This is a genomic window from Aureimonas flava, from assembly GCF_003583935.1.
GTDB classification, from domain to species: Bacteria; Pseudomonadota; Alphaproteobacteria; order Rhizobiales; family Rhizobiaceae; genus Aureimonas; species Aureimonas flava.
The window spans coordinates 1-53,988 of record NZ_QYRN01000006.1 but is presented as its reverse complement, the minus strand read 5'-3'; the positions used below and the strand labels follow the sequence as shown (position 1 = coordinate 53,988).

Here is a 53,988-nt window from a genome sequence, read left to right as displayed (position 1 = left end):
TCATGGGCCTGACGCTCGGCGACGCCTTCAACCCGAAGGCGGTGAAGCCGATGTGCGGCTGCACCGAGTTCGGCCACGGCGACGTCCGCCGCCTGATCCGCGCCAAGGCGCTCAAGAGCATCCCGGCGGTGATGCAGGAGCTGGAGTGGAAGACCTCCTGCGGCTGCGCCAAGTGCCGCCCGGCCCTGAACTACTATCTCCTCGCCGACTGGCCGGGCGAGTACCAGGACGACAAGCAGAGCCGCTTCATCAACGAGCGCGTCCACGCCAACATCCAGAAGGACGGCACCTATTCGGTGGTGCCCCGCATGTGGGGCGGCATGACCTCGTCGGCCGAGCTGCGCGCCATCGCCGACGTGGTGGACAAGTTCCAGATCCCCGCCGTGAAGTGCACCGGCGGCCAGCGCATCGACATGCTCGGCGTGCGCAAGGAGGACCTGCCGGCCGTGTGGGCCGACCTCAACGCCGCCGGCATGGTCTCGGGCGCGGCCTATGCCAAGGGCCTGCGCACGGTGAAGACGTGCGTCGGCACCGACTGGTGCCGCTTCGGGACGCAGGACTCCACCGGCCTCGGCATCCGCCTGGAGAAGTTCATGTGGGGATCCTGGACCCCGGCCAAGCTCAAGATGGCCGTGTCCGGCTGCCCGCGAAACTGCGCCGAGGCGACCTGCAAGGACATCGGCGTGATCTGCGTCGATTCGGGCTACGACATCCATTTCGCGGGCGCCGCCGGTCTCGACATCCACGGCACGCAGGTGCTCTGCCACGTCGACACCGAGGACGAGGCGGTGGTGACGATCGCCGCCCTGACCCAGCTCTACCGCGAGCAGGGTCATTATCTGGAGCGCATCTACAAGTGGCTGAAACGCGTCGGCATGGATTCGATCCGGGCCGCCGTCGTGGAGGATCCCGAGAAGCGCCAAGCCTATTTCGAGCGTTTCGTCTTCTCGCAGCGCTTCTCGCAGGTCGACCCATGGGCCGAGCGCGCCTCGCGGGGCGTCGCAGCCCACGAGTTCAAGCCGCTGGCCGATCTCTCCCGCTTCCGCGAGGCCGCAGAATGAGCACCGGACCCGAATGGGCGGCGATCGGCCGCCTGGCCGACATCCCCCGCCGCGGCGCGCGCTGCGTCGTCTCCCCGCTCGGGCGCATCGCCGTGTTCCGCACGATGGACGACAGGGTCTTCGCCACCGAGGACCGCTGCCCGCATCGGGGCGGCCCGCTCAGCCAGGGCATCGTCCATGGCGGCTCGGTCACCTGCCCGCTCCACAACCAGGTGATCGCGCTGGACACCGGCCTCGTCCAGGGGCCGGACGAGGGCCGGGTGCGGACCTTCCCCGTGCGTGTGGGCGCCGACGGATCGCTGGAGCTTCTGGTGGGGCGCGAGGCCTTCGCCGAGGCGGCGGAATAGGAGAACGGAATGCTGTCGAAGAAGGACGTCACCGAGCTCGTCTACGAGCGCAAGCGCCAGGCCGGCCTGTCCTGGGCCTCGATCGCCGACGGCATCGGCATGAGCGAGGTCTTCGTGACCTCGGCCTGCCTCGGCATGAACGCCCTGCCGCGCGACAAGGCCGACCTCCTGGCGACCCAGCTCGGCCTGCCGCAGGAGGCGGGCGTGGTGCTGGCCGAGTATCCGACCAAGACCTGGAACCGCGACGTGCCGACCGATCCCTGCGTCTACCGCTTCCACGAGATCGTCGGCGTCTACGGCGACACGCTCAAGGAGCTGATCCAGGAGAAGTGCGGCAACGGGATCATGAGCGCGATCGACTTCGACATGCGGGTCGAGCGGGTGGCGAGCCCCAAGGGCGACCGGATCGAGGTGAGCATGAGCGGCAAGTACCTCGCCTACAACGCGTGGTGAGATGGACACGCTGGCCGAGGCGGGCGCGACCCGCACCACCTGCCCCTATTGCGGCGTCGGCTGCGGCGTCCTCGCCACCGCGCGCGGCGACGGGACGGTGCGGATCGAGGGAGACCCGGAGCATCCCGCCAATCTCGGGCGCCTGTGCTCCAAGGGATCGGCGCTCGCAGAGACGCTGATCCCCGACCGCCGCCTTCTCCATCCCGAGATCGGCGGCCGGCGCGCCACCTGGGACGCGGCGCTCGACCACGTCGCCGCGCGGCTCGCCGAGACCGTCGCCGCGCACGGCCCGGACTCGGTGGCGCTGTACGCCTCCGGCCAGTTCCTGACCGAGGACTACTACCTCGCCAACAAGCTGGTGAAGGGCTTCCTCGGCACGGCCAACATCGACACCAACTCGCGCCTGTGCATGGCCTCGACCGTGGCGGGCCACAAGCGCGGCCTCGGCTCGGACACGGTGCCCGGAACCTACGAGGACCTGGAGGAGGCCGACCTCCTGGTGCTGGTCGGCTCCAACCTCGCCTGGTGTCATCCGGTGCTGTTCCAGCGCGTCCAGGCGGCGCGCGCCCGGCGGCCCGCCATGCGCCTCGTGGTGATCGACCCGCGCGAAACGGCGAGCGCGCGCGAGGCGGACCTGCACCTGCCGATCCGCGCCGACGCGGACACCGCGCTGTTCCTCGGCGCCCTGGCCGCGATGGAGGCGGCGGGGACCATCGACCGCGCCTATGCCGAGGCGCACACGCAGGGGCTGGACGAGGCACTCCTGGCCGCCCGCCCCTTCGCCGACATCGAGCGGCTCCGCCACGCCACCGGGCTCGAGCGCGAACCGCTCGCCCGCTTCCTCGACCTCTACGCCCGCACCGGCAAGACCGTCACCGTGTTCAGCCAGGGCGTGAACCAGTCGGCGGCGGGCACCGACAAGGTGTCGGCCATCCTGAACTGCCACCTCGCCTCGGGTCGCATCGGGCGCCCCGGTGCCGGCCCGTTCTCCGTCACCGGCCAGCCCAACGCCATGGGCGGGCGCGAGGTCGGCGGGCTCGCCAACCAGCTCGCCGCCCACATGGAGATCGGCGACCCGGCCCACCGGGACCTCGTGCGCCGCTTCTGGCGGGCGCCCGCCCTCGCGCAGCGCCCCGGCCTCAAGGCGGTGGACCTGTTCCGGGCCGTCGCCGACGGGCGAGTGCGCGCGATCTGGATCATGGGCACCAACCCGGTGGATTCGCTGCCCGAGGCGGACGCGGCGGCCGAGGCGCTGCGCCGCTGCCCCTTCGTGGTCGTGTCCGACATCGTGCGCGACACCGACACGATGCCCTTCGCCCATGTCGCGCTGCCCGCCGCCGCCTGGGGCGAGAAGGACGGCACGGTGACGAATTCCGAGCGCCGGATCTCGCGCCAGCGTGCCTTCCTGCCCTTGCCCGGCGAGGCGCGGCCGGATTGGTGGCAGCTCCGGGAGGTCGCCCGGCGGATGGGCTTCGCGGAGGCTTTCGACCATCCCGACGCCGCCGCGATCTTCCGCGAGCACGCCGCCCTGTCGGCCTTCGAGAACGACGGGACGCGCGACTTCGACATCGGGGCGCTCGCCACCCTCGACGACGCGGGATATGCGGCGCTCGCGCCGACGCGCTGGCCGGCGCCCGCCGGCGGCGCGCCGACCACGCGCTTCTTCGCGGACGGCCGCTTCTACACCCCGGACGGTCGCGCGCGGCTGCACGCCGTGCGTGCCGCCGCCGCGCCCGCCCTCACGCCCGAGCGGCCCTTCGTGCTCAACACCGGCCGCATCCGCGACCAATGGCACACGATGACGCGCACCGGCCGCTCGGCGCGCCTCTCGGCCCATCTCGCCGAGCCCTTCTGCGAGATCCACCCGATCGACGCGGCACGCCTGGGGATCGCCGACGCCGACCTCGTGGAACTGTCCACCGACCATGGCGGGGCCGTCCTGCGCGCGCTGGTGACGGAGCGCGTGCGCGAAGGCACGCTGTTCGCGCCGATGCACTGGACCGGCCAGTTCTCGGGCGCGGCGCGCATCAACGCTCTGGTTCCGGCCCACACGGACCCGATCTCCGGCCAGCCCGCCTCGAAAGCCGCGCCGGCGTCGCTGCGGCGGGTGCAGGCCGCGTGGTACGGCTTCGCCGTGTCGCGCGCCGAGCCGGAAGGCCGCGGCTGCCTGTACTGGGCGAAGGTCCGCGCTCCGGGGGGCTGGCGGCTGGAGCTGGCCGGAACCGAAGCCCCGCCCGAGCCGCACGCCCTGCTCGGGCTCGACCCGGCAGCCGACGTCCTGGACTACACCGACCGTGGCGGCCAGCGGCGGCTCGCCGCCTTCGACGGGAGGGGGGCGCTCGTCGGCGCGCTCTGGCTCGCGCCCGAGCCCGTCGCCGTGTCGCGCGCCTTCGCGGTCTCGCTCCTCGACGGCCCGCGCTTCGAGCCGGACGCGCGCACGCGCGTCCTCGCCGGGCGGCCCGGCGCCGACCGGCCCGACCCCGGCGCGCTGGTCTGCTCTTGTTTCGGCGTCGGCGCGAACGACATCAGGCGGGCTGCCGCGGGCGGCTGCGCCAGCGTCGCCGCCGTCGGCCAAAGCTTGCGGGCCGGCACGAATTGTGGCTCCTGCAGGTCCGAGATCCAGGGATTGATCGATGCGGAACGACGTGTCCTCCAGCATAGGTGACGCCGACCCGGGCAGCCCGCGCCCGCAGCGCATGGGCGAGCTCGCGACGCTGCCCGTGTTCTTCGACCTGAAGAACCGGCGCGCCGCCATGGCCGGCGGCTCGGACGGCGCGGCCTGGAAGGCCGAGCTCCTGGCTGCCTCCGGCGCCCTGGTGGACCTCTACTGCCCGGCCGGCGAGATCGGCGAGGAGATGCGCACCGTTCTCGCCCTTCCCTTCGCGGACGGCGCGATCCGGCATCACGACCGCCCCTGGGGAACGGACGTGTTCGCCGGCGCCGCGCTCGCCGTGGCGGACTGCGAATCGGACGCCGAGGCCCAGGCCTTCTTCTGCGCGGCGCGCGCGGCCGGCGTGCCGGTCAACGTCATCGACAAGCCCGCCTTCTGCCAGTTCCGCTTCGGCACCATCGTCAACCGCTCGCCCGTGGTGGTCGGAATTTCCACCGACGGCGCGGCGCCCATCCTCGGACAGGCGATCCGCCGGCGCATCGAGACGCTGCTGCCCGCGACGCTCGCCGGCTGGGCCCGCATGGCCGCGCGCGTTCGCGGCGAGGTCATGGCCCGGCTCGGCCCCGGCTCCGCCCGGCGCGCCTTCTGGGAGCGATTCTCGGACGACGCCTTCACCCGGCGCGCCCCGGACGACGCGGCGGAGCTGGAGGCGCGCGCCTTCGTGCGCGACCTCGCCGGCCGCCCGCAGGCCGGTGGCCGGGTGACGCTGGTGGGCGCGGGACCGGGCGACGCCGAGCTCCTGACGCTGAAGGCCGTGCGCGCGCTCCAGGCCGCCGACGTCATCCTCTTCGACGACCTCGTGTCGGACGACATCCTCGAACTCGCCCGCCGCGAGGCCAAGCGCATGCTGGTCGGCAAGCGGGGCGGGCGCGAGAGCTGCCGCCAGGAGGACATCAACCGGATGATGACGCAGTTCGCGACGGCCGGAAAGCACGTGGTGCGGCTGAAGTCGGGCGACGTTTCGGTGTTCGGGCGCTCGGGCGAGGAGATCGCCGAGCTGCGCGCGGCCGGCATCCCCGTCGCCATCGTACCGGGCATCACGGCGGCCTCCGCCATGGCCGGCGCCTTCGGCGTGTCGCTGACGCATCGCGACCGCGCCCAGCAGGTTCGCTTCGTCACCGCCCATTCGCAGCGGGGGGACCTGCCCGACGAGATGGACTGGCGCGCCCTTGCCGACGACAACGCCACCACGATCTTCTACATGGGCGGGCGCATGGCGCCGCGCATCGCCGCACAGCTCGTCGCCCACGGCCTGCCGGCCGAGACGCCGGTGGCGGTGGCCGCCGCGCTGTCGCGGCCCGACGAGATCCGCGCCCTCGGCACGCTGGCCCGGCTCGGCGAGATCGTCGCGCGCGTCGGCATCGACCGGCCGATCCTGATCGGCGTCGGGCGCGTGTTCGCCGATGCCGAGCCGGCCGCCCTCCTCGGCTACGAGCCCGAACGCCTCGATCCCTCTCGCCAAACCTCGCGCCTTCAGGCAAAGGCCGTCTGACCACATCCGGGGAGGACGGGACATGGGCGAGCAGGTGACGCTGGCGGGACTGGCCAACGCGCTTCTGAGCGAGGCCGGCGACGGCCGGCGGATCGTGGCGATCGCGGGCGCGCCGGGTTCGGGCAAGTCCACCACGGCCGAGCAGCTCAAGGAGCGGCTCAACGCGCGCCGGCCGGGCGTGGCGGACGTGTTTCCGATGGACGGCTTCCACTACGACGACATGGTGCTCAACGCGCGCGGCCATCGCCCGCGCAAGGGCGCGCCGCACACGTTCGACCTCGACGGTTACCGCGCCACGCTGGAGCGCCTGCGCGCCGACGACGGCCGCGAGGTGGCCGTGCCGGTGTTCGACCGCTCCATCGAGATCGCGCGCGCCGGCGGGCGCATCGTGGAGCCGGCGACGCGCATCGTCCTGACCGAGGGCAACTACCTGCTGCTGGACGAGCCGGGCTGGCGCGACCTCGCCCCGCTCTTCGACCTCACGGTAATGGTGGAGGCGAGCGAGGAGGTGCTGATCGGCCGGCTCACCGAACGCTGGACGGGCTTCCAGCTCGATCCCGAGACCATGCTGCGCCAGATGGAGGGCAACGACCTGCCCAACATGCGCCTCGTCCTGGCGAAGAGCCGCCCGGCCGACCTCGTGCTGCGCTCGGACGCCGGCTGACGCCGGGCCCCGACCCTCAGGCGCCCGCCAGCCACACCCCGACCGCGATCCACAGCGGCAGCGTGACGATCGAGGCGAAGGTGGTGGCGACCAGCGCGCCGCCCGATTCCGCCGTGCCCTCGCGGTAGATCGCCGACAGGATCGTGCCGACGAAGCCCGCCGGGATCGCCATGGCGACCACGATGCGCGCCTCGACGCCCGGCGGCAGGGCGAGCAGCAGGCAGAGCGCGAGCGCCAGCGCCGGCCGCAGGATGTTGGACAGAAACACCGCCAGAAGGCTGGCGCGCGTGAGCCGCAGACGCTGCGTCGAAAGGATCACGCCCGTCAGGAACAGGCCGGCGCCGCCCGTCGCCTGGGCCAGCGGCTTGAGCACGGCGAGCCCGATCTCGGGAAACGGCAGGCCGGCGAAGGCGATCAGGAAGCCGAGCGTGGGCAGGATCGTCATCGGCTTCACCAGGGCGGCGCCGAAGGCGCGCGCCGGATGGCCGCCGCCCTGCATCTCCAACCGCATGAAGCAGTAGAGCGTGACGGTGAGCGTGCCGACGAGATTGGCCACCGCGAGCGTCACCTCCGACCCTGGCCCCTCGAGCGACTGGAACAGGCCGAGGCCGATGCCGCCCAGATTGGGCATGCCGACGGTCTGCACGTAGAGGGCCGTCGTGACCGCCGGCAGGCGCCAGCGCCGCGCGAAGGCGAGGGTGAGCCCGAGCAGCACCAGAAAGGTCACCGCATAGGCGGTGGTGGGCCGCAGCTCGGCGACCAGCAGCGCGCGCGGCGCGGTGACGATGGCCAGGAACAGGGCGATGGGCAAGGCGAACTGGGCGACGAAGGCGCCCAGCATGCCGGTGGCGCCAGCATCCACCCAGCCTCGGCGGCCGGCCGCGAATCCCAGGCCGATCACGAAGAACACCGGGGCGAGCGAGAACAGGAGGATGGAGAACATCGGGCCGGGTCGCCAAACGAGGAAAGGGCCGGCGGAGCGACCGCCGACCCTTCTGGCATTGTTCGGTGCGGGAGGCGAGGCGTCCCGCCGCCCGTTCGCCTCAGCGCATCACCGGCATCGAGAACTCGGCGCCCGACTTGATGCCGGACGGCCAGCGGCTGGTCACCGTCTTGGTGCGGGTCCAGAACTTGATCGAGTCCGGCCCGTGCTGGTTGAGGTCGCCGAAGGAGGAGCGCTTCCAGCCGCCGAAGGAGTGGTAGGCGAGCGGCGTCGGAATCGGGACGTTGATGCCGATCATGCCGATCGGCACGCGCGAGGCGAAGTCGCGGGCGGCGTCGCCGTCGCGCGTGTAGATCGCGACGCCGTTGCCGTATTCGTGCTGGGTCGGCAGCGACAGCGCCTCCTCGTAGTCCTTGGCGCGCACCACGGAGAGCACCGGACCGAAGATCTCGGCCTTGTAGATCTCCATGTCGGGGGTGACGTTGTCGAACAGGCAGGAGCCGACGAAGAAACCGTCCTCGTAGCCCTGCATGCGGAAGTCGCGCCCGTCCACCACGAGCTTGGCGCCCTCGCGCACGCCGGTCTCCACCAGGCCGAGGATCTTCTCCTGCGACGCCTTGGTGATCACCGGGCCGTAGTCGGCGCCCGTGTCGGTGTAGGGCCCGATCTTGAGCGCCTCGACCTTGGGGATCAGCTTCTGGACCAGGGCGTCGGCCGTCGCCTCGCCCACCGGCACGGCGACCGAGATCGCCATGCAGCGCTCGCCGGCCGAACCGTAGCCCGCGCCGATCAGCGCGTCCGCCGCCATGTCGAGGTCGGCGTCCGGCATGATGATCATGTGGTTCTTGGCGCCGCCGAACGTGTGGGCGCGCTTGCCGCGCTTGGTCGCCTCCGCATAGACGTGCGCCGCGATCGGCGTGGAGCCGACGAAGGAGATCGCGCCGATCTCGGGATGCTCCAGGACCGCGTCCACCGCGTCCTTGTCGCCGTTGACCACCTGCAGGATGCCCTTGGGCAGCCCCGCCTCCATCATCAGCTCGGCCAGGCGCATCGGTACGGAGGGGTCGCGCTCGGACGGCTTCAGGATGAAGGCGTTGCCGCAGGCCACGGCCGGCGCGAACATCCACATCGGGATCATGGCGGGGAAGTTGAACGGCGTGATGCCCGCGCCGATGCCGACCGGCTGGCGGATCGAGTACATGTCGATGCCGGGGCCCGCCCCTTCCGTGAACTCGCCCTTCATCAGGTGCGGAATGCCGATCACGAACTCGCAGACCTCGAGCCCGCGCACGATGTCGCCCTTGGAGTCCTCCACCGTCTTGCCGTGCTCGGAGGAGAGGAGCTCGGCCAGTTCCTGCATGTGGGCGTTGAGAAGCTCCACGAAGCGGATGAAGACGCGGGCGCGGCGCTGCGGATTGGTGGCGGCCCATTTCGGCTGGGCGGCGCGGGCGGCGTCCACGGCGCGCTGCAGCTCGTCGCGGCCCGCCAGCGCCAGACGCGCCGTGGCCTGCCCGGTCGCCGGGTTGAAGACGTCGGCGAAGCGCCCGCTCGTGCCTGCGACCCGCGCGCCGTCGATGAAGTGACCGATCTCGTTCATGCCGTCTCTCCCTGTGTTTCCGCCGTTGTGGCGCCTCGGCCGGCTTGAACGCAAGAGCCCCGATCGTGCATCCATTGTGCGTGAATCGTAGTCTTGCGGAGCGGTGGGCATGAACTGGGACGATGTGCGGGTGTTCCTGGCCGTGGCGCGGGCGGGGCAGATCCTCGCCGCCTCGCGCCGGCTCGGCGTCAACCACGCGACCGTGGGTCGCCGGCTCGACGCCCTCGAGGCCGCGCTCGGCGCCCGCCTCTTCGAGCGCCGACCGGGCGGCTGCGCGCTGACCGGCGAGGGCGAGGCCTTCCTCCCCGCGGCTGAGCGCATGGAGACCGAAGCCCAGAGCGCCCGCGCCCTCGTCGGGGGAACCGACCTCGCTCTGTCGGGCACGGTGCGGATCGGCGCGCCGGACGGGTTCGGCACCGCCTTCCTGGCGCCGCGCCTCAAGGGCCTGATGGAGCGCCATCCCGCGCTGGTGCTGCAGCTCGTGCCGGTCCCGCGCGCCTTCTCGCTGTCGCGGCGCGAGGCCGACATCGCGATCACCGTGGAGCGGCCCGACCAGGGTCGGCTCGTCGCCCGGCGTCTCGTGTCCTACAGCCTGCGCGCCTACGCCGCGACCGCCTATCTCGACCGGGCCGGCCGTCCGCGCGGCGTCGAGGACCTCGCCGCCCATGCGCTGATCGGCTACGTGGACGACCTCCTCTACAGCCCCTCCCTGCAATATGCCGCCGAGTTCGCCCCCGGCTGGCAGAGTCGCCTGGAAATCTCCTCCGCGCTCGGCCAGACGGAGGCGGTGGCGGCGGGCCTCGGCATCGGCATCCTGCACGCCTTCGCCGCCGCCGGCCGCACGGACCTCGAACGGGTCCTGCCGGACCGGGAGATCCGCCGCGAATACTGGCTGGTCTATCACGAGAGCGCCCGCGGCCTAGCGCGCGTCCAGGCCGTGGCGCGCTTCATAGCCGAACTGGTGGAAGCGGAACGCGACCGGTTCGGCTGACCGGGGCGCGAAACGGCCCCCGATTTTTGCAGTGCAATATGATCGGACCCGTCCGCTGGCGGACGATCGGCACACGCCGCGCGTCAGCGTCGATCCGCACCTCACGCTTCGTTAAAAGCCGTTCATAACGATTTACCGCCCCGATTTGCGGCCAATTCGACGGATCGCAACGCGCTGAGCGGGTAAAGGAAATCTCGCCGAGGCGAGGTTACGCCCCGCGAAAATGCGCCGGTGCGGCGGGCCCCTTCTGTGCAAGTGCGAAACAAATCGTTGCCCGGATGCATCAACTCCTCTATAGGATCCTTACCGTTCTTTAAAGAACTCGACGGGATTGCCATGGCAAAGATCACCAGTTTGGCGGCCGGCACCAAAAGCAACGTCGCCTCCCGACCCGCCGAGGTCGACCTCTCCCGCCCGGTCGGCGGCTCGCTGAAGCGGGCGGTCGACGTCACGCTGACGCTCGGCGCGCTGCTCGTGCTCAGCCCGCTGATGCTGCTCATCATCGCGGCCATGAAGATCAGCGACCCGGGTCCGGTCTTCTTCGGCCACAAGCGCGTCGGCTTCGATGGGCGCCACTTCCGCTGCTACAAGTTCCGCTCCATGGCGACGAACTCGGCCGAACTGCTCCAGCGCCTGCTGCAGAGCGACCCGGCCGCCAGCGCCGAGTGGGAAGCGACGCAGAAGCTGCGCAACGACCCGCGCGTGACCCGCCTCGGCCGCTTCCTGCGCGAGACCAGCCTCGACGAGCTGCCGCAGCTCTTCAACGTCCTTCGCGGCGAGATGAGCCTCATCGGACCGCGCCCGATCGTGGACGAGGAGGTGCATCGCTACACGCACCGCTTCGAGGCCTACAAGCGCACCCGTCCGGGCGTCACCGGCATGTGGCAGGTCAACGGCCGCTCCAACACGAGCTACGCGTCTCGCGTCAAATTCGACACCTACTACGTCCGCCACTGGTCGCTCTGGCTCGACGTCCAGATCCTGTTCAAGACGATCAAGGTCGTCATGAACCGGGAGGGAAGCTGCTGAGGGCACGCCGCTCCGGTGGACGGTTTGCGGGAGGGTCTTTGGGCCCTCCCTTTTCGTTTGGGGGGCCGCTCCGCGCACGCCCGCGCTTCCGCCGGGCGGCGCTTCGTGCCAGGACAGGCGGATGACCCTCGCCCCTGCCCCCGCTTCCGCCGCGTTGCCCCCGCTCGACCTCGCCGCCCTGGTCGATCCCCTCGCCGATCTGGCGCTCGAGGCCGGTGCCCGCGTGATGGCGCATTACCGGCCGGACGTCGCCGTCTCGCGGAAAGGGGACGGCTCGCCGGTGACGCTGGCGGACTGCGAGGCCGAGGCGGTGATCCTGGCGGGGCTGCGCCGCATCGCGCCCGCGATCCCCGTGGTGGCGGAGGAAGAGGCTGCGGCGGGGCGCGTACCGGCGGCCTGCGCCCGCTTCTTCCTGGTCGATCCGCTGGACGGGACGCGCGAGTTCATCGGCGGCAACGGCGAGTTCACCGTCAACATCGCTCTGGTGGAGGACGGCGTGCCGGTGCTCGGCGTGGTCCTGGCGCCGGCAACCGGGCGGCTGTTCGCGGGAGGACCGTCGGGTGCCTGGCGCCGCGACGCGGACGCGCCGCGCCGGGCGATCGCCGTGCGCCGCGCGCCCCCCGCCCTGACGGTGGTCGGATCGCGCAGCCACGGCTCGCCGGAAACCGAGCGCTTCCTCCGCGAGCTTCCCGTGGGCGGCTTCGCGGCCTGCGGCTCGTCGCTGAAGTTCTGCCTGCTGGCGGCGGGCGAAGCCGACCTCTACCCCCGCTTCGGGCGCACGATGGAATGGGACACGGCGGCCGGAGACGCGGTGCTGCGCGCGGCCGGCGGGCGGGTGACGACCTGCGACGGCCGGCCGCTCCGCTACGGCAAGCGTGCGCGCGACGACGAGGCCGACTTCGCCAATCCGCACTTCCTGGCCTTCGGCGACCCCGACCTCCTGCACCGGGTTCCCATGGACAGGCCGGCGGGCGCTTCGTAATCCCGTGGCGGCCGCCAAGGAGACCGGAACCATGTCCCGCCCCGAACCCGACGCACCCGAGACGCTCCGCCTCCTCGCCTGCGGTCGTGCGAGCGCGCGAGGATCGGCGCTCCTGTCGCGGCTGGTGGCGGCATCCGACGCGGCAGACGGCGCGCGACGCTTCGTGCCGATCGACCTGCGCGGGGGCGAGGACCACCGCGAGATGGTCCGGGCGGCCGCGCGCTGCGACGTCGCCCTAGTCTTCGCGGGCTCCCGAGCGGAGATCGACCGGCCCCTCGTGCAGGACCTGGCCCTGGCCCGCCTGATGGGCCTGCGCCATCTGGTGCTGATGATCGAGGCGGACGCGGCGGGGGAAGCCGGGCACGTCGACGGTCTTGCCGCAGACGTCGCCCGCGCCGTGTCGCCGCTGGACGTCCAGTCTTTCCTCGCGGTTCCGCTACCCGCCGAGCGCGGCGAAGGCGGCGCGAGCGTGCCCGCGCTGCTGCTCGAGCACCTGCGCGGCCTGCCCGCCGCATTCACTCGCGCCACCGACCAGCCCTTCCGCATGACGGTGGATGCGCCGTCGGACGGTCCGCTCCTCCGGGGTACGGTTGTGTCGGGCCTCGTGCGGCCGGGCGACGCCGTGGTGGCGGCCGGCTCGGGGCGCGGCGCGCGGGTCGCCGCGCTTGCGGTCGCAGGGGTCGAGCGCATGGAGGCCGTGGCTGGCGAGACGATCGCGCTGCACCTCGACGGCGATGTCGGCGCGGCCCCCGGCGATATCCTGGCGGCGGCCGGCGACCGCCCGGAAACCTGCGACCAGTTCGCCGCCCGGCTCCTCTGGCTGGACGACGAGCCGTTGCTACCGGGGCGCGCCTACCGCCTGCGGGTCGGCGCGCGGGAGGTCCCGGCCAGCGTCACGCGCATCAAGCACCGCATCGACACTGCCAGCGCCGCGCCGCTCGCGGCCGACACGCTCGGGGCGGGCGACGGCGGCCGAGTCAACCTGTCGCTCGCCGCGCCGGTGGCGTTCGAGCCGTTCGACCGCAACCGCGCGCTCGGCACCTTCGTGCTCTGCGATCCGTCGTCCGGCCGGACGGTGGCGGCGGGGCGGATCGACTTCGCGCTTCGTCGGGCGGCCAACATCCACCGCCAGGCCGTGGACGTGACCAAGGCCGCGCGCGCCGCCGCCAAGGCGCAGCGCCCGGCGCTTCTCTGGTTCACCGGCCTGTCGGGCGCCGGCAAGTCCACGATCGCCAACCTGGTGGAGAAGCGGCTCTTCGCGCTCGGCCACCACACCTATCTCCTGGACGGCGACAACGTCCGCCACGGGCTCAACCGCGACCTCGGCTTCACCGCGCAGGATCGCGTCGAAAACATCCGGCGCGTGGCGGAGACCGCCAAGCTCATGGTGGATGCCGGCCTCATCACGCTCGCCTCGTTCATCTCGCCCTTCCGGGCCGAGCGGCGACTGGCGCGGGACCTTCTGGCGGAGGGAGAGTTCGTCGAGGTGTTCGTGGATGCGCCGCTCGGCATCGCCGAGGCGCGAGACCCGAAGGGACTCTATGCGCAGGCGCGGGCGGGCCGCATCCCGAACTTCACCGGCATCGACAGCCCCTACGAGCCGCCGGAAGCGCCGGAACTGCATCTGGAGACCGACCGCCGGTCCGCCGAGGAGCTTGCCGGCGACGTGGTCGACTATCTCGGCCGAGCGGGGTTTCTCGATCCCTCGGACGCGTGAGACGTCGTCAGAACAGCATCGCGAGGTTGAAGACGACGAGCCAGAGGATGGCCGAGAGCGCCAGCCCCACGGCCAGGCCGCGCGCCGGGCGCAGCACGTCCGGGCACTCCACATAGGCCTTGGCCGCCGCGCGCCGTATCAGAGCGGCGACTTCGAGCGATCCCGTCATCCGAGGACCCTTTCGCTTATGCGTTCCGTACCCCTTCTAGAGCAATTCCAAGCGAAGCGGAATCGCTTCGGCGCAGAACGATGCGCCCTGGGCGGGAGACGGGAGCCGATCCGGCGGACCAAGGGCCCACCGCCGCCACCCTAGCGCCTCCCGCGGGGGCTGTCGCCTGAACTCTTGGTCAGGATCGGTCCCCGCGCGCCTTCGCCCAGAGGTCGGGCCGCCGCCGCGCGGTGAACTGCTCGGCGGCCTCGCGGCGCCAGGCCTCCACAGCCCCGTGGTGGCCCGACAGGAGGACGGGGGGAACCTCCCGCCCTTCCCATACGGCGGGGCGCGTGTAGTGCGGGTGCTCCAGGAGCCCGTTCTCGAAGCTTTCCGCATGCCCGGACCGGGCATTGCCCATCACCCCCGGCAGGAGACGCACGACGGCGTCCAGCAGCACCAACGCCGCCATCTCGCCACCCGACAGGATGTAGTCGCCGATCGAGACCTCCTCGAGGTCCCGCGCCTCGATCACCCGCTCGTCCACCCCCTCGAACCGGCCGCACACGATCAGGACGCCCGGCCCCTCGGCGATCTCGCGCACCCGCCCCTGGTCGAGCGTCCGCCCGCGCGGGCTCATCAGGAGGCGCGGTCGCTCGTCGTCCGGCCGGACCGCGGCGTCGATCGCCCCGGCGAGGACATCGGGCCGCAGCACCATGCCGGGCGAGCCGCCCGCCGGCGTGTCGTCCACGGCGCGATGGCGACCGATCCCGTGGTCGCGGATCTGGCGCGCTTCGAGGCTCCAGTCGCCGCGCTCCAGCGCCCGTCCGGCGAGCGAGGCGCCGAGCGGGCCGGGGAACATCTCGGGGTAGAGCGTTAGGACGCTGGCGCGGAACGGCATCGCGGCGAGCGTCCCGTCAGGCGAAGGGCTCGACCGAGGCGGTCTCGATCAGCTTGAGCTCCAGACCCTTGACCTCGACGGTCTTCAGCGCGTCGCGCCACACGGTCATGTGCGGCGCCCGCCCGTGCGCGTCGAGCGTCTCGCGGCTCTCCCATTCCTCGTAGATGCGGATGAGGCCGGGCTCGCGCAGATCCTCGGCGAACGTGTAGACGATGCAGCCGGTCTCGGCGCTGGTGGCCGTCACGGTGGCGCGCGCCACGTCGCGCACGGCGGCAAGCCCTTCGGGCGTCAGTCTCAAGCTTCCCGCAACGACGATCATCGTCTCGCCCTTCCCGTTCCCGGCCGATCCGCTGCGGATCGCGCCCGGTCTGGCCTATCGCGGGAGCCGCGCCCGCGCAACGGCGCGGGCGGCTTCCCGCCTCGTTGCGCATTGCAGCATGAAACTTGACGCGCGTCGGGCGAACACGTCACAACTTCGGCCTCTGTCGGCCAACGGCTGAAGGATATCAGACATGCTCACCGTCGCATGCCGCCTTTCCCGTCTGTCCGTCCCGCTCCTCGCCGCCATGCTGGCGTCCGCCCCGGCGCCCGCCGAGCCCTACCGCCTGCAGCCCGGCGACACGGTCGACTTCGCGCTCCTCGGCACCGCCCCCCTGTCGCGCCGGATCATGATCGACCAGGACGGCGCGGTCAGCATCCCGCTCGGCGGCTCGTTCCCGGCGGCCGGCCGCACGGTGGACGACCTGCGCGCGGCGGTGATCGAGCGGCTGAAGTCCGTGTCCTTCCCCGCCGGCGTCGACACGCAAGGCGTCACCGTCTGGAGCGTGATCTATCCCGAGGGCGTGTTGGTCGAGATCGCCGAATACCGGCCGGTCTACGTATCGGGCGATGTGCTGACGCCGAGCTCTCAACCGTTCCGCTCGGGCGTCACGGTGGCGCAGGCCGTGGCGGTGGCGGGCGGCGTCAGCGCCTATCGCGGCCGGCAGGACCATTCCATCGACCGGACCGAGCTCGGCGAGGAAGAGACCGCCGCCTACGCCGCCGCCTTCCGGACGGCGCTGCGTGTCGCCCGGATCGAGGCGGAGCTGGCGGGGCGGGGCGAGCCGGACTTTTCCGGCGTGCCGGCGGACGGTCTCGACCCGGCCCTCGCCGACAGGCTACGCGCGCTGGAACTGGAGCAGATGGCGGCGCGCCGCGACGATCTTCGCAAGTCGCGCGAGAACATCCGCGGCAACATCGCCAGTTCCGAGGCGCGCCTCGGATACCTCAGGCGGTCGCAGGCCAATCTCGAGGCCGAGACGCGCAACTACGAGGACGAGGTGAAGCGGGTGGAGGGGCTGCTCCAGAAGGGGCTGACACCCATCGACCGGCTTCGCACCGCCCAGCGCGGGGTGCTCCTCGTCTCGACGCGTTCGCTGGACACGCTCGCGGCGGTCACGCAGGTGGAGCGGGACCTGTCCGACCAGCGGCGCGCGCTGGAGAAGCTGGACGACACCCAGCGGCTGGACAACCTGTCCGCGCTCCAGGCCGCCTCGGCGGAAGCCGCCCGGTCGCGTGCCGAGATCGAAGGGCTTCGAATGAAGGCGCGCGTCGTGTCAGGTCTCGGCGACGCTGCGCAGGACGTCCGCTACTTCGTCACCCGCCGCGACGGAGCCGCTCCGATCCGCCGCGAGGCGGATGCGGGCGACGTCCTTCAGCCGGGGGATCTGGTGGAGGTGGCGCTGGACGCCCCCGCCGCGCAAGCCTTGGCGGCAAAGCCGACGACGGTCGCCGCGGCCCCGCCGGCGATGGCGGCAGCGGCGGAAGCGGAGACGGAGGCCGCGCAGGCGCCCACGCCGCGCCGCCGGTCGGGAATTCCCCTGCCGACGCCGGCCGTGCGCCCCAACTAGCGGCGCCGGACGGGCTCAGCCGAGCAACAACGCCCCGATCGCCGCCCAGATCATCGCGGACAGGCCGAAGCCGACCATGATGCCGCGCGCCGGGTTCATCGCGTCGCTCCGGCGCGACTTGGCGCGCTGGCGACGACGCTTGGAGCTGGCCTGGATCGTGGTGATGGACATGACGGGCTCCCCGATCGGATCTGCCGCGATCATCGGCGGGGCAGGCTAAGGATCTCCGACGGAAATCCGCGCAATTTGAACCAACCGCCCGTTTTGCGCGGGCGGCACGATCGGGCGCCCCCGTTCAACCGCCGACGAGGCGGAACCAAACGCCGATGCGGGCGCGCCCCGCCGGAGACCAGGGCCCGTCCAGGGTCGGGCGGTCCCGCCCGCAGCGAAACAGCGGCGCGCGCCGGTCGGCAAGGGCCGCCGCGCGCTCGGGCGCCGTGGCGGACGGTCCTGCGCCCTCCTCGACCGCGCCGACCACGCAACCCGGCGCGCCGTCCCGCGCCGGTTTCAGGACCACGATCACATCGGCCGGCGCCTCGGCCGCTTCGGGAAACCGGTAGCGCAGCACGGCGGCGATCGGGCGGTCGCCGAGGAGCCGCCAGGCCACCGACTGTCCAAGCCGGGCGCCGTCCGGCGGCGCGGGCAGGAAACCTTCCGGCCGTAGCAGCGCCACCTGGCGCGCCGCCTCGGGGCCCCGCAGGAATACGTCCGCCCCCACGAGGCCGGCGCAGCGCAGGACGTCTCCGCCGTCCGCCGGCGGCTCCATCGGGCGGCACAGGCGCGGCAGGAGCGGCGACACCGCGCCGGTGATCTCGGCCGGCGGGGTCGGCGGGGCGGCCGGGGCCGACAGAACGGCCAGAACCAGAAGCAGCGGGTGCATGCGCGGGTCCTCCAAGGCCTCGGGGCCGGCCGGGGCACGGGCGTTACAGGGTCGCCGTGCCCTCGATCAGGATGGTGACGGCGCCGCCGATCAGGACGCGCCCGTCCCCGGCGGCGCGGACATGCACCCGGCCGAGGCGCCCGATGGCCGTGCCCTGCGCCGCGACATAGGCGGCCGGCAGGCGGCCCTCGCTCTCCATCCAGCGGGCGAGGGCGGCGTTGAGCGAGCCGGTGATCGGGTCTTCCTTGACCCCGTGCCAGATGTTCAGCATCCGCACCTCGCGATCGGCGTCGCCGCCCTCGCGATGCGCGCCGATCAGCCCGATCCGCCGCTCGGCGGGAAAGCTCGCCCCGCGCGGGTCGGCGGCCAGCACGGCCTCGGCGCTGCGCAGCTCGATCGCGTCCCAGGTCGGACCGTTGTCCAGGCGGGCGGCGCGCACGACCTCGGCCGGATCGATCCGCAGGGCGGTGAGCGACTTGGCGAGCCGTTCTGGCTCCATCGGGCCGATGCGGGTCGGCGGCGCCACGAAGGCCGGGAGCGCGCCGCTCCGGTCGATCTCCACGAGGCCGATGGCGCATTCCTGGCGCACCAGCGTCCCGTCGCGCGGCACGCCGCCGGCATGGAGCCAGGCGGCGCAGCTCCCCAGCGTCGGGTGCCCGGCGAAGGGCAGTTCGCCCGTGGTGGTGAAGATGCGCACCCGGTAGTCGGCCGCCGGGTCGGTGGGCGGCAGGAGGAACGTCGTCTCGGCGAGGTTCGTCCAGGTGGCGAACCGCTGCATCGCCTCGGTGTCGAGCCCCTCGCCGTCGAGCACCACGGCGAGGCCATTGCCGCGCGCCGGCACTTCCGAGAACACGTCGCACTGGATGAACCGTCTGCGCATGGTCGCCGCGTCTCCCGCCTGTTCCTCCCGCTTATGCGCCGTCGGCGAAGGGGCGTCCAGCCGCCGGCGCTTGCTCCGCCCCGCCCCATCCGCTACCCGCCGTCCGATGCCGACGTGCGGCAGGGCATCATGGGCGGGGTCGGCATGGCGACGTTTATCGGCTTCCTGGCGATCCTGATGTGGTCGCTCCTGGCGCTCCTGGCGGCGCGCAGCGGCGCGGTTCCCGCCTTCCAGCTCGCCGCCATGACCTTCGCGGTGGGCACCCTGGTCTGCGTGGTGCCGCTGCTTCGCCGGCGCGGGGCCCTTCGCGTCCTGCGCCAGCCGCCACGCGTCTGGCTGGTCGGCGTCGGCGGCCTGTTCGGCTACCACGCGCTCTACTTCGCGGCCGTGCGCGCGGCGCCGGCGGTGGAGGCGAGCCTGATCGCCTATCTCTGGCCGCTGCTGATCGTGGTCGGCTCGGCGCTCGTGCCGGGCGAGCGGCTGCGCTGGTACCACGTGGCGGGCGCGTCGATCGGGCTCGCCGGCACCGCGCTGGTGATCGCCGGGCGCGACGGGGGCCTTTCCTTCTCGCCGGCGCACGCACCCGGCTACGCGCTGGCCGCCTCGGCGGCCGTGTTCTGGGCGGGCTACTCGCTCCTGTCGCGGCGCCTGGCGGCGGTGCCGAGCGAGGTCGTGGGCGGCTTCTGCGCGGCAACGGCCGTGCTGTCCCTGATCTGCCATCTCCTGTTCGAGGAGACGGTCTGGCCGGCGACGGGGGCAGAGTGGGGCGCGGTCGCGCTGCTCGGCCTCCTGCCGGTCGGGGCGGCCTTCTTCTGCTGGGACATCGGCATGAAGCGCGGCGACGTCCAGCTCCTCGGCGCCGCGAGCTACCTGGCGCCGATCCTCTCGACCCTGGCGCTGGTCGCCGCCGGCGAGGCGCCCGTCTCGGCTTCGCTCGCGCTGGCGGCGGTGCTGATCGCCGGCGGCGCCTCGCTCGCGGCGCTTCCCCTGTTCCGCCGGCTGGCCGGGGGAGCCGGACGATCGCGCACGGTACGGTTCTGACCAGGCAACTCCTCCGTCCGATACAGTAATGCAGACGAATATTTAAACTCGGATCCCTAGGTTGTGCCCAGTTTCAACCGGAAGAGGGGATTCGTCGCGCCCATGCGTCTTACGATCTCGCGCAAGCTCGCCGCTCTCATCATGCTCGCTGCCCTGGGCAGCCTGGCCGTCATGGCGGTCCAGCTCATGGAGCTGCGCTCCTCGATCTGGGGCGACCGCGAGCATCTGCTCCAGATGCAGGTGGCGTCGGCGGTCTCCGTGATGAAGCATTTCTCGGACGAGGCGGACGCGGGCCGCATGACGCAGGACCAGGCGCAGACCGCCGCGCGCGAGGCCGTGCGCAACATGCGCTACGGCAACAACGAATACGTCTTCGCCTTCCTGCCCGACGGCACGCGCGTCATCCACGGCGACCATAAGCTGGAAGGCAAGAGCGGCTGGGACGACAAGGACGCCAACGGCCTCTTCCACGTCCGCGAGCTGATCGCGACCGCGGCCAACGGCGGCGGCTTCGTGAGCTACTTCCGCTCGCGCGTCGGCGAGGACGTGGCGCAGCCGAAGCTGTCCTTCTCCACCCGCTTCGCGCCCTGGAACTGGACGGTCGGCACCGGTGTCTACGTCGACGACCTCAACGCGCTATTCCGCTCCTCGGTGTATCGCGCGATCGGAACGAGTGCGGTCATCCTGGCGATCCTGTGCGCGGCCGCGTTCGCCATCGCCCGCTCGATCTCCAAGCCGGTGATCCGCCTGACCGCCGACATGCGCCGTCTGGCCGAGGGCGACAAGACGGTCGAGGTGTCCGGCCTCGGGCGGGGCGACGAGATCGGCGCGATGGCCGAGACGGTGCAGGTGTTCAAGACCGCGGCGGTCGAGAAGGAGCGGCTGGAGGCGGAGGCGGAAGCCTCCCGCCTCGCGCAGGCCACCAGCCGCGAGCGGCAAGCGGCCATCGACAACGCCCGCGCCGAGGATCTGCGCAGCTTCGTCCACCTCGTGGAGACGAGCTTCGAGCGCCTGTCCTCGGGCGATCTGACGGTGCGCATGAACGACGGCGTCGCCACCGAGTTCGAGCCGATCCGCCAGACCTTCAACGCCTCGGTGGAATCGCTCGAGACCGCGATCGGCGCCGTGGTCGGCGCGATCGGCACGATCCGCCTCGGCCTCGGCGAGATCTCCAACGCCTCCAACGACCTCGCCCAGCGCACCGAGCAGCAGGCCGCCAACCTCGAGGAGACCGTGGCCGCGCTGTCGGAGGTGACGCGCGCCGTGAACGGCACGGCCGAGGGCGCCTCGAAGGCGCAGGGATCGGCGGCGGCGACGCAGAAGAACGCCGAGGCGGGCGGCGCGGTGGTCGCGCGGGCCATGGAGGCGATGGCCCAGATCGAGGATTCCTCCGGCAAGATCGGCCGCATCATCGGCGTGATCGACGAGATCGCGTTCCAGACCAATCTCCTTGCGCTGAACGCGGGCGTCGAGGCGGCGCGCGCCGGCGAGGCGGGACGCGGCTTCGCCGTGGTGGCGCAGGAGGTGCGCGGGCTCGCCCAGCGCTCGGCCGAGGCCGCCAAGGAGATCAAGACGCTGATCTCGAAATCCGGCACGCAGGTCGAGGCCGGCGTCGAGCTCGTCACGGCGTCCGGCCGCAGCCTTGACCAGATCGTCGACCAGGTGTCCGAGATGAACCGCATCGTCGCGCAGATCGCCGGCTCGGCCAAGGAACAGGCCACGGCTCTGCGCGAGGTGTCGACGGCGGCCGACCAGATGGACAAGGTCACCCAGCAGAACGCGGCCATGGTGGAACAGACCACCGCCGCCGCGCAGGCGCTGTCGACCGAGACCGACCAGCTCGCCGCGCTCACCCGCCGGTTCCGCGTCCGCGCCGCCGGCCCCGCGGAGCACGCCGCCCCGGCGTCCTCCATCCGGCGCCCGTCGGCCCCGACGCCCGTCCGCCCGGTGCAGCAGATGCGCACCGTCGGGCACGGCGGCGCAGCCGCCCTCGCGGCTCCCGTCGACGACAGCTGGGAGGAGTTCTGACCGTCCCCCCGCCCGCCGCGCCCTATCCGGAGCGCGGCGGGCGGGGACGCGGGCGCCAGTCGGGCGGGGCCATCTCGAAGCTCTCGAAACGGAACCCCGGAGCCACCGTGCAGGTGACCAGCGTCCATTCGCCGAGACTGGTGGCGGTCTGCCACCAGCCGGACGGCACGGTGAACTGCGGCGCCTCGCCCGCCAGCACGTTCGGTCCGAGCCGGTGGGCGGAGGCGTCGTGGCCGTTCGGCGAGACGGTGAGGACGAGGGGCGACCCGGCATGCCAGGCCCAGGTCTCGGCAGCGTCCGTGACGCGGTGCCACTCGGAGGTCTCGCCGAGGTCGAGCAGATAGTAGATCGCGGTGGAACGCGCCCGTCCCGTCTCGTCCACCGCCGTGTCGCGGAAGGTCTCGCGATACCAGCCGCCTTCGGGATGCGGCTCCAGCCGCAGCGCCGCGACGACGTCCCGCGCCCTCAATAGCCGTTCCTCCGCTCGCGAAGCGCCGCGAAGACCGCCACCGGATCCTCGCCCGCCATCCCCAGCGCGCCCTGGAGTTCCGGGTCGTCGGCCCGAAGGAAGGGGTTGGTGCGCTTCTCGCGGCCGAGCGCCACCGGCAGCGTCGCCTCGCCCCGCACCCGCAGCGCCTCCACTTCCTTCACACGCTCCTGCAGCAGGAGATTGCCGGGGTCGACGTCCAGCGCGAAGCGCGCGTTGGTCGCCGTGTATTCGTGGCCGCAAAAGAGCATGGTCTCGTCCGGCAGCACCCGCAGCCGCTTCACGCTTTCCCACATCGTGGCGGCGTCGCCCTCGAACAGGCGCCCGCAGCCGAGCGAAAACAGCGTGTCGGCCGCGAACAGGGCCCCGGCCGCCGGCACGAAGTAGGACACGTGGCCGGCGGTGTGTCCGGGCGTGTCGATGACCTCGATCCGCAGGCTCCCGACCGCGAATCGGTCGCCGCCCCGCACGCCCCGGTCTAGGCCGGGGATGCGGGCGCGCTCGGCCTCCGGTCCGACGACCTGCGCGCCGAAACGCTCCTTGAGCGCCTCGTTGGCCGCCACGTGGTCGCCGTGATGGTGCGTCGTCAGGATATGGGTCAGGCGCCAGCCCTCGCGCTCCAGCGCCGCCAGGATCGGCGCCTCCTCCGGCGCGTCGATCGACAGGGTGCTGCCGGACTGCGGGTCGTGCAGCAGCACGCCGAAATTGTCGCTGCGGCAGGTGAACTGCCGAATCGGATACGGGGACATCGCAAACCTCGCGCCTTCGCCTCGACCGCGCTAGTTAGGGCCGGAACCTCTCGACGGGAGAGCGGATGACCGCCGTGAACGCCGACATCGTCGACCTGCGCGACTTCTACGCCTCGCGGCTCGGGGATGCGTGCGTGCGCTCGCTCGCCATGGCGCTGGGCGCGGTGTGGAAGCCGATCCGCGACGAGCGTCTCGTCGGGCTCGGTTACGTCACGCCCTATCTCGACCGTCTCACGGGCGAATCGGAGCGCACCCTGGCCTTCATGCCGGCGGCGCAGGGGGCGGTGAACTGGCCGCTCGGGCGTCCCTCGCTGGCCGCGCTGGTGCACCCGGCCGAGCTGCCGCTCGGCGACGCCTCCGTGGACCGTATCCTGATGGTGCATGCGCTGGAGTTCGCCGAGGATCCGGCGGAGATGCTGGGCGAGGCCTGGCGGGTGCTCGCCCCCGGCGGGCGGCTGGTCATGGTGCTGCCGAGCCGGCGCGGCGTATGGGCGCGCTTCGAGCACACGCCCTTCGGCTCCGGCCGACCCTGGTCGCGCCCGCAGGCGACGCGCCTCCTGCGGGACACCCAGTTCACGCCGGCCGGCTTTTCCGAAGCCCTGTTCTTCCCGCCTTTCCGCCGCGAGCGACTGCTGAACTTCGCCGGTCCGTGGGACCGCACGGGCCGGCGTTTCTGGCCGATGTTCGCGGGCGCCATCGTGATCGAGGCGGTGAAGCTCGTCTATCGCGGCATCCCCGTCACCAGCCGCGAGCGCAGCCGCATCCGCGCCATGCGCCCCGTTCTCGTGCCCCAGGGCACCCCCTCCCCCGCGCTGCACCTCGAAACGCGCCGGCCCACGCCTTAGATCGGGGTCCCGACACGACAACGCAGGATGGTCCCCATGGAACAGCGCAAGCTCGGCCCCGACCTTTCCGTCTCCGCCCTCGGCCTCGGCTGCATGGGTATGTCCGAATTCTACGGCGAGGGCGACGACGGCGAATCGCTCTCGGTGATCCACCGGGCGCTCGATCTCGGCGTCACCTTCCTCGACACCGCCGACATGTACGGCGTCGGCCGCAACGAGGAACTCGTCGGGCGCGCGCTGCAGGGTCGCCGCGAGCGCGTGGTGCTCGCCACCAAGTTCGGCAACGTCCGCGGGCCGAACGGCGAGCGACTCGGCATCAACGGCCGGCCGGACTACCTGCGCCGGGCCTGCGACGCGAGCCTCCGGCGGCTCGGGACCGACCACATCGACCTCTACTACCAGCACCGGGTCGATCCGGGCGTTCCGATCGAGGACACGGTGGGCGAGATGGGCCGCCTGGTGGAGGAGGGCAAGGTGCGCTTCCTCGGCCTGTCGGAGGCGGGGTCCGACACGATCCGCCGCGCCCACGCCACCCATCCGATCGCCGCGCTCCAGACCGAGTACTCGCTCTGGAGCCGCGATCCGGAAGCGGCGATCCTGCCGCTCCTGCGCGAGCTCGGCATCGGCTTCGTGCCCTATTCGCCGCTCGGGCGAGGGTTCCTGACCGGGCGGTTCCAGAAGCCGGAAGACCTGCCGGACGACGACTTCCGCAAAGGCAGCCCGCGCTTCTCCGGCGAGAACTTCGCAAGGAACCTCAAGCTCGTCGACACGGTACGGGCGATCGCCAAGCGCAAGAACGCGACGCCCTCGCAGCTCGCGCTCGCCTGGGTGCTGGCGCAGGGGCACGACATCGTGCCGATCCCCGGCACCAAGCGCATCCGCTATCTCGAGGAGAACGCGGAGGCCGTCCAGGTCGCGCTGACGCCGGACGACCTCGCCGAGATCGACGAGGCCTTCCCGGCCGGCATCGCGGCGGGCGAGCGCTACGCGGAAGCGGGGATGAAGACGGTCGACCTCTAGCGCGCCGGCGAGCGCGCGGCGATGACGGAACGTGTTCGCACCGTCATGCGGCCCTGCTAGAAGGGCGGGGGACGGCACGGGCGTCAGCTCCCGGCACCGCCCATGTCGTCCCCCGCCCTTCCCGCCCCCTCGGACACGAGCCGAACCGATGCGAACAGCCGTTCTAGCGCCCGCCCTCCTCCTCGTCCTCGCCGGCCCGGCGCTGGCCGAGGATCTGCCCCAGCGAAACCAGATCGAGCTCTTCGGCCAGGCCGAGGGCGCGGGGCTCACCGGAACGGCCCGCAAGACGCGCGCCGTGGACGCGCGCCCGGCGCGCGAGGGCGAGGTGGTCGTCACCGTGATCCCCGGCGAGGGCGTCGAGACCACGTCGAAGCCGGCCGAGCCGGGCGACTGGGTGGTGCGCAACCGCTGCTCCGCCGACAAGGCCGCCAACCCGACGATCCTGGTGAAGGCCGCCCGGTTTCCCGAGCGCTACGGCGCCCCGCAGGGTGAGCCGGACGCGGAGGGCTTCAGGGAGTTCCATCCGAGCGGCCAGGAGATGGGGTTCTTCCTCGTGTCCCCGGAAACCGGCGCCTTCCAGTTCGTCGCGCCCTGGGGCACGCCGATGGTCGCCAAGCCCGGCGACGCCATCGTGCAGATCCCCGGCGATCGCGACGACACCTATCGGATCGCGCGCGCCGAGTTCGACTGCACCTACGAGGTGCTGAAGGCCCCGGCCGCCAAGTGAGGCCGCCGCGTCCCGGCCGCCTCGCCGGGACGCCACCGCCGCTATCGGCGGAGCACGAAGACGCCCTGCGCGCCGAACAGGTTCCAGACCGCCCAAGGCAGGCGCATGCCGACGCGTTGGCCGGCCGAGTTCAGCGCCACGGCGCTCTCCACCTCCGCCCCCAGCTCGCGCGCCAGTTCCACGAAGTCGCGGATGGTGCAGAAGTGGATGTTGGGCGTGTCGTACCACGAGTAGGACAGGCTCCGGGTCACCGGCATCCGCCCCTTGAAGAACAGGGACGAGCGCACCGACCAGTGGCCGAAGTTCGGAAACGAGACCACCGCGCGACGGCCGATGCGCAGGAGCTCGGCCAGCACCAGCTTGGGGTTCTCGGTCGCCTGGATCGTCTGCGACAGGATGGCGTAGTCGAAGGCCCCGTCGGGATAGTGCACCAGATCGCTGTCGGCGTCGCCCTGGATCACCGACAGGCCCCGGCGCACGCATTCGTTGACGCCGGGCTGGCTGAGCTCGATTCCCCTTGCGTCCACGCCGCGCCGCGCCTGGAGGAGCTCCATCAGCGATCCGTCGCCGCAACCCACGTCGAGCACCCGGCTGCCCGGCTCGACCAGTTCGGCGATGGCGCGCAGGTCGACGCGCGCGCCGCCCTCCTCCACCGACACGATCCGCGACGTCGGCACGGGCGCCGTCTCCGCCGCGCTCACAGGAGCCCCCTCGCCTTGGCGGCCGAGGACAGGAAGCCCTGCACCGCGCCGGTGAATTCCGGCTCGTCGAGCAGGAACGCGTCGTGGCCCTTGTCGGTCGCGATCTCCACGAAGGACACGGAGGCGGCGTTGGCGTTGAGCGCATGCACCACGGCCCGGCTCTCCTGCGTCGGGAACAGCCAGTCGGACGAGAAGCTCACGAGGCAGAAGCGCGTGCGCGCGCCCCGGAAGGCGTCGGCGAGGCGCCCGCCGTGCTCGGCGGCGATGTCGAAATAGTCCATGGCCCGCGTCAGGTAGAGATAGGCGTTGGCGTCGAACCGGTCCACGAAGGTCATGCCCTGGTGCCGAAGGTAGCTCTCGATCTGGAAATCCGCCTCGAAGCCGAAGCCGAGCCGGTCGCGATCCTGGAGGTTGCGTCCGAACTTGCGATGCAGGGCCGCCTGCGACAGGTAGGTGACGTGCGCGGCCATGCGCGCCACCGCCAGGCCTTTGTGGGGCCGGGTGCCGTGCTGGAGATAGTGTCCGCCGCGCCAGTCGGGATCGGCCATCACGGCCTGGCGCCCGACCTCGTGGAAGGCGATGTTCTGCGAGGAATGGCGCGCGCCCGTGGCGATCGGCAGCGCCGCGAAGACGCGCTCGGGATACGCCACCGTCCATTGCAGGACCTGCATGCCGCCCATCGAGCCGCCGATCACGGCGAAGAGCTGGTCGATGCCGAGCCGGTCGATCAGCATGGCCTGCGCGCGCACCATGTCGCCGATGGTGAGCACCGGCAGGTCGAGCGCGTAAGGGAGACCCGTGCGCAGGTCGACCGAGGCCGGCCCCGTGGAGCCCATGCACGAGCCGATGACGTTGGACGAGACGACGAAGAACCGGTCGGTGTCCACCGGCTTGCCCGGGCCGATCAGGCTCGACCACCAGCCGGGCTTGCCGGTCACAGGGTTGGGGCTCGCGGCGTACTGGTCGCCCGTCAGGGCGTGGCAGACGTAGATCGCGTTGGATTTGTCGGCGTTCAGCTCGCCATAGGTCTCGTAGGCGATGTGGAAGGGCGAGAGGGTGCGGCCGCCGTCGAGGCGCAGCGGCTCGTCCTCGCCGAAGAAGGCGACCTTGGAGGACGGCTGACGCGCCTCGCGCGCGCTCAACGTTTCCTCGGTGACGGGATCGGCGATGATCGACATGGCTCGTGCTATCGCCCCGCGTGCCGCAGCGCAACGGATTGTTGCGCCCTCCCTCGACAGCCGGCACGCCGGGGAGTATGCGCGGGCGCATGTCTCCCACCGGCCGAGCAGCAGGACCCGCGATGACCAGCCTTCCCGCACGCCCCCAGCCCAAGCCCGGCGTCCTCGACATCGAGGCCTACGTGCCGGGCAAGAGCAAGGCGCCGGCGGGTGTCCGGCTGCACAAGCTGTCCTCCAACGAGACGCCCTTCGGCGCCTCGCCCGAGGTCCAGGCGGCGCTCGCCGACGTCGCGGCCCACCTGGAGCTCTATCCCGACGGCCAGGCCGGCGCCCTCAAGGCGGCGATCGCCGAGGTGCACGATCTGCCCGCCTCGCGCATCCTATGCGGCAACGGCTCCGACGAGCTGCTCGGCCTCCTGGCGCAGGCGTTCCTGTCGCCCGGCGACGAGGCGATCCACACCGAGCACGGCTTCCTCGTCTACGACATCTACATCCGCGCCGCCGGCGCGACGCCCGTGGTCGCGCGCGAGCGGGACGAGCGCGCCGAGGTGGACGCGATCCTCGCCTGCGTGACGCCGCGCACCCGGATCGTCTTCCTGGCCAATCCGAACAACCCCACCGGCACCTACCTGCCGGCCGCCGAGATCGAGCGCCTCCATGCGGCCCTTCCCGCCAACGTCCTCCTGGTGCTGGACGCGGCCTATGCCGAATACGTGCGTCGCGAGGACTACCGCGCCGGCACCGAGATGGTGGCCGCCAACCGCAACGTCGTGATGACGCGGACCTTCTCCAAGATCCACGGCCTCGCCGGCCTGCGCATCGGCTGGATGCTGGCGCCGGAGGAGATCGTGGACGCGCTGGACCGCATCCGGGGCCCGTTCAACCTCAACGCCATGGCCATCGCGGCCGGCGCCGCCGCGATCCGCGACAGCGCGCATGTCGAGAAGAGCGTCGCGCACAACGACGCCTGGCTCGAGCGGCTGACGCGCGAGCTTTCGGCGCTCGGCCTTCGCGTCACGCCCTCGGTCGGCAACTTCGTGCTGGTCCACTTCCCCGACCGGGCCGGACACACGGCGGCGGATGCCGACGCCTTCCTCACGACGCGCGGCTTCATCCTGCGGCGCGTGACCGGCTACGGCTTTCCCAACGCGCTGCGCATGACGGTGGGTTCGGCGGAGGCCAACGAGGGCGTCCTGGCCGTGCTGAAGGATTTCCTCGCGAAATGACGGCACCGCTCTTCGAGAAGGTCGCGCTGATCGGCATCGGCCTGATCGGCTCGTCCATCGCGATCAACATCCGCGACCGGGGCCTCGCGCGCGAGGTGGCCGTGGCCACGCGCCGCGAGGCGACGCTCCGGCGCGCCGAGGAACTGCGGCTCGGCACGAGCTTCCACCTCGACCCGGCCGAGGCCGTTCGCGACGCCGACCTCGTGATCCTGTGCCTGCCGGTCGGATCCTGCGGCGCGGCGGCGGCGGCGATCGCCCCCCACCTGAAGCCCGGCGCCATCGTCTCCGACGTCGGCTCGGTGAAGGGCGCGGTGGTGGACCAGATGCGCCCGCACCTGCCGGCCCACGTCCACTTCGTGCCGGGCCACCCGATCGCCGGCACGGAGCAGTCCGGGCCGGATGCCGGCTTCCTGGAGCTCTTCGAGAACCGTTGGACGATCCTCACCCCGCTGCCCGACACGGACGAGGCGGCGACCGAGCGCCTACGCGCCCTGTGGCTCGCCACCGGCGCGATGGTGGAGGTGATGACGCCCGAGCACCACGACCTCGTGCTCGCCATCGTCAGCCACGTGCCGCACCTCATCGCCTACAACATCGTGGGCACGGCCGCCGATCTGGAGACGGTGACGCAGTCCGAGGTCATCAAGTTCTCGGCCTCGGGCTTTCGCGACTTCACGCGCATCGCCGCCTCCGACCCGACCATGTGGCGCGACATCTTCCTGACCAATCGCGACGCGGTCCTCGAGATGCTGGCCCGCTTCTCGGAGGACCTCGCCTCGCTCCAGCGCGCCATCCGCTGGGGGGACGGCGACGCGCTGTTCGACCTCTTCACCCGCACCCGCGCCATCCGGCGCTCCATCGTGCAGGCGGGGCAGGACACGGAGGAGGCCAATTTCGGCCGCCTCAAGCCGCGACGCGACCCCTGGAACGAGGGCGCGCCCGGCGAATAGGCGTCAGATCCGCGGCAGCCGCCCGAGCGGGATGAAGCCGAGCCGGGCCTCGCCGTCGCGCACCGCGACGTCGAGCACGGTCCGGCCGTTCTCCTGGCGCCCCACGAGGCCGATGCCGCCGGCGATCGTCGAGGCGATGCCGGCGCTGCCGGGGACGAGGGCCGCGACGAGCGCGGCGATCGCCTGCGGGTTCTGGACGCCGAGACGGAAGTCGCCCGAGATCTCTCCCGTTTCCGAAACCCGGAAAGGGCCCGACACGTCGACGCTCGCGCCCGCCGCCGAAGCGAGGCGCAGCGTGCGGATCAGTCCCGCCTCGCCGCGCAGCGCCGGCCCGACCTGCCCACCCGGCACGCCGTCGCGCAGCCAGGCCGCCGCGCCGTCCACCGTGAGGTCTGCCGACAGGTCGAAGGACGGCAGGGTCCCGATGCCCGGCACGGCGGCGATCACGCCCGCGTCCGACAAGGCGAAGTCGAGCCCCGCCCCGTTCTGCCGCGCATGGGTCTCGAGCCGCGTGGAGCGCGCGAGCGGGGCGAGCGCGCCGTCGTCGCCGACGAGCGACAGGACGGGTCCGTCCACCGCGATCGACACGCGCTCCATGCCCTCGCTCCAGAGGCTGGTGGAGGCCTGGGCGAGATCCCAGCCCATCTCCAGCGGCGGCAGGTCCGGCAGGTCGGCGCGCAAGGGGCCGCCGAGTTCGGCGACGATATGGGACGGCTGGTAGAGCTGGGCCGCCGTGCGCAGCGTGCCCGCCGAAAGCCGGATGCCGTTCCCGGGCGCATCGACGCCCACGGTGTCGCAGGACAGGCCGATGCGGAACGGATAGCCGAACACCTCGCGCCCGTCGCAGGCGATGGTGGTGCCTCCGCCCGCCGACGCGTCCAGGAACGATGCGACGCGCCGGTCGAGCTCGCCCGCCAGATAGTACCAGACGCCGGTCAGCGCCGCCGCCAGCACCAGGACCACGATCGCGACGCCCGCGAAGACGCGACCCGCCGCGGAGCGACGGCCCGTTTCCCCTTCCGCCCTTGACCTTGCCATCCGGGCATCCTTTCTGCGCAGCCGAACCGGCGCCTTCATGAAGCGCCGGAGACGGGAATGGCAAGAGTGATGGACGATTTGTGGGTCTTCGCCTACGGCTCGCTGATCTGGCGGCCGGGCTTCGAATACGAGGAGCGCGCCCGCGCCCGCCTCGCCGGCTTCCACCGCTCGCTGTGCATCTACTCCCACGTACATCGGGGCACGCCCGAGAGGCCGGGGCTCGTGTTCGGGCTCGACCGGGGCGGCTCGTGCGTCGGCATGGCGTTCCGCGTGCGCGCCGACCGGGCGGAGGCGACGGTCGCCTACCTGCGGGAGCGCGAGCTGGTGACCAACGTCTACCTGGAGACGAGGCTGCCCGTGCGTCTCCTGGACGGGCGCCCGGTGCGCGCGCTGGCCTACGTGGTGGACCGGGGGCACGCGCAGTATGCGGGGCGGCTGTCGGTGGACATGGCGGCCGCGCTGGTCGCGCGCTCGCACGGGCAGTCGGGTGCCAACCGGGACTACGTGCTGTCGGCCCTGGAGGAAATCCAGCGTCTCGGCCTCAACGACCGCTGGCTGGAGAGCGTGGCGGCGCGGCTCTGAAGCGTCAGAGCCCCTGCGTGCCCTCGGGCGCGCGTTCCTGTTCCACCGGATGCGGGTCGGGATCGGCCAGGAGCCGGGCGACCAGCGGGCTCACGGGCAGGTCGGGCCGCTCGGCATAGGCGGATCTGACGAGATCCAGCGAACGCTCCTCGATCCGGTCGCGCAGGGCGGCGATGAAGGTCTCGCGGTTCAGGCCGGGCGGGATCGGCTCCAGGAACTGCGCGCGGATCGTGCCGGGCTCGCGGCGCACCGCCTGGCGCGGCCAGAACAGACCGGAATTCAGCGCCACCGGCACGGCCGGAATGCCGAGCTCGGCGTACAGGAAGTGGATCCCTGGGCGGTAGTTCGGCGCGGTGCCCGGCGCCGAGCGCGTGCCCTCCGGGTAGATCACGATCTGCCGCCCCTCCGACACCGCCTTGCGCGCGCCGGCCAGGAGCGAGGGCAGCACCGCGGCGCGCCGCGAGCGATCCACCGGGATCATGCCCATGGTGCGCGCGTACCAGCCGAAGACCGGGATGCCCATCAGTTCCTTCTTCAGGATGAAGGCCGGCCGTTCCACCACGAGGAGAAGCGCGATGACGTCCCAGAAGGACTGGTGCTTGGCGGCCACGATGCAGGATCCGGCGGGCATCATCGCCGCGTCCTCGACACGCGAGCCGGTCCCCGCCACCGTGCGCAGCAGCCAGAGGCTGTTGCGCGCCCAGCCCTTGACGATGCGCCAGCGCCGCGCCTCCGGCAGCAGGAAGAACACCGGCAGGTGCACGAGAAGCTGCCCGATCAGGTGGGCGTAGAACAGGATCTGGAACAGGACGGAGCGAAACAGGATCATCGGTCGAGCGGCTCGAACACAAGGCGGCCCTTCGGGCGGGCGCTTCCTCATACGGGCCTGCGCGCGGAAGGGAAAGGCGCAAGCGCGGCGCCGCGCGAGAACGGGCGGCGCGATCGCCCGCCCCGGTGGCGACGCGACGCGCCCGCGCCTATTCCGACCGGCCCGCGACGCGGTGGTGCGCGCCCCCCAGCGCCGCCAGGTCCAGCCCGGTCGAGAGCCGTGCCTTGACCGCCAGGACCTTGGCGTATTCCGTCACCAGGAGGCGCAGGCCGAGCCGCGTCGGCCAGCCGTCGCGCCGCCAGAGCTTCTCGGGCGAGACGGGATAGGGAACGATCGCCGGCGCGTCGGCGACGCCGCCCATCTCCAGGAGCGAGCGGGGGATGTGGTAGTCGCTGGTGACGAGGAGCAGGCGTTCGAACCCGTGTTCCTTGGCCCACTGGGCGGTCGCCTCGGCGTTGCCGATCGTGTCCATCGCCTCGTAGTCGAGGTCGACGCAGCAGTCGATCAGCGCCATCTCCGTGTCCGTCGCGCGCGCGATGGCGGCGGCGCTGGTGCCCCGGTTCACGCCGCTGATGAGGAGCCGCCGGCCCTGGCCCTCGCGCAGGAGCCCGATCGCCTTGCGCAGCCGCTGCTCGCCGCCCGTCAGCACCACGATGCCGTCGGCATGGGCCGTGACGGGCGGGGCGGACAGCGCCGCGACGTCGCTGGCGAAGCGCGCGAAGCCGCCCACCAGATAGGCGCCGCCCGCCAGCACCACGAACAGCGCCAGCCAGGCCGACCGACGCGGCCAGTGCCCGCGCCTCCCCTGCCGCGCCGTCACCGCGCCCTCCCGCCGTCGAGCCGGCCGCTGCAAGTCATTCTCATCCGTCCACCGGCGACAGCATGTCGATCGCGGCCAATTGGCTAGTGACCGTGATGCGAGAGGTCAGCGCGGTCAAGACGCCGATAGAGATCACCAGCGCCGCGGTGCCCGCATAGCCCCACCAGCCGATGGCGAAGGAGCCGAACAGGGCGCTGATCTGGTCGGCCTCCGGCGTCGCCTGGTTGGCGCGCGTCCACTGCCCGACGAGCAGGAACACGAGAAAGGCGCAGGCGCCGCCGGCGAAGGCGCCGATCAGCCCGAGCTTCAGGAAGTGGCGCTGGAACTCGCCCGCGATGAAACCGCTGCGCGCGCCCACGAAATGCAGCACCTCGATGATGTGCCGGTTGCCCGTCATCGCCCCGCGCGTGGCGAACACCACGGTGAGGACGGTGGCGATCATCACCAGCGCCAGGATCGCGATGCCGATCAGCACCGTCGCGTGGGCCATGGAGACGAGCCGCGACACCCAGGCGCGGTGGTCGTCGAGGCTCGCCTGCGGCACGGCGGCGCGCACGGCATCGCGCAGCCGCGCGAAGTCGGGCGGCCGGCCTTCGTCGATTCCGACGATCACGAGGCGCGGCACCGGAAGCTCGTCGAGGTCGAGCCCCTCGCCGAGCCAGGGCTCCAGGAGCCGCCCGGTGGCCGCGTCGTCCAGCGGCACGGCCGAGACCACGCCGGGCACCGCGAGCACGGTGGCGCGGATCGTGTCCAGCGCGGCGGCCATGTCCAGCCCCTCGTCGGGGCGCACCTGCACCGTCACCTCGCGGGCGATCTCGCTCTGCCAGTCGGCCGCCGTGTCGGCCACCAGCGTCACCGCCCCGAGCGTCAGGCTGGCCAGGAAGGTCATGATGGCGATCACGGTGAGCAGCGCGCGCCCCGCCACGTTGCCGGGCGGCACGATCGGGTTCGCCCGCGCCTGCCCGCGCGAGCGCCATCGTGACAGGAGGGCGCGGGGATCAGTCATAGATCTGGAGCCGCCCGTCGGCGAGGATCAGGCGGCGCGCCTCGATCTGGTCCATCAGGCCGAGGTCGTGCGTGGCGATCACCACGGCGGTTCCGGTGCGGTTGAGCTCCATGAACAGGCGCAGGAGGCGGCGCGCGAGCGGCGGGTCGACATTGCCGGTCGGCTCGTCCGCCAGGAGGATGTCCGGCCGGTCGATCAGCGCGCGCGCGATCGCCGCGCGCTGCTTCTCGCCGCCCGACAAGACGACGGGCGAGGCGTCGAGCCGCTCGCCGAGACCCACCCACTTGATGAGGTCCACCACGTCCCGCCGATAGCTCGCCTCCTCGCGCCCGCGCACGCGCAACGGCAGCGCGACGTTCTCGTAGGTGGTCAGATGGTCCAGCAGGCGGAAGTCCTGGAACACCACGCCGATGCGCCGGCGGATCGCCGGAAGGTCGGTGCGCTTGAGGGTCGAGGCGTCCTTGCCGAGCACCGTGATGAGGCCGCGCGTGGGCTTCAGCGCGAGAAAGAGCATGCGCAGGAGGCTGGTCTTGCCCGCGCCGGACGGCCCGGTGAGGAACTGGAAGGACTTCGACCGGATCTCGAAGGTCAGGTCGCGCAGGACTTCCGGCCCCATGTCGTAACGCAGGCCCACGTTCTCGAACCGTATCAAGCCGCACCGGCCTCCCTGCCTTGCGACGCCCGGCGGCGTCGTCACCCGTCCCTGATCCATCAATCCGGCTGCATTCGGGCCGCCGTCGTGCCTCACAAGCTTCCGTTAACCATAAGAGCTTACCGAATCCTGACCTTCGCGCGCCGAGCGCCGCGATGCATCGATCGGTAGGAGGCCGGCATGGAGCCGAACCACCCTCATGGCCGGCTCAGCCGGCGGCGCCACGACTGGCGCGGCGCGCGCGAACTCGTGATCGAGGGCGAGGCGCGCGTCGTCTCGCGCACCGCGGGCGCCGGCCCGCGTCCGGCGCCCGCCGCCTCGGCGCCGCGCTGGGGCGCCGCGCTGGACGCGGCGGCGGCCCTCGCTCCCACGGCCCCCCGCCTAGCGCGCCTCGCCGTTCCGGCCGGCCTCGCCCTCGCGGCGCTCGCCGTCTTCGCCCTGTCGCCCGCCGAGGCGGAGAGGCATGGCGCCGGCGAGCCGGCGGTGCGCGTCGCGGCCGCCCCGGTGCTCCGATGATCGCGGTTCGCGGGCGCGCGCTCGAGGTCCTGTTCTCGGAGGAGACCATCGCGCGCGAGGTGGATCGCATGGCGGCCGAGATCGCCGCCCGGCAGCCGGAGAACCTCCTCGTGGTGGCGGTCCTCAAGGGGTCCTTCGTGTTCGCGGCCGACCTGATCCGCGCCCTGCATCGCCACGGTGTCGCGCCCGAAATGGAGTTCATCTCGCTCTCGTCCTACGGCGCGGGAACGGTGGGCGGCGACGTGCGCATCGTGCGTGACGTGGAAGGGGCGATCTCGGGCCGCAAGGTGCTCCTCGTCGACGACATCCTCGAATCGGGCCGCACGCTCCTCTTCGCGCGCGACCTGATGCTGGCGCGCGGCGCCACCGGCGCCGAGATCGCCGTGCTCCTCGACAAGCGCATGAAGCGCGCGGCCGCCATCGAGGCCGATCACGTCGGCTTCGAGTGCCCGGACGTGTTCGTGGTCGGCTACGGCATGGATGTCGGCCACGCGTTCCGCGAACTGCCTTTCGTGGGACGGGTCGTGGACTGAACGCGGCCCTGCGACATTTACGGTTCTGCGCGCCTTCGCGCGTGGAGCCGCAGCGTCGCTGACGCGTTGTCGCCTCCGATCGGATCAGGAGACGACGCCAATGCCCAAGCCGTCATGGATCACCCTCGCCCTGGTCCTGGCGATGGGCGAGAGCGCGCTGGCAGCGCCTCCGGCGCCCGATCTCTCGGAAGGCGCGATCAATTCGGCGAGCTTCGAAGACTGGACCGCCCGCAACCGAGCCGCCGAAGCCGCCGCCGAGAACCCGGGCGACCAGCCGGCCGGAGACGACGCCGCCGCGCCGGTCGAGGACGGCGACGAACCCGCCCCGCCCGCGGACACGGAGGCTGCGGCTGCGGCAGCCGAGCCGACGAGCGAGGAGGAGCCGGAGGACGCGCCGGACCCGTTCATGATCCGCGTCCAGGTGCTTCTCGATCGCGCCCATGCTTCGCCGGGCGTCATCGACGGCCGTTCGGGCGGCAACACCGAAAAGGCGATCCGCGCCTACGAGGAAGCGCACGACATGAGCGTCGACGGCGTGGTGGACGAGGCGCTCTGGAAGGCGCTGTCGCGGGACGGCGGACCGGCGGTCAGGACCTACCAGCTGACGCGCGAGGACATCGACCAGCGCTACGTCTCGGACATCCCGTCGGACTACGGCGCGATGGCGAAGCTCGACTGCCTCTGCTACCGCGGTCCCGCGGAAATGCTCGCCGAGCGGTTCCACATGGACGAGAAGCTGCTTCTCGCCCTGAACCCCGGCGCCGACTTCAACTCCACCGATACCCGGATTCTCGTCGCCGACCCCGGTGCGGCGCCCGAAGGCAAGGTCGATCGCATCGTGGTCGACAAGTCGAAGGGCGAGCTCTTCGCCCTCGACGCCGACGACCGCGTCCTCATGTCGGCCCCTGCCACGATCGGCTCCGACGATACGCCCTCGCCGAGCGGCACGATGAAGGTCAACGGCAGCGCGCCCGATCCGACCTACGAGTACGATCCGGACAAGAACTTCCAGCAGGGCAAGAACCGGAAGAAGCTGACGATCCCGGCCGGACCGAACGGTCCCGTCGGTTCGATGTGGATCGACCTGTCGAAGCCGACCTACGGCATCCACGGCGCACCCGAACCCTCGCAGATCGGCAAGAGCGGCAGCCACGGCTGCGTCCGCCTGACCAACTGGGACGCCGAGGCGCTCGCCCGGCTCGTCCAGCCGGCCAGGACGACGGTCGAGTTCAAGGGCTGAGGTCGGCGGCCCTTCACCAACGGTTAGCCCTGTTCGGTAAGGGTTCGGACAAGGATGGGCGGGCATACTCCGTGCCACGGACCGGGCCTTGCCCCGTCCGGCCGGCACGTGCCGGCGCGTGCGAGGAGCAGATCGCCATGGCCCGAATCTTGATCGCCGAGGACGATACCGGCATCCGGCTTCTGGTGGCGCGCGCCCTGCGGCTGGAGGGCCATGAGGTGCTGGTGGCCGAGGACGGCGAGATGGCGGTCGACGTCCTGGCCGAGGAGAACGGCGCGTTCGACCTGCTGCTGTCCGACATCCGCATGCCCGGCATGACGGGGATCGAACTCGCCCATGCCGCGCACGCGACGTTTCCCGACCTGCCGATCCTCCTGATGACCGGCTATGCCGAGCAGCGGGAAGCGGCGGAAGACCTGTCGGCCTTCATCCTCGGCGTCGTGGAGAAGCCCTTCACCATCGCCGAGATCCGCCAGCGCGTGGCGCAGGCGCTCGCCGGCCTGCCGGCCTGCCGCCACGCCGCCGCGCCGATGCGCCGCTACGGCTGAGCCGTCAGGCCCGGCGGGCGACGAAGAACAGGCGCGGAAAGGCCAGGAGCCGCCGGCCGTCCGCGCGCGCCGGGTAGCGCCGGTCCATTTCCTGCGTGTAGCGCGCGCGAAACCGCGCCCGCCCCGCCTCGTCCAGTGGGTCCACGAACGGCTTCAGGCCGGTCGAGGCGAACCAGTCGGTGATGGCCTGCGGCGATCCCATCGGATGGTTGTAGATCGTGGTCCAGACGTCCAGCTCGGACGCCGCCCCCGCCAGCCAGTCGTAGTACGTCTCGCGCGGAGCGATCGCCTCGCGCGCCTCGTCCATCCCGCCCAGCGCGGAGGCGAAGGGCGCCTCGCCGGCGATGTCGCGCATGGCGACCTGCGACGGGTCGGCGAGATTGTCCGGGATCTGCACGGCCAGGAGGCCGCCGGCCCGCACGTGGGCGAACAGGGCGGGGACCAGCCGGGCATGGCCGCGCACCCATTGCAGGGCCGCGTTGGAGAACACGAGATCGAACGGGGTGTCCGGCGCGAAGGCGGCGATGTCGGCGCGCTCGAAGCGTGCGTCCGGCAGGCGTGCCCGCGCGGCCTCCAGCATCGCATCGGACGTGTCGAAGCCGATGATCTCGGCCTCGGGAAACCGCTCCGCCAGCAGCGCCGTGGAATTGCCGGGCCCGCAGCCGAGGTCGGCGATCCGCAGCCCCGCGCCTGCCCCCTCGCCGATCCGGCAGCGGGCGAGGAGGTCGCGGGCCGGGCGCGTGCGCTCGTCCTCGAAGCGGGTGTAGAGGGCGGGGTTCCAGTCGGCCATGGCGCGGCTCCGTACGGGGATGGCCGCGTTCTACGTGCGCCGGCCCGCCGTGCCAAGCCGGCCCGCCCGGCTCAGGGCGTGCGAAGCAGGCGCTCCAGATACTGCCGCTCCTGCTCGGGCGAGAGCGGACGTCCAAGCCGGTCGCGGATCTGGTCCAGGATGCGGCGCGCGCGCTGGATGTCGATCTCGTCGGGCACGCCGACGTCCTGGCCGAAGTCGGGCCCTTGCGTCTGGCGCTCGCGGCCCAGGGGGTCGCGGCCCGAACGTTGCTGCCCCGGCCCCTCGCCGTAGCGGCCTGGACCGCCGGGCTGCATGCCCTGGCCGGGCTGCTGCCCTTCGCCCTGCCCCTGCATGGCCTGCATCTGGTTCATGGCGTCCTGCGCTCCGCGCCGCAGCGCGCTCATCGCGTCGCCCTGCTGGCCCACCGCCTCGCCGTCGTCGCCCTGGCCGATCGCGCCTTCGGCCCGGCCCATCGATTCGCCGGCCTGCCCAAGGTCCTCGCTCGGCTGGAGGCCCTGCCCCTCCATCGCTTCGCGCAGCGCCTGAAGGTCCTTCTGGAGCTGGCCCTGCTCGGCCTGGAGGCGTTCCTGCAGGGCGCGCAGCTCCTCCTCCGTCATCGGCGGGCGCTGGCCCTGCTGGCCCTGCTGGCCCTCCTGACCTTGCCGACCCTGCTGGCCGGGCTCGCCGCCGCGCTCGTTCTCCATCTGCCGCCGCATCTGCTGGCGACCGAGCTCGAAGGTCTCGTCCATCAGCTTCTGCTGGCGCTGCAGCATCTCGCCGAGCTGGTTCATCTGCTGCTGCATCGGGCTCTGCTGGCCGGACTGCTGCTGCCCCTGGTTGGGCCGCATGGCCTGGAGGCTGTCCATCATCTCGCGCAGCTCAGACAGGAGCTGCTGGGCGGCGTCCTTGGAGCCGGACCGCGCCAGATCCTCGATCCGGTCGAGCATGCGGTCGAGGTCCTGCGGGCGGATCTCCTGGCTCTCGCCCATCTGCGACAGGCTCTGCGGCGGCATGTTGCGCATCGCCTCGGCCATGGCCTGCATGTATTCCTGCATGGCCTGGCGCAGCTCCTGCATGAGCTGGGCGATCTCCTCGTCGCTCGCACCGTTCTCGAGCGCCTGGGACAGCTGCTCCTGAAGATCGCGCAGCTTGCGCTCGGAAGCGCCGAGGTCGCCGTCCTCGATGCCGAGCGCGATCTGCCACAGGAAGTCGACCGCCGAGACCAGCGTCTCGTCGTCGGGCGCGTGGGCGATGCGCTCGCGCACGGCGCGAAGCGCGAGGTAGTGCGCCGGATTGGCGATGAACTCGTCGCCGCGCAGGGTGATCGCGTCCAGCATGGAGACGACGCGCGGCGCGGCGTTGGCGTCCAGCGCCAGGATGCGGCGCTGCTCCACTACGGCGCGCGCCATCGGGTCGGTGAAGCGCCGCTCGGGAAGCGTCACCTCGAGCGGCGGCGTCTCGCCGGCCTGCCCCCCGTCGTCGCGCACCGTCAGCGTCAGGGCGGCGCGCGTACCGGCATAGGGACTGTCGGTGAGCGCGAGGCTGGTGCGCCCCTCCGCCTCGCCCACGCGCCGGCGCGGCAGGGACAGCGAAGGCTCGGGCGGAGCGATCAGCGGACGCGCGCCCGGAGCCACGGGCTCGCGCGTGGCGAGCTTGGCCTCGCCGGCCGCCACGCCGTAGTCGTCGCTCACCGCGAAGGCGAGGTCGAGCGAGCCGTTGCGCCCCGGCTTCGGCTCGCCGCGGAAGGCGACGGTCGGCGGCGTGTCCGGCGTGACCGTGAAGCGCCAGGCGCCGAGGTCGCGGAAGGTTCCGGCGATGCGGGCCGTTCCGCTCTCGCGCAGGGGCAGCTCGTATTCGCCGGCGACGGGCGCCTCCGCCGTCTCGGCCGTGTCGGGCGCCTGCCCTTCGGGCACCACCGGGGCGATCGGCGCCGCCTCCCCGCCCTCGGGCCGGAAGGTCGCCTCGGTGCCGCGCCGGTCGGAGACGCGCAGCGAGAGCACCGTGCCCTCCGGCACCTCGATCGGACCCTCCGCACTCGTGTCGGCGGCCAGGAGAATCGGCGCGCGGCCGGTATAGCCGGGTGGCGTCGCCCAGGCGTCGACGCGCACGCCGGCCGCGAGCTCCGTGTGGAGCGGCGCCAGCGCGTCGGCGACGCGCCCGCCGAGCGGACCGAAGGAGAAGGCGAAGCCGGTGACGACCAGGAGCGCCACCATGGCCCGCAGGCCGTAGGGATCGATCGCATAGGTGCGCGTGCGCGGGCCCGTGGAGCGCAGGGCGCGCAGGCGCTCGGCCATGCGGCGCTGATGCTCGTGCCAGAGCGCGGCGGCGAAGTCGTCGCCGGCCGGCACCCGATCCTCCTGCGCCTGGAGCGGCTGGTGGTCGAGCGCGCTGTCGGCCTCGACGCGACGGGCGACCTCCGCCCGCGTCGGCAGGCGGACGCGGCGCGCGCCCCACAGGGCGGCCAGCGCGCCGAGACCGAGCACGCCGAGAAGACCGATGCGCAGCCAGTCGGGCACGGCGGCGAAGACGCCGAACCAGGCGAGAATCAGGAAGGCCCCGACCAGCGCCGCCAGCCGCACCAGCGTCGGCCAGGCGCGCTCGGCGAGGATCGCGGCAGACGCCGCGCCGCGCACGGAGGCGGTGCGGGCCATGTCGAAGCCGGAGGTTTCAGGACCCATGAAGCCGCTTTCGGAATGGGCGGGCCGGGCCGCCGCCGGCTCGGATCCGCGCCTCATCGCATGCGGACGCCGGCAAGCGATGACATGGCCGGGCGCCCTTCTGTCTCGGGACAGACTAACAGCTTTTGAGGCGAAGGCGAGGCGCTGACGCGGGCGTGATGCCGCGCCGGCACCCGCTCACAGCCAGGGCGGCAGGCGGTCGAGCGCGATCAGGTCCTCGATCGGCGGGCGCGGGCGCACCACCGCATAGGCATCGTCGCGCACCAGCACCTCGGGGACCAACGGCCGCGAATTGTAGGTGCCGGACTGCACGGCGCCGTAGGCTCCCGCCGAGGCGACGGCTAGGAGATCGCCGGCCTCGGCCGGTGGCAGCGACCGGTCCTTGGCCAGGAAGTCTCCGCTCTCGCAGACCGGACCGACCACGTCGGCGGTCACGAAGTCGGCATCGCCCGCCGGCTCCACCACGGGGCGGATCTCGTGCCACGCCTCGTAGAGCGTCGGGCGGATCAGGTCGTTCATCGCCGCGTCCACGATCAGGAAGGTGCGGCCCGCCTCCTCCTTCCGGTAGATGACCGAAGTGACGAGGATGCCCGCGTTGGCCGCGATCAGGCGGCCCGGCTCGAACACCACCCGCGCGCCGAGGTCGCGCACGTGGCGCTTCACGATCTCGGCATAGGCCGGCGGGCCGGGGGGCAGTTCGTTGGAGTTGCGATAGGGCACGCCGAGGCCGCCGCCGAGGTCGATGTGGCTGATCGCGTGGCCGCGCGCGCGCAGGCGCCGCACCAGCTCGGCGAGCCGGGCGAAGGCGAGGTCGAAGGGCTCGAGGTCGACGATCTGCGAGCCGATATGCATGTCGATGCCCGACACCGCGATCCCCGGCAGCCGGGCCGCGAGGTCGTAGACCGCCTCGGCGCGCTCGAAGGCGATGCCGAACTTGTCGGACTTCTTGCCGGTCGAGATCTTGGCGTGGGTGCGCGCGTCGACGTCCGGGTTGATCCGGAACGAGACGTGCGCCGTGCGTCCGGACGCGGCGGCGCGCTGCGAGATCGCATGCAGCTCGGGCTCGGACTCGACGTTGAAGCAGAAGATGCCGGCATCGAGCCCGGCGTCGATCTCGGCCGCCGTCTTGCCGACGCCGGAGAACATGATCTTCTCGGCCGGGACGTCGGCCGCAAGGGCGCGCGCCAGCTCGCCCCCGGACACGACGTCCGCCCCCGCGCCGAGCGAGGCCAGCGTCCGCAGCACCGCCTGGTTGGAGTTCGCCTTCATGGCGTAGCAGACCGTGGCGTCGATATCGGCGAAGGCGTCCGCGAAGACGCGGTAGTGCCGCGTCAGCGTCGCGGTGGAATAGCAGTAGAACGGCGTGCCGACCTCGGCCGCGATCGCGCGCAGGTCCACGTCTTCGGCATGCAGGATGCCGTCCCGATACTCGAAGTGGTTCATGAGCCGTACCGGTACGCTAGTTCAGGAGGCCGTCGAGAAGGAAACGCTTCTTCTCGGCGTTGGGATTGGTGGTGACCTCGGTCGGCAGCACCGAACGGTCGGTGGCGAGCGGGGCGACCTTAGGCAGGCGGGCCGTGCCCGTCGCGTCCGGCACCACGGCGCGCGAGACCTGCCCGTCGGGCAGCTTGGCCACGGGCACCGTCTTGCGCCCGCAGCCCGAAAGCGCCAGGGCGGCCACGAGGCCGAGGCAGATCGCAAAAGCTGGTTTCGTCATTCCGCCCGGCATCCCGTCGTCCATCCGCGCGGGCGCGCGGCCCGCTTCTCGTGCTTACCGCGTCCGCGCCGGGATCACTAGCCTTCCGACGCCAGCCGCTCGCGCCAAGCCGCCGCCTGCGCGCGGACCCCGTCCGGCGCCGTGCCGCCGAAGCTCGTGCGGGAGGCAACGGAAGCGTCCACCGACAGCACCGAGTAGATCTCCTGCCCGATCCGCGCCTCGATCGAGCGGAGATCGGCGAGCGGCAGGTCCTCCAGGGCGACGCGCCGTTCCTCGGCCAGCGCCACGACGCGGCCCGTCACGTGATGGGCCTCGCGGAAGGGCAGGCCGAGCTCGCGCACCAGCCAGTCGGCGAGGTCCGTGGCGGTGGAGAAGCCGGCGCCCGCCGCCGCCCGCATCTTGGCGGCGTTCACCTGGAGATCGCTCACCATGCCGGTCATGGCGGCCAGCGCCAGGGCCAGGCTGTCGATCGCGTCGAAGACCTGCTCCTTGTCCTCCTGCATGTCCTTGGAATAGCTGAGCGGCAGGCCCTTCATGATGGTCAGCAGCGCCACCAGCGAACCGGCGATGCGGCCGGTCTTGGCGCGCACCAGCTCGGCGGCGTCCGGGTTCTTCTTCTGCGGCATGATCGAGGAGCCGGTGGAGAAGGCGTCCGACAGGCGCACGAAGTCGAACTGCGGCGTCGACCAGATCACGATCTCCTCGGCGAGCCGCGACAGGTGCGTGGCGCAGATCGCCGCCGCGGACAGGAACTCCAGCGCGTAGTCGCGGTCGGAGACCGAATCCAGCGAGTTGCGCGTCGGCTCGCGGAACCCGAGCGCCTCGGCCGTCGCGTGCCGGTCGATCGGGAAGCCGGTGCCGGCGAGCGCGGCGGCGCCGAGCGGCGATTCGTCCATGCGCCGGATCGCGTCCCGCACCCGGCCCCGGTCGCGGCCCGCCATCTCGACATAGGCGAGGCAATGGTGGCCGAAGGTGACCGGCTGGGCCGCCTGGAGATGGGTGAAGCCCGGCATCACGGTGGCCGCGTGCTCCTCGGCGCGCGCGAGCAGCGCCTCCTGCAGGGCGCGCAGCGCACGGTCGAGGTCCTCGGCGGCGCGCTTCACGAAGAGGCGGAAGTCCACGGCCACCTGATCGTTGCGCGAGCGCGCGGTGTGCAGGCGCCCGGCGGCCGGACCGATGAGTTCGGCGAGCCGCGCCTCCACGTTCATGTGGATGTCCTCGCGCGCCTTCGAGAAGGCGAAGCGTCCCTCCGTGATCTCGGTGCGGATCGTCTCGAGCCCCTGCCTGATTTCCGCCGCGTCGGCGGTCGAGATGATGCCCTGCCGTCCCAGCATCTCGGCATGGGCGATCGACCCGGCGATGTCTTCCCGGTAAAGGCGCTTGTCGAAGTCGATCGAGGCGTTGATCGCTTCCATGATCGCGCTGGGGCCGGAGGCGAAGCGTCCGCCCCACATCTCGTTGCTCGTCGTCTTGTCCACGAAAAGGCCTTTCCTGCCGATGTCCGACCCGAAGCCGACCCCGTCCCCCGCACCCCGGCCGTGGGGCACGAAGCGGATCCTGAGCCTCGCACTCGCCGGCGGACTGCTCGCCGGGGCCCTCGGCGTATACGTGATGGAAACGCGCTCTGGCAACGAAACGGTGGCGTCCTGCCCGGCCGCGCCCGCCCTGGCCTCGGCGCTGGACGCGGCGGCGCAGGGCGAGGTGGCCGCGATGCGTCCGCTGGAGACCCCGTTCGACGTCTCCGCGCTCGCCTTCCGCGACGGCGAGGGTCGCGACACGACGCTCGGCGCCATGCGGGGCCAGTCGCTCCTGGTGAACCTCTGGGCGACCTGGTGCGCGCCCTGCCGGGCGGAGATGCCGGCGCTGGACGCGCTGGAGCGCGAGGCGGGCGACGAGAGCTTCGCGGTGGTGCCGATCAATGTGGACACGGGCGACGACGCCAAGCCGCGCGGCTTCTACGCCGAGACGGGCCTGCGGTCTCTGCCCTATTTCCGCGACGAGACGATGGGCGTGTTCAACGACCTGAAACGCCAGGGCGTGGCGCTCGGCCTGCCGGTGACGCTGCTGGTGGACGGGGGCGGCTGCGCCCGGGCCGCGATGAACGGGCCGGCGGAATGGGCGAGCCCCGACGGGCAGCGCCTCATCGACGCGCTGAAGGGCGGCGGGGCCTGACGCCCCCCCCTTACGCCTTCTTCAGGAACTCGGTGCGCAGCACGAGGTCCTTCACCTTCTCGGCCCGGCACTCCACGAGGTCCGGGTCGCCGGTGAGGCGGATGTTCTTCACCAGCGTGCCGCGCTTCAGGGTCACGCTGGTGCCCTTCACCTTGAGGTCCTTGACGAGGGTCACGCTGTCGCCGTCGGCGAGCGGCGTGCCGTTGGAGTCGCGGGTCGTGTCGCTCAACGTCTCGGCCCTTTCAGCGCGTCGGCACCGGGGTCTCGCCGCGATAGTCGTAGAAGCCGCGCTTGGCCTTGCGGCCGAGCCAGCCGGCCTCGACATACTTCACCAGGAGCGGGCACGGGCGGTACTTGGAATCGGCCAGCCCGTCGTGCAGCACCTGCATGATCGACAGGCAGGTGTCGAGCCCGATGAAGTCGGCGAGCTGGAACGGGCCCATCGGGTGGTTGGCGCCGAGCCGCATGGAGGCGTCGATCGATTCCACCGAGCCGACGCCCTCGTGGAGCGTGTAGATCGCCTCGTTGATCATCGGGATCAACACGCGGTTGACGATGAAGCCCGGAAAGTCCTCCGAGATCGTCATGGTCTTGTCGAGGCTGCCGACGAAGCGCTTGGACATCTCGAACACGGCGTCGTCGGTGGCGATGCCGCGCACCAGCTCGACGAGCTTCATGACCGGCACCGGGTTCATGAAGTGGATGCCGAGGAACCGCTCGGGCCGGTCGGTGCCCGAGGCAAGCCGCGTGATCGAGATGGAGGAGGTGTTGGAGGCGAGGATCGCGTCGGGCCGCAGCACCGGACAGACCTGGGCGAAGATGCGCCGCTTGATCTCCTCCTTCTCGGTCGCCGCCTCGATCACGAGGTCGGCGGGCGCCAGATCGTTGACGCCGTCGGCGGGCTTGAGGCGCGCCAGCGCCGCGTCGCGCGCGCCCGCTTCGATCTTGCCGCCGGCGACCTGGCGCTCGAGCCCGGCCGCGATCTTCTCGACGCCGCGGGTCGCGAGCTCCAGGCTGACGTCGTAGAGCACGACGTCGTAGCCCGCCAGGGCGCTCACATGGGCGATGCCAGCGCCCATCTGCCCGGCGCCCACGACGCCCACCGTGCGAATGTCGGCCATGATCGGTTCCCCGCCTTCGCCGTCAGAGCTTGCTCGTGAGATCGGGCACGATCTGGAACACGTCGCCGACGAGGCCGTAGTCGGCGACCTGGAAGATCGGGGCGTCCTCGTCCTTGTTGATGGCGACGATGACCTTGGAGTCCTTCATGCCGGCGAGGTGCTGGATGGCGCCCGAGATGCCGCAGGCGACGTAGAGGTCCGGCGCCACGACCTTGCCGGTCTGGCCGACCTGCCAGTCGTTCGGCGCGTAGCCCGCGTCCACCGCCGCGCGGCTGGCGCCCACCGCCGCGCCGAGCTTGTCGGCGAGCGGCAGCATGACCTCCTCGAACTTCTCGCGCGAGCCGAGCGCCCGGCCGCCCGACACCACCACCTTGGCGCCCGACAGGTCGGGCCGCTCCGAATGGGCGACCTCCTCGCCGACGAACCGCGACACGCCGGGATCGGCCGCCGCGCCGACGCTCTCCACGGGCGCCGAGCCGCCCGCCTCGGCGGCCGCGAAGGCTGCCGTGCGCACGGTCAGCACCTTGATCGCGTCGTTGGAGCGCACCGTCTCCACCGCGTTGCCGGCATAGACGGGCCGCTCGAACGTATCGGCGGCCAGGACCGCCGTCACGTCCGACACCTGCATCACGTCGAGAAGCGCGGCCGCGCGCGGCAGTGCGTTCTTGAGCGCCGCCGTGGCCGGCGCCACCACGGCGCCGTAGCCGGGCGCCAGCCCGACCACCAAAGCGGCCAGCGGCTCGGCGAGATGGTGGCCGTAGGCGGCGTCCTCGGCGTGCAGGACCTTGGCGACCCCCTGGAGCCCGGCGGCGGCCTCGGCCACCGCGCCCGAGCCCTGGCCGGCCACCAGCACATGGACCTCCGCGCCGAGCTGGGCGGCGGCCGTCAGCGCCTTGGCGGTCTCGCCCGACAGATGGGCGTTGTCGTGCTCGGCGATCAGTAGCGTGGTCATGGACGGAATCTCGCGAATGGGAAAGGAACGGGACGGTGGCCGGAGAGCCGGCCGGAACGGGGGTGGCGCGGACGCGCGCGGCTCAGACCAGGCCAGCGCCCTTGAGCGCGGAGACCAGCTCGTCCACCGAGCCGACCTTGACGCCCGCCTGACGGCCCTTGGGCTCGGCGACCTTCACCACCTCGAGGCGCGGCGCGAGGTCCACCCCGAACTCCGACGCGTCCCGCTCCTCCAGCGGCTTCTTCTTCGCCTTCATGATGTTGGGCAGCGACGCATAGCGCGGCTCGTTGAGGCGAAGGTCGGTGGTGACGATCGCCGGCAACGCGAGGCCGACCGTCTGGAGCCCACCGTCCACCTCGCGCGTGACCGACAGGCCGCCGTCCGCCACCTCGACCTTGGAGGCGAAGGTGCCCTGCGCCCAGCCGAGCAGCCCCGCCAGCATCTGGCCGGTCTGGTTGCAGTCGTCGTCGATCGCCTGCTTGCCGAGGATCACGAGGTCGGGCTTCTCGGCCTCGACCACGCCCTTCAGGAGCTTGGCCACGGCGAGCGGCTCCAGCCGCCCCTCGGCCTTCACGAGGATGCCCCGGTCGGCACCCATGGCGAGCGCGGTCCGGATCGTCTCCTGCGCCTGCGCCACGCCGACCGAGACCGCCACGACCTCGGTCGCCGCGCCCCGCTCCTTCAGGCGCAGGGCTTCCTCCACCGCGATCTCGTCGAACGGGTTCATCGACATCTTCACGTTGGCGAGCTCGACGCCCGTCCCGTCCGCCTTCACGCGGACCTTAACGTTGTAGTCGACGACACGCTTCACACAGACGAGAATCTTCATCGGGGCCTTCCCTGGCTTGCCCACGGGTCGCGCCGCGGGCCGGACTTTTCAACCGCCCCTTTCATACGGAGGGGCCGGAGAGGGTTCAAGCAAACGGGTGCGACGCATTCCGACCGTTTCGCGACGGACGCTACACGTCATTGACGTTTACGTCAAAGTTTTCAGCGTCTATCGGTTCGCGCCGGGCACCCAGAGCACGTCGCCGCGTCCCGAGTCGTTGGCGTGGCGCGCGGCGACGAACAGGTAGTCGGAAAGCCGGTTCACGTAGCGGAGCGCGGGATCCGACACGCGCTCGCCCTCGCGCCGGGAAAGGTCCACCATCAGGCGTTCGGCGCGGCGCGCGGTGGCGCGCGCGACGTGGAGATGGCTCGAGGCGGGCGTGCCGGCGGGCAGCACGAAGGAGTTCAGCGGCTCGAGGTCTGCGTTGAGCCGGTCGATCTCGCGCTCCAGCCACTCCACCTGCGCCTCCGCGATCGCCAGCCGCTCGTAGGGCGGCGGCTCGTCGCCCTCGGGCGTCGCCAGGTCGGCGCCGAGATCGAACAGGTCGTTCTGGATGCGCGACAGGGCGGCGTCGAGATCGGCCGAGGCGTGAAGGCGCGCCACGCCGATCAGCGAGTTGGTCTCGTCCACGGTGCCGTAGGCCTCGATGCGCAGATCGCTCTTCACGCGCCGCTCGCCGTTGCCGAGCGCCGTGGTGCCCTTGTCACCCGTGCGCGTGTAGATCCTGGTGAGCCGAACCATCGCAAGCCTTCCGTGTCCCCGGTGCCGAACCCATCTAGGACGCGGCGCCGGAGGGGAAACCGGCCGTGCGCGGGTTCAGCGCGCGAAGTAGAGCGCGCCCACGATCACGGCGACCGCGATCGCCTGCAGCATGACGCGCGCGCGCATCAGCTTCTGCGATGTGTTGCCGGGGCCGCCGCGCATCATGTTGGCAAGGCCCATCACGAGGACCACGGCGACCGCGATCATGAAGATCACGGCGAGAATGGTGAAGATCGTCGACATCTGACTTCTTTCCGGCGTGCGCCGCCTCGGGTGATATAGGCCCGGCCGGCCCCGAACGCGAGCGCCGCGACCTCATGCCTCGCGCCGGCGCCCCCCGAAGCGAAGCGCGCCCGTGGCCGCCGCGACGCCTCCTGCCGCCAGCGCCATGCCGAGGAGTTGCACCGGCGTCAGCGCCTCGTCGAACAGGACGAACGTCTGCAGCGCCGTCACCGCCGGCACGAGATACATGAGCGAGGCGACGCGCGACACTGCGCCCTCGCGGATGAGATAGAGCAGCAGGAAGATCGCCCCGATCGACAACGCCAGGGTGAGCCAGAGAAGCGCGAACACGAGCTCGCCCGTCCAGTCCACCCGCATCGTCTCGAAGGCATGGGCCGCCACGAGGGTCGGCAGCAGCGCCCCCACGTACTGCGCCGCCGTGCCGACGCGAAGGTCGAGCGAGCCGACGAACCGCTTCTGCCAGACCGTGCCGAGCGAGATGCCCGCCACCGCGAAAAGCGCCGGCGCGAGCTGGCCGAGGCCGAAGCCGCTCGCCTGGCCGAGCTTCGGCGCCACCACCAGGGCGACGCCGAACAGCCCCACCGCCAACCCGGCCCAGTGCCGCGCGGTGACCCGCTCGCCGAGGAGCGACGCCGCCATGACGGCGGTGAGGAGCGGCTGGAGGCCCGCCACCAGCGCCGCGACGCCGGCCGGCAGGCCGTGGCGCACGGCGAAGAACACGCCGCCGAGATAGAGTCCGTGAATCAGGCTTCCAGCGAAGGCGGCGTGCGCCAGGCGGGGAGCGGACACGCCCGCCGCGCCGCGCAGCGCCAGCGCGGCCGCCGGAAGGAGGATCAGCAGCGCCAGCGCGTAGCGCATCGACAGGAACGTGAAGGGCTCGGCATGCGGCATCGCGTAGCGTGCCCCGACGAAGCCGGTGGACCAGAGAAACACGAAGATGGCCGGAAAGAAGGGCAAGAGCCGGCGCAAGGCCACGGTCCTTTCGAATGCCGCAGGCGGAAGGGTCGGAGCCCCGGCGTGCGTTCGCGATACCAGTCGCGCGTCGCCCGTCAACCCCCGCATCGGCCGGATCGTCCCTCGCCTCGGTTCCCCGCGCGGGGTAAGCGGGGGCATGTATCGACCTTCCGAGATGCCATGACGCTCGTTCTCTCCGTCGTCGCCCCGATCTTCCTCCTGATCGCGCTGGGAACCCTGTCGGCCAAGTCCGGCTACCTCCCGGCCTCAACCGGCGACGCCCTGTCGGGTTTCGTGTTCAAGGTGGCGGTCCCGGTGCTGATGTTCCGCACCGTGGCGACCGCGCATTTCGGCGAGGCCAATCCGCTGTTCCTGTGGGTCGCGTATTTCGCGGGCGTCGCGCCCGTCTACGCCGCCGGCATGTGGATCGGCCGGCGCTTCGGCGGCACCGACCGCCGCGGCGCGGTGATCGCGGGCGTTTCGGCCAGCTTCTCCAATCTCATCTTCGTCGGCGTCCCGATGATCGAGCGCGCCTTCGGGCGCGAGGGGCTGGACGCGCTGGCGCTCCTGCTGGCGATCCACCTTCCCACCATGATGCTGGTCTCGACGCTGCTCCTGGAACGCGCCGCCCTCGGCGACGCCCGCGACAAGGGCGAAAGCGCGAGCTTCTCCCCCCGGCGGGTGGTCGGCCAGGTCGTGCGCAACCTGTCGCGCAACGCGCTGGTGGTGGGCCTCGCGTCCGGTGCCCTGTGGCGCTGGACCGGGCTGCCGCTGGAAGGGCCGCACGGCGAGGTCCTGCGCCTCGTCGCCGGAACGGCGGGACCGACGGCCCTGTTCGCGCTCGGCATGTCCATGGTCCGCTTCCCGATCGGCGGCGACCGGCTGGCGCCCTTGGCGCTCACCGCCCTGGCCCTCCTGGTCCAACCGCTGGTCGTGTTCGTGGTGGGCGCGGCGATCCTGCCGCCACTCTGGCTGAGCGTCGCCGTGGCGGCCGCCGCCTGCCCGGTCGGCGTCAACGCCTTCCTGTTCGCGACCCATTTCCGCACCGGCGAGCGGCTGGCCGCCAGCGTCATCGTCCTGTCGACGCTCCTGGCCGCGCTGACGCTCACGGCATGGCTCGCCCTTTTCCACTGAGGCCCACCATGCGCCGGATGTCCTCGGGCCCCAGCCCCGCCTCGCGCAGCGCGCGCAGCGACACGTCTCCCCGGCTCTTGGAGAGCTTCTGCCCGTCGGAGCCGAGGATCAGGTCGTGATGGTGGTAGACGGGAACGGGAAGGCCGAGAAGCGCCTGGAGCAGCCGGTGGACGGATGTGGACGGCAGGAGGTCGAGCCCCCGAACCACATGGGTGACGCCCTGGATCGCATCGTCCACCACCACCGAAAGATGGTAGCTCGTCGGTGTATCGCGTCGCGCCAGCACCACGTCGCCCCAAAGCTCCGGCTCGGCCGGCACGTCCACCGCCTCGCCGCCGCCCGTTTCGGCGAACAGGAGCGGCGCCACGAGCCGCTCCCGCGCCCGCCGCATGTCGAGCCGCCAGGCGAAGGGCTCGCCCGCCGCCATCCGGCGACGACGCTCCCCTTCGGGCAGCAGGCGGTCGAGGGCGGGATAGATCGGCGCGCCGTCCGGATCCACCGGCCAGGGTGCGCCCTCCGCCTCCTCGAAGGCGGCGGCGTGGCGCCGAATCTCGCCCCGCGTCATGAAGGCCGGATAGGCCAGCCCCTCCCCGGCGAGCGCCTCCAGCGCCGCGCGGTAGTCGGCGAAATGCGCCGATTGTCGCCGCACGGGCGTCTCGTGGGCGAAGCCGAGCCAGGCGAGGTCCTCCCGGAGCATCGCCTCCAGCGCCGGGGTGCAGCGCGCCGTGTCGATGTCCTCCAGCCGCAGAAGGAGGCGCCCGCCCCTCTGGCGCGCGAGGTCCGCATTGAGAAGCGCCGAGTAGGCGTGGCCGAGATGCAGCAGCCCGTTGGGGCTGGGCGCGAAGCGGAAGACGGTCGGATCGGCGGCCATTCCCTCCTATCTCACGCGCCCCGCGCGGCGCCTAGGAGGCGCGCATGATTCGCAGCCAGGAGGATGTCGATCGCGGCTTGGCCCGGCTCGTCGCGCTGGATCCGCGCCTCGCGCCGGTGGCGGCGGTGGCCGGGCCGACGCCGCTGCGCCCGGGCTCGGCGGATCTGCCGGGGCTCGTCGCCACCGTGGTCGCGCAGCAGGTGTCGCGCGCCAGTGCCGCGGCGATCCTCGGCCGCCTCGCGGCCCTCGTGGACCTTTCCGATGCCGGCGCGCTGCGCGCCGCATCCGACGAGACGCTCCGGCAGGCGGGCCTGTCGGGCGCCAAGGCCCGCACCGTGCGCGCGCTCGCGGCGGCGATCGGCCGGGGCGAGCTCGATCTTCGCCGCGTCGCCGAGGCTCCACCCGAGGAAGCGATCCGCGCGCTGGTCGCGATCCCGGGCATCGGCCGCTGGACGGCGGAATGCCATCTCCTGTTCGGGGTCGGTCATCCCGACATCTTCCCCGCCGGCGACCTTGCCCTGCGGATAGCGGTCGGCCGGGGAGTGGGCCTCGGGCCGCGCCCCGCGGAACGCGCGGTGGCGCTGGCGGCCACTGCGTGGTCGCCGCTGCGCTCCGTCGCGGCACGCCTGTTCTGGGCCTACTACGCCGCGCTCCTGCGCCGCGACGCCGCCCCCGTCGCAGGGCCGCCCGTCCTGCCCGGACCGAGCGCGCGGTAGCGGGACCTGTGCATGGCGTTTTGCCAGCGGTGCCAACGGCTTCACAAAGGCGACACGATAGGCCACGATAGTGGAGACGCATATGAAACGTGCATGAGCATACGGTTTCGCAAAACCGGCTCCCGTTCTTGCGAAGCCGCTGCCTTGCGTGAAGGAGAAGCTCCTTGACGATCGCAGTGCCGTCTTCCTTGTCTCCGGCGCTTGTCCTGAACGCCGATTACCGGCCCCTCAGCTACTATCCGCTGTCCCTATGGTCGTGGCAGGACGCGATCAAGGCGGTGTTCCTCGACCGCGTGACCATCCTGGCCGAATACGACCGGGCGGTGCACAGCCCGACCTTCTCCATGCGCCTGCCCTCGGTCGTGTGCCTGAAGTCCTACGTGAAGCCGGCGCGGCATCCGGCCTTCACGCGCTTCAACGTGTTCCTGCGCGATCGCTTCCAGTGCCAGTATTGCGGCTCGCCGCACGAACTCACCTTCGATCACGTGATCCCCCGATCGCGCGGCGGCCTGACCACGTGGGAGAACGTCGTCGCCGCCTGCTCGCCGTGCAACCTGAAGAAGGGCGGCCTGATGCCGCGCGACGCCGGGATGCATCCGCATCAGGCGCCCTATCAGCCGACGGTGCACGACCTGCACAACAACGGACGACAGTTCCCGCCGAACTTCCTGCACGAGAGCTGGCTCGACTACCTCTACTGGGACACCGAGCTCGAGCCCGAATAAGACCCGCGCGGCATCCGGTCGGCGGGCCGCGTCGGTTCAGGCGAAGCGGTCCGCCCGCGCCAGCGCGCTGCGTAGGGCAAGCGCGGCCAGCGCAAGGGCGATCAGCGTGTTCCAGCCGGCCAGCGACAGGCCGAGAATGCGCAGCGCGGCTTCGGAGCAGGAAGGAGGCCGCACGGCGTCCATCGACGACAGGAGATCGCCTGACAGGTCGATCGCACCGCCCGCCGCGCAGTCGGCCGGTCCCGGCCAGAAGCCCCATTCGACCCCGGCATGGAAGACGCCGAGCCCGGCCGCCCACAGCATCAGGAGCCCGACGGCGAGAAGCAGGGCACGTGTCGCGACGGCCGGGGCCTTCAACCACGAGACGGCCAGCGCGACGAGGGCGATCGGTATGCCGATATAGTAGGGCGTGCGCTGCTCCAGGCAGAGCGCGCAGGGCATGTAGCCACCCACGTGCTGGAACAGGAGCGCCCCCCCGACCGTCGTGGCCATCCCCACCGCGAGCAGGCCCGCCGCAAGAGTCTGCCGAAAGCCGGTCCGCTCCCGAAAGGTGACAAGTCGCGCCATCGTGGTCTCGCCTTCGATCGTTGCCCGGCCGGCGGGCGCCCGGATCGCGCTATGGACGCTTTCACGCTTTCATGGCAAGAGGATCGCGGCGCCTCCGGGGCGTCCTCCGTCGCGGGCGTGGCGGAATTGGTAGACGCAGCGGACTCAAAATCCGCCGTCCTCACGGATATGTCGGTTCGAGTCCGACCGCCCGCACCACGGCCTCGACGCCGCTCCCGTCCCTCGACGACACGCCGCTTCCTTCTTTTCACGTCGCATCCGGCAAGCCCCGCGCGACGGTTCTGGCGATGGTTGGGACGTGGCCTTTGGGGGAGGTTGCGAAGGTTCACTACTCGTCGCCGCGGACGCAGTTTCTGGAGCGCCGTGTGGTGGACAAGGGGACGGGCCGGAAGGGGT

58 protein-coding genes and 1 tRNA gene (1 of these 59 only partly in view) are annotated in these 53,988 nt (G+C 71.9%); 28 read left to right on the top strand and 31 right to left on the bottom strand.

From position 1 onward, the window contains the following. The 6 genes in view from nirB to D3218_RS12065 are tightly spaced (at most 31 nt apart) and all read left to right on the top strand, a layout consistent with a single transcriptional unit that may run on beyond the window. Nucleotides 1-1,061, top strand: partial view of a nitrite reductase large subunit NirB gene (nirB, locus tag D3218_RS12090; RefSeq protein ID WP_119540346.1) — the final stretch only. 1,396 nt of this gene lie to the left of the window's left edge; the window shows 1,061 of its 2,457 coding nt (coding positions 1,397-2,457); its start codon lies beyond the left edge, outside the window; its stop codon occupies nucleotides 1,059-1,061. Then, a complete protein-coding gene (gene nirD / locus D3218_RS12085) occupies nucleotides 1,058-1,408 on the top strand; it encodes a nitrite reductase small subunit NirD (protein ID WP_119540345.1) in 351 nt (116 codons plus the stop codon). The genes nirB and nirD overlap by 4 nt, the downstream gene beginning before the upstream one ends. A 9-nt stretch (nucleotides 1,409-1,417) precedes the next feature. Continuing rightward, entirely contained in the window at nucleotides 1,418-1,861 is a 444-nt protein-coding gene (cynS, locus tag D3218_RS12080; protein WP_119540344.1) for a cyanase, read from the top strand. Nucleotide 1,862: 1 nt separating this feature from the next. After that, nucleotides 1,863-4,526 carry a nitrate reductase gene (locus D3218_RS12075; protein ID WP_119540343.1) on the top strand — a complete coding sequence of 888 codons (2,664 nt, stop codon included), beginning with the start codon at nucleotides 1,863-1,865 and terminating at the stop codon, nucleotides 4,524-4,526. A 31-nt stretch (nucleotides 4,527-4,557) separates the two neighbouring features. Further along, a complete protein-coding gene (cysG, locus tag D3218_RS12070) occupies nucleotides 4,558-6,024 on the top strand; it encodes a siroheme synthase CysG (protein ID WP_119540342.1) in 1,467 nt (488 codons plus the stop codon). A 22-nt stretch (nucleotides 6,025-6,046) separates the two neighbouring features. Further along, a complete protein-coding gene (locus tag D3218_RS12065) occupies nucleotides 6,047-6,688 on the top strand; it encodes a nucleoside triphosphate hydrolase (protein ID WP_119540341.1) in 642 nt (213 codons plus the stop codon). 16 nt (nucleotides 6,689-6,704) lie between these two features. Here D3218_RS12065 and D3218_RS12060 read toward each other — a convergent pair whose 3' ends face one another. After that, complete coding sequence (locus D3218_RS12060; protein ID WP_119540340.1) at nucleotides 6,705-7,631, bottom strand: AEC family transporter; 927 nt, start codon at nucleotides 7,629-7,631, stop codon at nucleotides 6,705-6,707. A 100-nt stretch (nucleotides 7,632-7,731) separates the two neighbouring features. Further along, on the bottom strand, nucleotides 7,732-9,228 hold the full coding sequence (locus tag D3218_RS12055; RefSeq protein ID WP_119540339.1) for a CoA-acylating methylmalonate-semialdehyde dehydrogenase: 1,497 nt from the start codon (nucleotides 9,226-9,228) through the stop codon (nucleotides 7,732-7,734). Nucleotides 9,229-9,337: 109 nt separating this feature from the next. On the opposite strand from D3218_RS12055, the gene D3218_RS12050 reads away from it, so the two are divergent. The 4 genes from D3218_RS12050 (at nucleotide 9,338) to cysC (ending at nucleotide 13,947) form a co-directional block, all read left to right on the top strand. After that, a complete protein-coding gene (locus D3218_RS12050) occupies nucleotides 9,338-10,219 on the top strand; it encodes a LysR family transcriptional regulator (RefSeq protein ID WP_119540338.1) in 882 nt (293 codons plus the stop codon). 336 nt (nucleotides 10,220-10,555) lie between these two features. Next, nucleotides 10,556-11,248, top strand: coding sequence for an exopolysaccharide biosynthesis polyprenyl glycosylphosphotransferase (locus D3218_RS12045; protein WP_119540337.1), 693 nt, complete (start codon nucleotides 10,556-10,558; stop codon nucleotides 11,246-11,248). 121 nt (nucleotides 11,249-11,369) lie between these two features. Then, a complete protein-coding gene (cysQ, locus tag D3218_RS12040; protein ID WP_119540336.1) occupies nucleotides 11,370-12,230 on the top strand; it encodes a 3'(2'),5'-bisphosphate nucleotidase CysQ in 861 nt (286 codons plus the stop codon). A gap of 31 nt (nucleotides 12,231-12,261) precedes the next feature. Further along, entirely contained in the window at nucleotides 12,262-13,947 is a 1,686-nt protein-coding gene (gene cysC / locus D3218_RS12035; protein ID WP_119540335.1) for an adenylyl-sulfate kinase, read from the top strand. A 7-nt stretch (nucleotides 13,948-13,954) separates the two neighbouring features. Here the strand turns inward: cysC and D3218_RS19740 are convergent, their stop codons facing one another. The 3 genes from D3218_RS19740 to D3218_RS12025 form a co-directional block, all read right to left on the bottom strand. Further along, nucleotides 13,955-14,116, bottom strand: a complete 162-nt coding sequence (locus D3218_RS19740) for a hypothetical protein (RefSeq protein WP_168990498.1) — start codon at nucleotides 14,114-14,116, stop codon at nucleotides 13,955-13,957. A 178-nt stretch (nucleotides 14,117-14,294) separates the two neighbouring features. Continuing rightward, complete coding sequence (gene trmD / locus D3218_RS12030; protein WP_119540334.1) at nucleotides 14,295-14,996, bottom strand: tRNA (guanosine(37)-N1)-methyltransferase TrmD; 702 nt, start codon at nucleotides 14,994-14,996, stop codon at nucleotides 14,295-14,297. A 16-nt stretch (nucleotides 14,997-15,012) separates the two neighbouring features. Then, nucleotides 15,013-15,315, bottom strand: coding sequence for a putative quinol monooxygenase (locus tag D3218_RS12025; protein WP_119540333.1), 303 nt, complete (start codon nucleotides 15,313-15,315; stop codon nucleotides 15,013-15,015). A 193-nt stretch (nucleotides 15,316-15,508) separates the two neighbouring features. On the opposite strand from D3218_RS12025, the gene D3218_RS12020 reads away from it, so the two are divergent. Continuing rightward, the gene (locus D3218_RS12020; RefSeq protein WP_119540332.1) at nucleotides 15,509-16,885 is read left to right on the top strand and encodes a polysaccharide biosynthesis/export family protein; all 1,377 of its coding nucleotides are present in this window, start codon (nucleotides 15,509-15,511) and stop codon (nucleotides 16,883-16,885) included. 15 nt (nucleotides 16,886-16,900) lie between these two features. On the opposite strand, the gene D3218_RS19735 is transcribed toward D3218_RS12020, so the two are convergent. The 3 genes from D3218_RS19735 to D3218_RS12005 form a co-directional block, all read right to left on the bottom strand. Beyond that, nucleotides 16,901-17,056, bottom strand: a complete 156-nt coding sequence (locus D3218_RS19735; RefSeq protein WP_168990497.1) for a hypothetical protein — start codon at nucleotides 17,054-17,056, stop codon at nucleotides 16,901-16,903. 124 nt (nucleotides 17,057-17,180) lie between these two features. Beyond that, nucleotides 17,181-17,765, bottom strand: coding sequence for a hypothetical protein (locus D3218_RS12010; protein ID WP_119540330.1), 585 nt, complete (start codon nucleotides 17,763-17,765; stop codon nucleotides 17,181-17,183). A gap of 43 nt (nucleotides 17,766-17,808) precedes the next feature. After that, nucleotides 17,809-18,645, bottom strand: coding sequence for a PhzF family phenazine biosynthesis protein (locus D3218_RS12005; protein WP_119540329.1), 837 nt, complete (start codon nucleotides 18,643-18,645; stop codon nucleotides 17,809-17,811). Nucleotides 18,646-18,789: 144 nt separating this feature from the next. Between D3218_RS12005 and yddG the strand changes: the two genes are divergently transcribed. Next, complete coding sequence (gene yddG / locus D3218_RS12000) at nucleotides 18,790-19,686, top strand: aromatic amino acid exporter YddG (protein WP_119540611.1); 897 nt, start codon at nucleotides 18,790-18,792, stop codon at nucleotides 19,684-19,686. Nucleotides 19,687-19,788: 102 nt separating this feature from the next. Next, complete coding sequence (locus D3218_RS11995) at nucleotides 19,789-21,714, top strand: methyl-accepting chemotaxis protein (protein ID WP_119540328.1); 1,926 nt, start codon at nucleotides 19,789-19,791, stop codon at nucleotides 21,712-21,714. A gap of 22 nt (nucleotides 21,715-21,736) precedes the next feature. Here the strand turns inward: D3218_RS11995 and D3218_RS11990 are convergent, their stop codons facing one another. Both D3218_RS11990 and gloB read right to left on the bottom strand, forming a co-directional pair. Further along, the gene (locus D3218_RS11990; RefSeq protein WP_119540327.1) at nucleotides 21,737-22,183 is read right to left on the bottom strand and encodes a cupin domain-containing protein; all 447 of its coding nucleotides are present in this window, start codon (nucleotides 22,181-22,183) and stop codon (nucleotides 21,737-21,739) included. After that, nucleotides 22,180-22,950 carry a hydroxyacylglutathione hydrolase gene (gloB, locus tag D3218_RS11985; protein WP_119540326.1) on the bottom strand — a complete coding sequence of 257 codons (771 nt, stop codon included), beginning with the start codon at nucleotides 22,948-22,950 and terminating at the stop codon, nucleotides 22,180-22,182. Before gloB ends, D3218_RS11990 begins: the two co-directional genes overlap by 4 nt. A 74-nt stretch (nucleotides 22,951-23,024) precedes the next feature. Here gloB and D3218_RS11980 point away from each other — a divergent pair, with 74 nt between their 5' ends. From D3218_RS11980 to D3218_RS11970, 3 genes are all read left to right on the top strand, one after another. Continuing rightward, nucleotides 23,025-23,795 carry a methyltransferase domain-containing protein gene (locus D3218_RS11980; protein ID WP_119540610.1) on the top strand — a complete coding sequence of 257 codons (771 nt, stop codon included), beginning with the start codon at nucleotides 23,025-23,027 and terminating at the stop codon, nucleotides 23,793-23,795. A gap of 36 nt (nucleotides 23,796-23,831) precedes the next feature. Beyond that, nucleotides 23,832-24,815 carry an aldo/keto reductase gene (locus D3218_RS11975; RefSeq protein WP_119540325.1) on the top strand — a complete coding sequence of 328 codons (984 nt, stop codon included), beginning with the start codon at nucleotides 23,832-23,834 and terminating at the stop codon, nucleotides 24,813-24,815. A 148-nt stretch (nucleotides 24,816-24,963) separates the two neighbouring features. Next, nucleotides 24,964-25,542 carry a hypothetical protein gene (locus tag D3218_RS11970; protein WP_119540324.1) on the top strand — a complete coding sequence of 193 codons (579 nt, stop codon included), beginning with the start codon at nucleotides 24,964-24,966 and terminating at the stop codon, nucleotides 25,540-25,542. Between the two features lie 41 nt (nucleotides 25,543-25,583). On the opposite strand, the gene metW is transcribed toward D3218_RS11970, so the two are convergent. Together metW and metX are read right to left on the bottom strand one after the other, a co-directional pair. Then, nucleotides 25,584-26,201 carry a methionine biosynthesis protein MetW gene (gene metW / locus D3218_RS11965; protein ID WP_119540609.1) on the bottom strand — a complete coding sequence of 206 codons (618 nt, stop codon included), beginning with the start codon at nucleotides 26,199-26,201 and terminating at the stop codon, nucleotides 25,584-25,586. 38 nt (nucleotides 26,202-26,239) lie between these two features. Then, nucleotides 26,240-27,421 carry a homoserine O-acetyltransferase MetX gene (gene metX / locus D3218_RS11960; RefSeq protein ID WP_119540323.1) on the bottom strand — a complete coding sequence of 394 codons (1,182 nt, stop codon included), beginning with the start codon at nucleotides 27,419-27,421 and terminating at the stop codon, nucleotides 26,240-26,242. Nucleotides 27,422-27,543: 122 nt separating this feature from the next. Here metX and hisC point away from each other — a divergent pair, with 122 nt between their 5' ends. After that, nucleotides 27,544-28,647, top strand: a complete 1,104-nt coding sequence (hisC, locus tag D3218_RS11955; RefSeq protein ID WP_119540322.1) for a histidinol-phosphate transaminase — start codon at nucleotides 27,544-27,546, stop codon at nucleotides 28,645-28,647. Further along, a complete protein-coding gene (locus D3218_RS11950; protein WP_119540321.1) occupies nucleotides 28,644-29,597 on the top strand; it encodes a prephenate/arogenate dehydrogenase family protein in 954 nt (317 codons plus the stop codon). The genes hisC and D3218_RS11950 overlap by 4 nt, the downstream gene beginning before the upstream one ends. Before the next feature lie 3 nt (nucleotides 29,598-29,600). Here the strand turns inward: D3218_RS11950 and D3218_RS11945 are convergent, their stop codons facing one another. Beyond that, nucleotides 29,601-30,635 carry a DUF2125 domain-containing protein gene (locus tag D3218_RS11945; protein ID WP_168990496.1) on the bottom strand — a complete coding sequence of 345 codons (1,035 nt, stop codon included), beginning with the start codon at nucleotides 30,633-30,635 and terminating at the stop codon, nucleotides 29,601-29,603. A gap of 69 nt (nucleotides 30,636-30,704) precedes the next feature. Here D3218_RS11945 and D3218_RS11940 point away from each other — a divergent pair, with 69 nt between their 5' ends. Beyond that, nucleotides 30,705-31,217, top strand: a complete 513-nt coding sequence (locus D3218_RS11940; protein ID WP_119540319.1) for a gamma-glutamylcyclotransferase — start codon at nucleotides 30,705-30,707, stop codon at nucleotides 31,215-31,217. Nucleotides 31,218-31,221: 4 nt separating this feature from the next. Here the strand turns inward: D3218_RS11940 and D3218_RS11935 are convergent, their stop codons facing one another. The 4 genes from D3218_RS11935 to ftsE form a co-directional block, all read right to left on the bottom strand. After that, the gene (locus D3218_RS11935; protein ID WP_119540318.1) at nucleotides 31,222-32,046 is read right to left on the bottom strand and encodes a lysophospholipid acyltransferase family protein; all 825 of its coding nucleotides are present in this window, start codon (nucleotides 32,044-32,046) and stop codon (nucleotides 31,222-31,224) included. A 148-nt stretch (nucleotides 32,047-32,194) separates the two neighbouring features. Next, entirely contained in the window at nucleotides 32,195-32,866 is a 672-nt protein-coding gene (locus D3218_RS11930; protein WP_245415029.1) for a YdcF family protein, read from the bottom strand. Nucleotides 32,867-32,906: 40 nt separating this feature from the next. After that, nucleotides 32,907-33,872 carry a cell division protein FtsX gene (locus tag D3218_RS11925; protein WP_119540317.1) on the bottom strand — a complete coding sequence of 322 codons (966 nt, stop codon included), beginning with the start codon at nucleotides 33,870-33,872 and terminating at the stop codon, nucleotides 32,907-32,909. Then, on the bottom strand, nucleotides 33,865-34,524 hold the full coding sequence (ftsE, locus tag D3218_RS11920; protein ID WP_119540316.1) for a cell division ATP-binding protein FtsE: 660 nt from the start codon (nucleotides 34,522-34,524) through the stop codon (nucleotides 33,865-33,867). The genes D3218_RS11925 and ftsE overlap by 8 nt, the downstream gene beginning before the upstream one ends. 180 nt (nucleotides 34,525-34,704) lie before the next feature. Here ftsE and D3218_RS11915 point away from each other — a divergent pair, with 180 nt between their 5' ends. The 4 genes from D3218_RS11915 to D3218_RS11900 all read left to right on the top strand — a co-directional run bounded on the left by D3218_RS11915 (nucleotide 34,705) and on the right by D3218_RS11900 (nucleotide 37,361). Continuing rightward, the gene (locus D3218_RS11915) at nucleotides 34,705-35,040 is read left to right on the top strand and encodes a hypothetical protein (RefSeq protein ID WP_119540315.1); all 336 of its coding nucleotides are present in this window, start codon (nucleotides 34,705-34,707) and stop codon (nucleotides 35,038-35,040) included. After that, nucleotides 35,037-35,573 (top strand): hypoxanthine phosphoribosyltransferase, encoded by a 537-nt coding sequence (gene hpt / locus D3218_RS11910; RefSeq protein WP_119540314.1) that lies wholly within the window; start codon nucleotides 35,037-35,039, stop codon nucleotides 35,571-35,573. Before D3218_RS11915 ends, hpt begins: the two co-directional genes overlap by 4 nt. Nucleotides 35,574-35,673: 100 nt before the next feature. Next, the gene (locus D3218_RS11905; RefSeq protein WP_245415028.1) at nucleotides 35,674-36,813 is read left to right on the top strand and encodes a L,D-transpeptidase family protein; all 1,140 of its coding nucleotides are present in this window, start codon (nucleotides 35,674-35,676) and stop codon (nucleotides 36,811-36,813) included. A gap of 137 nt (nucleotides 36,814-36,950) precedes the next feature. Beyond that, on the top strand, nucleotides 36,951-37,361 hold the full coding sequence (locus D3218_RS11900; protein ID WP_119540313.1) for a response regulator: 411 nt from the start codon (nucleotides 36,951-36,953) through the stop codon (nucleotides 37,359-37,361). A 4-nt stretch (nucleotides 37,362-37,365) separates the two neighbouring features. Here D3218_RS11900 and tam read toward each other — a convergent pair whose 3' ends face one another. The 5 genes from tam to argH all read right to left on the bottom strand — a co-directional run bounded on the left by tam (nucleotide 37,366) and on the right by argH (nucleotide 44,000). Next, nucleotides 37,366-38,151 (bottom strand): trans-aconitate 2-methyltransferase, encoded by a 786-nt coding sequence (gene tam, locus D3218_RS11895; RefSeq protein ID WP_119540312.1) that lies wholly within the window; start codon nucleotides 38,149-38,151, stop codon nucleotides 37,366-37,368. A gap of 71 nt (nucleotides 38,152-38,222) precedes the next feature. Next, nucleotides 38,223-40,829: a TIGR02302 family protein gene (locus D3218_RS11890; RefSeq protein WP_119540311.1), complete on the bottom strand. Its 2,607-nt coding sequence runs from the start codon at nucleotides 40,827-40,829 to the stop codon at nucleotides 38,223-38,225. Between the two features lie 177 nt (nucleotides 40,830-41,006). After that, nucleotides 41,007-42,272 carry a diaminopimelate decarboxylase gene (gene lysA, locus D3218_RS11885; RefSeq protein WP_119540310.1) on the bottom strand — a complete coding sequence of 422 codons (1,266 nt, stop codon included), beginning with the start codon at nucleotides 42,270-42,272 and terminating at the stop codon, nucleotides 41,007-41,009. A 16-nt stretch (nucleotides 42,273-42,288) separates the two neighbouring features. Next, the gene (locus D3218_RS11880; RefSeq protein WP_136625087.1) at nucleotides 42,289-42,546 is read right to left on the bottom strand and encodes a hypothetical protein; all 258 of its coding nucleotides are present in this window, start codon (nucleotides 42,544-42,546) and stop codon (nucleotides 42,289-42,291) included. 77 nt (nucleotides 42,547-42,623) lie between these two features. Next, entirely contained in the window at nucleotides 42,624-44,000 is a 1,377-nt protein-coding gene (argH, locus tag D3218_RS11875; RefSeq protein ID WP_119540606.1) for an argininosuccinate lyase, read from the bottom strand. 43 nt (nucleotides 44,001-44,043) lie between these two features. Here argH and tlpA point away from each other — a divergent pair, with 43 nt between their 5' ends. Continuing rightward, nucleotides 44,044-44,718: a thiol:disulfide interchange protein TlpA gene (gene tlpA / locus D3218_RS11870; RefSeq protein ID WP_119540308.1), complete on the top strand. Its 675-nt coding sequence runs from the start codon at nucleotides 44,044-44,046 to the stop codon at nucleotides 44,716-44,718. Nucleotides 44,719-44,728: 10 nt separating this feature from the next. Here the strand turns inward: tlpA and D3218_RS11865 are convergent, their stop codons facing one another. The 7 genes from D3218_RS11865 to D3218_RS11835 form a co-directional block, all read right to left on the bottom strand. Continuing rightward, entirely contained in the window at nucleotides 44,729-44,947 is a 219-nt protein-coding gene (locus D3218_RS11865; protein ID WP_245415027.1) for an alkylphosphonate utilization protein, read from the bottom strand. A 13-nt stretch (nucleotides 44,948-44,960) separates the two neighbouring features. Next, entirely contained in the window at nucleotides 44,961-45,839 is an 879-nt protein-coding gene (locus tag D3218_RS11860) for a 3-hydroxybutyryl-CoA dehydrogenase (protein ID WP_119540306.1), read from the bottom strand. A gap of 22 nt (nucleotides 45,840-45,861) precedes the next feature. Continuing rightward, nucleotides 45,862-46,791, bottom strand: coding sequence for an electron transfer flavoprotein subunit alpha/FixB family protein (locus tag D3218_RS11855; protein WP_119540305.1), 930 nt, complete (start codon nucleotides 46,789-46,791; stop codon nucleotides 45,862-45,864). A gap of 82 nt (nucleotides 46,792-46,873) precedes the next feature. Further along, entirely contained in the window at nucleotides 46,874-47,620 is a 747-nt protein-coding gene (locus D3218_RS11850; protein WP_119540304.1) for an electron transfer flavoprotein subunit beta/FixA family protein, read from the bottom strand. Between the two features lie 168 nt (nucleotides 47,621-47,788). Next, nucleotides 47,789-48,361, bottom strand: coding sequence for a cob(I)yrinic acid a,c-diamide adenosyltransferase (locus D3218_RS11845; RefSeq protein WP_119540303.1), 573 nt, complete (start codon nucleotides 48,359-48,361; stop codon nucleotides 47,789-47,791). A gap of 75 nt (nucleotides 48,362-48,436) precedes the next feature. Then, complete coding sequence (locus D3218_RS11840) at nucleotides 48,437-48,625, bottom strand: twin transmembrane helix small protein (RefSeq protein WP_055893403.1); 189 nt, start codon at nucleotides 48,623-48,625, stop codon at nucleotides 48,437-48,439. 72 nt (nucleotides 48,626-48,697) lie between these two features. Continuing rightward, nucleotides 48,698-49,594, bottom strand: coding sequence for a DMT family transporter (locus D3218_RS11835; protein WP_245415026.1), 897 nt, complete (start codon nucleotides 49,592-49,594; stop codon nucleotides 48,698-48,700). A gap of 165 nt (nucleotides 49,595-49,759) precedes the next feature. Here D3218_RS11835 and D3218_RS11830 point away from each other — a divergent pair, with 165 nt between their 5' ends. After that, nucleotides 49,760-50,713 (top strand): AEC family transporter, encoded by a 954-nt coding sequence (locus tag D3218_RS11830; RefSeq protein WP_119540301.1) that lies wholly within the window; start codon nucleotides 49,760-49,762, stop codon nucleotides 50,711-50,713. Here the strand turns inward: D3218_RS11830 and gluQRS are convergent. Then, a complete protein-coding gene (gene gluQRS / locus D3218_RS11825; RefSeq protein WP_119540300.1) occupies nucleotides 50,685-51,584 on the bottom strand; it encodes a tRNA glutamyl-Q(34) synthetase GluQRS in 900 nt (299 codons plus the stop codon). The genes D3218_RS11830 and gluQRS overlap by 29 nt on opposite strands. A gap of 44 nt (nucleotides 51,585-51,628) precedes the next feature. On the opposite strand from gluQRS, the gene D3218_RS11820 reads away from it, so the two are divergent. Together D3218_RS11820 and D3218_RS11815 are read left to right on the top strand one after the other, a co-directional pair. After that, nucleotides 51,629-52,300, top strand: a complete 672-nt coding sequence (locus D3218_RS11820; protein ID WP_119540299.1) for a DNA-3-methyladenine glycosylase family protein — start codon at nucleotides 51,629-51,631, stop codon at nucleotides 52,298-52,300. Nucleotides 52,301-52,464: 164 nt separating this feature from the next. Beyond that, nucleotides 52,465-53,025, top strand: coding sequence for an HNH endonuclease (locus tag D3218_RS11815; protein WP_119540298.1), 561 nt, complete (start codon nucleotides 52,465-52,467; stop codon nucleotides 53,023-53,025). Nucleotides 53,026-53,061: 36 nt separating this feature from the next. On the opposite strand, the gene D3218_RS11810 is transcribed toward D3218_RS11815, so the two are convergent. Further along, nucleotides 53,062-53,592, bottom strand: coding sequence for a disulfide bond formation protein B (locus D3218_RS11810; RefSeq protein ID WP_119540297.1), 531 nt, complete (start codon nucleotides 53,590-53,592; stop codon nucleotides 53,062-53,064). A gap of 111 nt (nucleotides 53,593-53,703) precedes the next feature. On the opposite strand from D3218_RS11810, the gene D3218_RS11805 reads away from it, so the two are divergent. Next, nucleotides 53,704-53,790 (top strand) — tRNA-Leu (locus D3218_RS11805). Nucleotides 53,791-53,988: the final 198 nt, after the last annotated feature.

Coding starts and splice junctions, on each gene's coding strand:
- nirD (WP_119540345.1), top strand. CDS start 1,058: ATGAGCACCGGACCCGAATGGGCGGCGATCGGCCGCCTGGCCGACATC.
- cynS (WP_119540344.1), top strand. CDS start 1,418: ATGCTGTCGAAGAAGGACGTCACCGAGCTCGTCTACGAGCGCAAGCGC.
- D3218_RS12075 (WP_119540343.1), top strand. CDS start 1,863: ATGGACACGCTGGCCGAGGCGGGCGCGACCCGCACCACCTGCCCCTAT.
- cysG (WP_119540342.1), top strand. CDS start 4,558: ATGGGCGAGCTCGCGACGCTGCCCGTGTTCTTCGACCTGAAGAACCGG.
- D3218_RS12065 (WP_119540341.1), top strand. CDS start 6,047: ATGGGCGAGCAGGTGACGCTGGCGGGACTGGCCAACGCGCTTCTGAGC.
- D3218_RS12060 (WP_119540340.1), bottom strand. CDS start 7,631: ATGTTCTCCATCCTCCTGTTCTCGCTCGCCCCGGTGTTCTTCGTGATC.
- D3218_RS12055 (WP_119540339.1), bottom strand. CDS start 9,228: ATGAACGAGATCGGTCACTTCATCGACGGCGCGCGGGTCGCAGGCACG.
- D3218_RS12050 (WP_119540338.1), top strand. CDS start 9,338: ATGAACTGGGACGATGTGCGGGTGTTCCTGGCCGTGGCGCGGGCGGGG.
- D3218_RS12045 (WP_119540337.1), top strand. CDS start 10,556: ATGGCAAAGATCACCAGTTTGGCGGCCGGCACCAAAAGCAACGTCGCC.
- cysQ (WP_119540336.1), top strand. CDS start 11,370: ATGACCCTCGCCCCTGCCCCCGCTTCCGCCGCGTTGCCCCCGCTCGAC.
- cysC (WP_119540335.1), top strand. CDS start 12,262: ATGTCCCGCCCCGAACCCGACGCACCCGAGACGCTCCGCCTCCTCGCC.
- D3218_RS19740 (WP_168990498.1), bottom strand. CDS start 14,116: ATGACGGGATCGCTCGAAGTCGCCGCTCTGATACGGCGCGCGGCGGCC.
- trmD (WP_119540334.1), bottom strand. CDS start 14,996: ATGCCGTTCCGCGCCAGCGTCCTAACGCTCTACCCCGAGATGTTCCCC.
- D3218_RS12025 (WP_119540333.1), bottom strand. CDS start 15,315: ATGATCGTCGTTGCGGGAAGCTTGAGACTGACGCCCGAAGGGCTTGCC.
- D3218_RS12020 (WP_119540332.1), top strand. CDS start 15,509: ATGCTCACCGTCGCATGCCGCCTTTCCCGTCTGTCCGTCCCGCTCCTC.
- D3218_RS19735 (WP_168990497.1), bottom strand. CDS start 17,056: ATGTCCATCACCACGATCCAGGCCAGCTCCAAGCGTCGTCGCCAGCGC.
- D3218_RS12010 (WP_119540330.1), bottom strand. CDS start 17,765: ATGCACCCGCTGCTTCTGGTTCTGGCCGTTCTGTCGGCCCCGGCCGCC.
- D3218_RS12005 (WP_119540329.1), bottom strand. CDS start 18,645: ATGCGCAGACGGTTCATCCAGTGCGACGTGTTCTCGGAAGTGCCGGCG.
- yddG (WP_119540611.1), top strand. CDS start 18,790: ATGGCGACGTTTATCGGCTTCCTGGCGATCCTGATGTGGTCGCTCCTG.
- D3218_RS11995 (WP_119540328.1), top strand. CDS start 19,789: ATGCGTCTTACGATCTCGCGCAAGCTCGCCGCTCTCATCATGCTCGCT.
- gloB (WP_119540326.1), bottom strand. CDS start 22,950: ATGTCCCCGTATCCGATTCGGCAGTTCACCTGCCGCAGCGACAATTTC.
- D3218_RS11975 (WP_119540325.1), top strand. CDS start 23,832: ATGGAACAGCGCAAGCTCGGCCCCGACCTTTCCGTCTCCGCCCTCGGC.
- D3218_RS11970 (WP_119540324.1), top strand. CDS start 24,964: ATGCGAACAGCCGTTCTAGCGCCCGCCCTCCTCCTCGTCCTCGCCGGC.
- metX (WP_119540323.1), bottom strand. CDS start 27,421: ATGTCGATCATCGCCGATCCCGTCACCGAGGAAACGTTGAGCGCGCGC.
- hisC (WP_119540322.1), top strand. CDS start 27,544: ATGACCAGCCTTCCCGCACGCCCCCAGCCCAAGCCCGGCGTCCTCGAC.
- D3218_RS11950 (WP_119540321.1), top strand. CDS start 28,644: ATGACGGCACCGCTCTTCGAGAAGGTCGCGCTGATCGGCATCGGCCTG.
- D3218_RS11945 (WP_168990496.1), bottom strand. CDS start 30,635: ATGGCAAGGTCAAGGGCGGAAGGGGAAACGGGCCGTCGCTCCGCGGCG.
- D3218_RS11940 (WP_119540319.1), top strand. CDS start 30,705: ATGGACGATTTGTGGGTCTTCGCCTACGGCTCGCTGATCTGGCGGCCG.
- D3218_RS11935 (WP_119540318.1), bottom strand. CDS start 32,046: ATGATCCTGTTTCGCTCCGTCCTGTTCCAGATCCTGTTCTACGCCCAC.
- D3218_RS11925 (WP_119540317.1), bottom strand. CDS start 33,872: ATGACTGATCCCCGCGCCCTCCTGTCACGATGGCGCTCGCGCGGGCAG.
- D3218_RS11915 (WP_119540315.1), top strand. CDS start 34,705: ATGGAGCCGAACCACCCTCATGGCCGGCTCAGCCGGCGGCGCCACGAC.
- hpt (WP_119540314.1), top strand. CDS start 35,037: ATGATCGCGGTTCGCGGGCGCGCGCTCGAGGTCCTGTTCTCGGAGGAG.
- D3218_RS11905 (WP_245415028.1), top strand. CDS start 35,674: ATGCCCAAGCCGTCATGGATCACCCTCGCCCTGGTCCTGGCGATGGGC.
- D3218_RS11900 (WP_119540313.1), top strand. CDS start 36,951: ATGGCCCGAATCTTGATCGCCGAGGACGATACCGGCATCCGGCTTCTG.
- tam (WP_119540312.1), bottom strand. CDS start 38,151: ATGGCCGACTGGAACCCCGCCCTCTACACCCGCTTCGAGGACGAGCGC.
- D3218_RS11890 (WP_119540311.1), bottom strand. CDS start 40,829: ATGGGTCCTGAAACCTCCGGCTTCGACATGGCCCGCACCGCCTCCGTG.
- lysA (WP_119540310.1), bottom strand. CDS start 42,272: ATGAACCACTTCGAGTATCGGGACGGCATCCTGCATGCCGAAGACGTG.
- D3218_RS11880 (WP_136625087.1), bottom strand. CDS start 42,546: ATGACGAAACCAGCTTTTGCGATCTGCCTCGGCCTCGTGGCCGCCCTG.
- argH (WP_119540606.1), bottom strand. CDS start 44,000: ATGTGGGGCGGACGCTTCGCCTCCGGCCCCAGCGCGATCATGGAAGCG.
- tlpA (WP_119540308.1), top strand. CDS start 44,044: ATGTCCGACCCGAAGCCGACCCCGTCCCCCGCACCCCGGCCGTGGGGC.
- D3218_RS11860 (WP_119540306.1), bottom strand. CDS start 45,839: ATGGCCGACATTCGCACGGTGGGCGTCGTGGGCGCCGGGCAGATGGGC.
- D3218_RS11855 (WP_119540305.1), bottom strand. CDS start 46,791: ATGACCACGCTACTGATCGCCGAGCACGACAACGCCCATCTGTCGGGC.
- D3218_RS11850 (WP_119540304.1), bottom strand. CDS start 47,620: ATGAAGATTCTCGTCTGTGTGAAGCGTGTCGTCGACTACAACGTTAAG.
- D3218_RS11845 (WP_119540303.1), bottom strand. CDS start 48,361: ATGGTTCGGCTCACCAGGATCTACACGCGCACGGGTGACAAGGGCACC.
- D3218_RS11840 (WP_055893403.1), bottom strand. CDS start 48,625: ATGTCGACGATCTTCACCATTCTCGCCGTGATCTTCATGATCGCGGTC.
- D3218_RS11830 (WP_119540301.1), top strand. CDS start 49,760: ATGACGCTCGTTCTCTCCGTCGTCGCCCCGATCTTCCTCCTGATCGCG.
- gluQRS (WP_119540300.1), bottom strand. CDS start 51,584: ATGGCCGCCGATCCGACCGTCTTCCGCTTCGCGCCCAGCCCCAACGGG.
- D3218_RS11820 (WP_119540299.1), top strand. CDS start 51,629: ATGATTCGCAGCCAGGAGGATGTCGATCGCGGCTTGGCCCGGCTCGTC.
- D3218_RS11810 (WP_119540297.1), bottom strand. CDS start 53,592: ATGGCGCGACTTGTCACCTTTCGGGAGCGGACCGGCTTTCGGCAGACT.